The organism is Paraburkholderia sp. SIMBA_054, assembly GCF_046534875.1.
GTDB lineage: Bacteria > Pseudomonadota > Gammaproteobacteria > Burkholderiales > Burkholderiaceae > Paraburkholderia > Paraburkholderia hospita.
Map to the genome: position 1 here is coordinate 1 of NZ_JAWRXV010000029.1, position 57,671 is coordinate 57,671.

45 protein-coding genes and 2 pseudogenes (1 of these 47 running past the window's edge) are annotated in these 57,671 nt (G+C 62.6%); 33 read left to right on the plus strand and 14 right to left on the minus strand.

From position 1 onward, the window contains the following. Positions 1-117 precede the first annotated feature (117 nt). Genes SB822_RS30490 through tnpC form a run of 3 tightly spaced genes read left to right on the plus strand, consistent with a single transcriptional unit; the run spans position 118 to position 2,555 of the window. Positions 118-615 carry a transposase gene (locus SB822_RS30490; RefSeq protein ID WP_410856251.1) on the plus strand — a complete coding sequence of 166 codons (498 nt, stop codon included), beginning with the start codon at positions 118-120 and terminating at the stop codon, positions 613-615. Next, positions 591-947, plus strand: coding sequence for an IS66 family insertion sequence element accessory protein TnpB (tnpB, locus tag SB822_RS30495; RefSeq protein WP_410856252.1), 357 nt, complete (start codon positions 591-593; stop codon positions 945-947). Before SB822_RS30490 ends, tnpB begins: the two co-directional genes overlap by 25 nt. 30 nt (positions 948-977) lie before the next feature. Further along, positions 978-2,555 (plus strand): IS66 family transposase, encoded by a 1,578-nt coding sequence (gene tnpC, locus SB822_RS30500; RefSeq protein WP_410856253.1) that lies wholly within the window; start codon positions 978-980, stop codon positions 2,553-2,555. 193 nt (positions 2,556-2,748) lie between these two features. Here the strand turns inward: tnpC and SB822_RS30505 are convergent. From SB822_RS30505 to SB822_RS30525, 5 genes and pseudogenes are all read right to left on the minus strand, one after another. After that, positions 2,749-2,910: pseudogene (locus tag SB822_RS30505) on the minus strand (DUF1016 domain-containing protein); the annotation flags it as partial. Between the two features lie 1,197 nt (positions 2,911-4,107). Beyond that, on the minus strand, positions 4,108-4,674 hold the full coding sequence (locus SB822_RS30510; protein WP_410856254.1) for a hypothetical protein: 567 nt from the start codon (positions 4,672-4,674) through the stop codon (positions 4,108-4,110). A 343-nt stretch (positions 4,675-5,017) separates the two neighbouring features. Next, on the minus strand, positions 5,018-7,018 hold the full coding sequence (locus SB822_RS30515; RefSeq protein WP_410856255.1) for a tetratricopeptide repeat-containing protein: 2,001 nt from the start codon (positions 7,016-7,018) through the stop codon (positions 5,018-5,020). 157 nt (positions 7,019-7,175) lie between these two features. Then, positions 7,176-9,965: a WD40 repeat domain-containing protein gene (locus tag SB822_RS30520; protein WP_410856256.1), complete on the minus strand. Its 2,790-nt coding sequence runs from the start codon at positions 9,963-9,965 to the stop codon at positions 7,176-7,178. A gap of 773 nt (positions 9,966-10,738) precedes the next feature. Further along, positions 10,739-11,530, minus strand: coding sequence for a LuxR C-terminal-related transcriptional regulator (locus SB822_RS30525; protein WP_410856257.1), 792 nt, complete (start codon positions 11,528-11,530; stop codon positions 10,739-10,741). 1,138 nt (positions 11,531-12,668) lie between these two features. Here SB822_RS30525 and SB822_RS30530 point away from each other — a divergent pair. After that, positions 12,669-13,409 carry a LuxR C-terminal-related transcriptional regulator gene (locus tag SB822_RS30530; protein ID WP_410856258.1) on the plus strand — a complete coding sequence of 247 codons (741 nt, stop codon included), beginning with the start codon at positions 12,669-12,671 and terminating at the stop codon, positions 13,407-13,409. A gap of 961 nt (positions 13,410-14,370) precedes the next feature. After that, complete coding sequence (locus SB822_RS30535) at positions 14,371-15,417, plus strand: TIGR03118 family protein (protein WP_410856347.1); 1,047 nt, start codon at positions 14,371-14,373, stop codon at positions 15,415-15,417. 65 nt (positions 15,418-15,482) lie between these two features. On the opposite strand, the gene SB822_RS30540 is transcribed toward SB822_RS30535, so the two are convergent. Further along, a complete protein-coding gene (locus SB822_RS30540; protein WP_410856259.1) occupies positions 15,483-16,184 on the minus strand; it encodes a transposase in 702 nt (233 codons plus the stop codon). A 537-nt stretch (positions 16,185-16,721) separates the two neighbouring features. On the opposite strand from SB822_RS30540, the gene SB822_RS30545 reads away from it, so the two are divergent. The 23 genes and pseudogenes from SB822_RS30545 to SB822_RS30655 form a co-directional block, all read left to right on the plus strand. Further along, positions 16,722-19,253: an ATP-binding protein gene (locus SB822_RS30545; RefSeq protein WP_410856260.1), complete on the plus strand. Its 2,532-nt coding sequence runs from the start codon at positions 16,722-16,724 to the stop codon at positions 19,251-19,253. Positions 19,254-19,258: 5 nt separating this feature from the next. Further along, positions 19,259-19,831, plus strand: a complete 573-nt coding sequence (locus SB822_RS30550) for a DUF4255 domain-containing protein (RefSeq protein WP_410856261.1) — start codon at positions 19,259-19,261, stop codon at positions 19,829-19,831. Positions 19,832-19,841: 10 nt separating this feature from the next. After that, entirely contained in the window at positions 19,842-20,519 is a 678-nt protein-coding gene (locus tag SB822_RS30555; protein ID WP_410856262.1) for a hypothetical protein, read from the plus strand. Between the two features lie 84 nt (positions 20,520-20,603). After that, positions 20,604-22,172: a phage tail sheath family protein gene (locus tag SB822_RS30560; RefSeq protein WP_410856263.1), complete on the plus strand. Its 1,569-nt coding sequence runs from the start codon at positions 20,604-20,606 to the stop codon at positions 22,170-22,172. 17 nt (positions 22,173-22,189) lie between these two features. Next, complete coding sequence (locus SB822_RS30565) at positions 22,190-22,630, plus strand: phage tail protein (RefSeq protein ID WP_410856264.1); 441 nt, start codon at positions 22,190-22,192, stop codon at positions 22,628-22,630. Positions 22,631-22,651: 21 nt separating this feature from the next. Continuing rightward, positions 22,652-23,041: a hypothetical protein gene (locus SB822_RS30570; protein ID WP_410856265.1), complete on the plus strand. Its 390-nt coding sequence runs from the start codon at positions 22,652-22,654 to the stop codon at positions 23,039-23,041. Next, a complete protein-coding gene (locus tag SB822_RS30575) occupies positions 23,038-23,223 on the plus strand; it encodes a DUF6760 family protein (RefSeq protein ID WP_410856348.1) in 186 nt (61 codons plus the stop codon). Before SB822_RS30570 ends, SB822_RS30575 begins: the two co-directional genes overlap by 4 nt. Before the next feature lie 10 nt (positions 23,224-23,233). Then, positions 23,234-23,656, plus strand: a complete 423-nt coding sequence (locus SB822_RS30580; protein WP_410856266.1) for a phage tail protein — start codon at positions 23,234-23,236, stop codon at positions 23,654-23,656. 782 nt (positions 23,657-24,438) lie between these two features. Continuing rightward, the gene (locus SB822_RS30585; RefSeq protein WP_410856267.1) at positions 24,439-24,660 is read left to right on the plus strand and encodes a hypothetical protein; all 222 of its coding nucleotides are present in this window, start codon (positions 24,439-24,441) and stop codon (positions 24,658-24,660) included. Between the two features lie 7 nt (positions 24,661-24,667). Then, positions 24,668-25,345, plus strand: a complete 678-nt coding sequence (locus tag SB822_RS30590) for a CIS tube protein (protein ID WP_410856268.1) — start codon at positions 24,668-24,670, stop codon at positions 25,343-25,345. Continuing rightward, positions 25,332-26,432, plus strand: coding sequence for a phage late control D family protein (locus SB822_RS30595; RefSeq protein WP_410856269.1), 1,101 nt, complete (start codon positions 25,332-25,334; stop codon positions 26,430-26,432). The genes SB822_RS30590 and SB822_RS30595 overlap by 14 nt, the downstream gene beginning before the upstream one ends. Continuing rightward, a complete protein-coding gene (locus SB822_RS30600; protein WP_410856270.1) occupies positions 26,429-27,064 on the plus strand; it encodes a phage baseplate assembly protein V in 636 nt (211 codons plus the stop codon). Before SB822_RS30595 ends, SB822_RS30600 begins: the two co-directional genes overlap by 4 nt. 7 nt (positions 27,065-27,071) lie before the next feature. Further along, the gene (locus SB822_RS30605) at positions 27,072-27,368 is read left to right on the plus strand and encodes a PAAR domain-containing protein (protein WP_410856271.1); all 297 of its coding nucleotides are present in this window, start codon (positions 27,072-27,074) and stop codon (positions 27,366-27,368) included. A 9-nt stretch (positions 27,369-27,377) separates the two neighbouring features. Continuing rightward, positions 27,378-27,788, plus strand: coding sequence for a GPW/gp25 family protein (locus SB822_RS30610; protein WP_410856272.1), 411 nt, complete (start codon positions 27,378-27,380; stop codon positions 27,786-27,788). After that, positions 27,785-33,079 (plus strand): baseplate J/gp47 family protein, encoded by a 5,295-nt coding sequence (locus SB822_RS30615; RefSeq protein ID WP_410856273.1) that lies wholly within the window; start codon positions 27,785-27,787, stop codon positions 33,077-33,079. Before SB822_RS30610 ends, SB822_RS30615 begins: the two co-directional genes overlap by 4 nt. Next, entirely contained in the window at positions 33,076-34,290 is a 1,215-nt protein-coding gene (locus SB822_RS30620) for a hypothetical protein (RefSeq protein ID WP_410856274.1), read from the plus strand. Before SB822_RS30615 ends, SB822_RS30620 begins: the two co-directional genes overlap by 4 nt. An 8-nt stretch (positions 34,291-34,298) precedes the next feature. After that, positions 34,299-35,030, plus strand: a complete 732-nt coding sequence (locus SB822_RS30625; RefSeq protein WP_410856275.1) for a hypothetical protein — start codon at positions 34,299-34,301, stop codon at positions 35,028-35,030. Then, positions 35,027-37,249, plus strand: a complete 2,223-nt coding sequence (locus SB822_RS30630; RefSeq protein WP_410856276.1) for a phage tail protein — start codon at positions 35,027-35,029, stop codon at positions 37,247-37,249. Before SB822_RS30625 ends, SB822_RS30630 begins: the two co-directional genes overlap by 4 nt. Before the next feature lie 24 nt (positions 37,250-37,273). Beyond that, positions 37,274-38,707 carry a hypothetical protein gene (locus SB822_RS30635; protein ID WP_410856277.1) on the plus strand — a complete coding sequence of 478 codons (1,434 nt, stop codon included), beginning with the start codon at positions 37,274-37,276 and terminating at the stop codon, positions 38,705-38,707. Positions 38,708-38,758: 51 nt separating this feature from the next. Further along, entirely contained in the window at positions 38,759-39,538 is a 780-nt protein-coding gene (locus SB822_RS30640; RefSeq protein WP_410856278.1) for a hypothetical protein, read from the plus strand. A gap of 39 nt (positions 39,539-39,577) precedes the next feature. Beyond that, positions 39,578-42,904, plus strand: a complete 3,327-nt coding sequence (locus SB822_RS30645; protein ID WP_410856279.1) for a DUF4157 domain-containing protein — start codon at positions 39,578-39,580, stop codon at positions 42,902-42,904. Positions 42,905-43,173: 269 nt separating this feature from the next. Then, positions 43,174-43,389, plus strand: a complete 216-nt coding sequence (locus SB822_RS30650; RefSeq protein ID WP_410856280.1) for a hypothetical protein — start codon at positions 43,174-43,176, stop codon at positions 43,387-43,389. Further along, positions 43,379-45,225 (plus strand): annotated as a pseudogene (locus SB822_RS30655) (Tn3 family transposase); the annotation flags it as partial. The gene SB822_RS30650 and the pseudogene SB822_RS30655, both read left to right, overlap by 11 nt. Positions 45,226-45,582: 357 nt before the next feature. On the opposite strand, the gene SB822_RS30660 reads toward SB822_RS30655, so the two are convergent. The 5 genes from SB822_RS30660 to SB822_RS30680 form a co-directional block, all read right to left on the minus strand. Then, positions 45,583-45,822, minus strand: a complete 240-nt coding sequence (locus SB822_RS30660; RefSeq protein ID WP_410856281.1) for a hypothetical protein — start codon at positions 45,820-45,822, stop codon at positions 45,583-45,585. 28 nt (positions 45,823-45,850) lie between these two features. Further along, positions 45,851-46,372, minus strand: a complete 522-nt coding sequence (locus tag SB822_RS30665; RefSeq protein WP_410856282.1) for a helix-turn-helix domain-containing protein — start codon at positions 46,370-46,372, stop codon at positions 45,851-45,853. A 479-nt stretch (positions 46,373-46,851) separates the two neighbouring features. Continuing rightward, positions 46,852-47,787, minus strand: coding sequence for a tyrosine-type recombinase/integrase (locus SB822_RS30670; RefSeq protein WP_410856283.1), 936 nt, complete (start codon positions 47,785-47,787; stop codon positions 46,852-46,854). A 798-nt stretch (positions 47,788-48,585) separates the two neighbouring features. After that, positions 48,586-48,771, minus strand: coding sequence for a hypothetical protein (locus SB822_RS30675; RefSeq protein ID WP_007736807.1), 186 nt, complete (start codon positions 48,769-48,771; stop codon positions 48,586-48,588). A gap of 211 nt (positions 48,772-48,982) precedes the next feature. Next, complete coding sequence (locus tag SB822_RS30680) at positions 48,983-49,153, minus strand: hypothetical protein (RefSeq protein WP_410856284.1); 171 nt, start codon at positions 49,151-49,153, stop codon at positions 48,983-48,985. Between the two features lie 142 nt (positions 49,154-49,295). Between SB822_RS30680 and SB822_RS30685 the strand changes: the two genes are divergently transcribed. Genes SB822_RS30685 through SB822_RS30700 form a run of 4 tightly spaced genes read left to right on the plus strand, consistent with a single transcriptional unit; the run spans position 49,296 to position 54,866 of the window. Then, positions 49,296-50,744, plus strand: a complete 1,449-nt coding sequence (locus tag SB822_RS30685) for a site-specific integrase (protein ID WP_410856285.1) — start codon at positions 49,296-49,298, stop codon at positions 50,742-50,744. Beyond that, positions 50,741-52,621 (plus strand): integrase, encoded by a 1,881-nt coding sequence (locus tag SB822_RS30690; protein ID WP_410856286.1) that lies wholly within the window; start codon positions 50,741-50,743, stop codon positions 52,619-52,621. The genes SB822_RS30685 and SB822_RS30690 overlap by 4 nt, the downstream gene beginning before the upstream one ends. Beyond that, a complete protein-coding gene (locus tag SB822_RS30695) occupies positions 52,618-54,507 on the plus strand; it encodes an integrase (protein ID WP_410856287.1) in 1,890 nt (629 codons plus the stop codon). Before SB822_RS30690 ends, SB822_RS30695 begins: the two co-directional genes overlap by 4 nt. Next, positions 54,504-54,866, plus strand: coding sequence for a hypothetical protein (locus tag SB822_RS30700; protein ID WP_410856288.1), 363 nt, complete (start codon positions 54,504-54,506; stop codon positions 54,864-54,866). Before SB822_RS30695 ends, SB822_RS30700 begins: the two co-directional genes overlap by 4 nt. Before the next feature lie 202 nt (positions 54,867-55,068). Here SB822_RS30700 and SB822_RS30705 read toward each other — a convergent pair whose 3' ends face one another. Genes SB822_RS30705 through SB822_RS30715 form a run of 3 tightly spaced genes read right to left on the minus strand, consistent with a single transcriptional unit; the run spans position 55,069 to position 57,283 of the window. Continuing rightward, positions 55,069-55,920 (minus strand): hypothetical protein, encoded by an 852-nt coding sequence (locus SB822_RS30705; protein WP_410856289.1) that lies wholly within the window; start codon positions 55,918-55,920, stop codon positions 55,069-55,071. Between the two features lie 14 nt (positions 55,921-55,934). Next, positions 55,935-56,186: a hypothetical protein gene (locus tag SB822_RS30710; RefSeq protein ID WP_410856290.1), complete on the minus strand. Its 252-nt coding sequence runs from the start codon at positions 56,184-56,186 to the stop codon at positions 55,935-55,937. Further along, the gene (locus SB822_RS30715; RefSeq protein ID WP_410856291.1) at positions 56,183-57,283 is read right to left on the minus strand and encodes a DNA-binding protein; all 1,101 of its coding nucleotides are present in this window, start codon (positions 57,281-57,283) and stop codon (positions 56,183-56,185) included. The genes SB822_RS30710 and SB822_RS30715 overlap by 4 nt, the downstream gene beginning before the upstream one ends. Positions 57,284-57,492: 209 nt before the next feature. Between SB822_RS30715 and SB822_RS30720 the strand changes: the two genes are divergently transcribed. Beyond that, positions 57,493-57,671, plus strand: the start of a protein-coding gene (locus SB822_RS30720) for a tyrosine-type recombinase/integrase (RefSeq protein WP_410856292.1). Its footprint extends 1,090 nt past the window's final position; only the first 179 of its 1,269 coding nucleotides appear in the window; the start codon lies at positions 57,493-57,495; its stop codon lies off the right edge, out of view.

Consider the following 57,671-nt stretch of genomic DNA (forward strand, 5'->3'; position numbering starts at 1 on the left):
CCTTCGTACCCGTCGTTCCTTAACATCTCGCCAGGATACCAGGTTTGCAGCGCAAAGACCTTGAAAGGGCTGGCTCTGAGAGGCCAGCATGTGTCCACCAATCGGAGGTGGACACCTATGGCAGAGCATGACTCAGAGTTGCAGGTTATTTCGCGTAGCCGCGATGGGCGGCGGCGCTATGACGAGAAGGGCAAACGCGCGCTGGTCGAGGCGGCACTGCGTCCAGGCATGTCAGTGGCACGCCTGGCGCAAGAGCACGGAGTCAACGCCAACCTGCTGCGCAAGTGGATCACGAAGTATCTGCTCGAGCGCGAGAGCAGCCGCTGTGCACAGGCGGCACAGGACGGTGCTGTCGTCGTGGACTCGGGCGGTGCCGCGCAAGTGAGCGACGGCGTGCCGGTCGCGACGCAGGCTGAGGCGCCTGCGCCCGCATTTGTACCGGTCGTGGCCACTGCGGCAACGGCGCCCCTCCCACCTGCGTCGATCGCGTTTGCCCTGCGCGTACGGCTGCCCAACGGTGTCGAGTTCAATCTGGGTCAGGCCAGCATCGACGAACTGAGCACGCTGGTCCAGATGTTTGGGAGGTTGCCGTGTTCCGGTTCCACGACGAGCTGAAGGTCTACCTCCATCGAGATCCCGTGGACTTCCGCTGCGGGATCAACAGTTTGTCGATCCTGGTTGAACAGGCGATGCACCTGAGCCCGATGGCGCCGGCGCTGTTCGTGTTCGGCAACCGGCGTCGCGATCGCATCAAGATCCTGGGCTGGGAGCGCAACGGCTTCTGGTTACTGCTGAAGCGGCTCGAAGCCGGCGACCGCTTCGTCTGGCCCGACAGCGAGACGGCGGTGGTGACGATAAGCGTCGAGCTGCTGCACTGGCTCGTCGACGGCGTCGACATCGCCGCGCTTGAGCGCCATCGCAAGCGCAACTATCTGCGCGTGAGCTGAACGCACGATCGGCATGCTGGTCAAAGCAGCATGCCGATCAACGTCACCATCGATGCCGACGAACTGAAGGCGCTGCTCGCGATGCGCGAGCAGCATGACGCGCTTCAGCGTGAGCGTGACGAGTTGCAAAGCACGCTGCGCCTGGTGACGGCCGAGCGCGATCTTGCCGAGGAACGGCTGCGCGCCTATCGGCGCGAACTGTTCGGCGCAAAGAGCGAGGCGCGCGATTCCGACCAGCTCGGTCTGTTCAACGAAGCCGAAGTGCTCGGTGCAAACGCGACGCCCGCGCAGGAAGATACGCCCGGCACGAAGGTCACCGCGCACACGCGCAAGAAACGTGGCCGCAAGCCACTCGATCCCGGCCTGCCGCGCGACATCCGCCGTCACGAACTGCCTGAGGCCGAACGATTCTGCGCCAACGACGGCCATGCGCTCGTCGAGATCGGCGTGGAGATCAGCGAGCAACTGAACGTGATTCCGGAGCAAATTCGGGTCATCCAGCATCAACGCGTCAAGTATGCATGCCCGTGCTGCGACCTGGGCATTAAGGTCACGCCGGCGCCAGCGCGCATCATCCCGCGAGGACTGCTCAGCGAATCAGCACTCGCGTGGATAGCCACCGGCAAGTACCAGTTCGGTATGCCGCTTTACCGGCAAGCGGGTCTGCTGCGGCGCTTCGGTGGCGACATCTCATCGAACACGCTGGCTGCCAGCATGGTGCGCGTCGGCCTGGCGACACAGCCCGTGATCAACCTGATGCGCGACGCGCTGCTCGATGCTGAACTGATCTACTGCGACGAGACAACCTTCCAGGTCCTGAAGGAAGAAGGCCGTCAGCCGCAGACAAAGAGTTACCTCTGGGCGCAGATGACCGACTCGGACACGCCCGTGCGCGTGTTCACTTATACGCCCGGGCGCGGCAGCAAGCTGGCCGACAAGCTATTCGACGGCATTCGCGAAGGCGCGGTACTGATGACTGACGGCTACGCCTCGTACGACGGCATTGCGCAACGTCACCGGCTCATTCACCTCGCATGTTGGACGCATGCCAGGAGGGGCTTTGTGCGAGCGGAAGACAACGTTCCGAAGGCAGCGCGTACGCCCGATCTGCTGGCTACGCGTTTCATCAAATTGATCGGCAAACTGTTCGCCGCCGAGGCACGCAGCCAGACATGGAAAGCTGAACGACGACAGCGGCTGCGACGACGATACAGTGCGCGCGTGATCGACGTCATCCACCGGCTGATGCTCGAGCAATTGCCGGCGGTCGTACCCGGCAGCCTGCTGGGCAAGGCGCTGAACTACATGCAGGGGCAATGGTCGAAGCTGGTCCGCTACATCGAGAACGGTGACTGGCCGATCTCGAATAACCCTTGTGAAAACGCCATCAGGCCATTCTGTTTAGGCCGCCGTGGCTGGTTGTTCGCCGACACTGTCGGAGGCGCGAACGCGAGTGCGAACCTGTATTCGCTCGTCGAAACGTGCCGCGCTAACCGCATCGACCCCTACCGTTACCTCCACTGGCTCTTCCAGAAACTTCCGCTTGCCACGACCGTCGAGGACTACGACGCGTTGTTGCCCTGGAAGATGCCCGCCGACTTCCGCTGAGCCTCCTCTGCCACACCTCAGAGTTTGACGCTACCACTCTGAGAGGCGTGAATTAAAGATCGCATACACTTGAGTCAGTCCGACATGCGTTTTCACGCGGCCCGCCGGTCGTCAAGCGCCAGTCCTTTCCGGTTTAACCAGCGTCGAGCCTCACCTCTTCGAAAAAAGCGAAAAGCCGAGCGCCGGCATCAAATCATTCGCGCCGCTTGCCCTGCAGTCGTGACCTCGCGGCTTCGATCGACTGGTGCAATTTCGCCTGTAACTGCTCCCGCGGAGGCAACACGGTCAGATACTCGGCGACATGAATACCGCTTTTATCAAGCTCCAGAAGTTCGATCTGCTCCTGCTTCTTGCCGACAGCCCTAAGACGCCTGCTGTTCAAGAGAATCATCACGCCAGTTGGGACGAGCGCAACCCAAAGCCATAAGCTCAACCCTGGGTGACCGGGGTAGAGCCACACCGCAAGCAGCTGAAAAAAGACGGCGAGGGCAAGAAAGCGGACCTGTCTCCTGAGGACCAGCACCAATGCAGCCGCCACCGGCGTTGCACATACCAGAAAGTAGAAAGCGGCAACAAGCGCCCTTCCAAATGTTAATGGCTTGGGACCGGGATCAAACTCTAAGTAAAACACGACCGAAAGGATAAGCGGATAGAGGCTGGTCGCGACGCCGAAAATCCACGCAAGCTGCCTGTCACGCCGTCGTCCCTCGGCGAGGAAGGCCTGCCCGCGGGCGGTCGAGGTGACTGTCTGTGTTGGCGAGATCGGATCGTAAGGTAACTTTCGCTGTGACATTCCAGTGATTGGCTGGGCATCACCTTGGATTGCATCGGCAGCTTCCTGTTTCGATCGCTCAACTCGGTGTCGAAACAAGCTATTGATGGCCAGCGTGATGATGGGCCCGAGCGGCACCGCGATCAACGCGCTGAGGACGAGTACCGAAACGAAGAGCTCCGCCAAATCACCAGGTGTCAACATTTCATTTTCTCCATCCACTCGCCTACATCGTCGTTTCAGAAGCAACCTGCAAGCGGTGTCAATCGCGCACCTCCGGACGGGCCGCTTAAGGTATCTCGAAGGTCTATGCTCATAGAAACGCCCCCTTCGCCCGCGCTACGCCAATTCACAATGTTCGGCTACAGCTGAAGGTCGAACGCCGCAGGGAAATGAGCGTCCTCGACCATCTTCAGAGCGGCTCGCGTGCGGATACTGTTGAGGTCTTGGCAGTTATCGACGCGGCTCATCTCCCTCAGCTGGTTGGCGCGTGGGGCGAGGTCGCTGAGCTCAAGCTCGCGAATCGCTTCCTCCTCAAGCGATGCACTGTAGCGCAGGTAGGTGAGGGCCTCGATCGGTAAAATTCCAGGGTCTCGGCAATCTGCCGCACAAGGTCACAGCTCGTAGACATTCATCGCGCTCGTTACACCTTCTTTGTTGCTGTGTCGGTTCCCCCGTCGCGACCCGATTCAGGCGAGCAACCGAGAGCACCAACTCCGTTGGCCAAAGCGAAGGCGGCGACTCGCCGAGGTTTCCAGCACAGGAAACTGTCGCCGCTTATCACGGCATCCGACCCGGACAGATATCAAATTGTGCGGGAAAGTGATCTACGCTCACCTGTATTTTCGCTGCCTCGCGACCCAGCACCGCCAGTTCGTCCATATTCGCTGGTTCGTCCATCTTCGCGAGCTTCGCAAGGCGTTCCGGCGTCGAGCTTATTCCAAGCTGGTCCTTGATCCATCCCGCTTCGAGCAAGACGTTGTAGCGCACATAGGTGGCTAGCCGCGGTCCCGCTTGACTATCAAGCTTCATGTCGCCAACGGCTCGATCGATCAACCACGGTGTAAGGCAATGCGTGAGCCACTGCAGCATCATCTGGCTCGCAACCGCGCAGTCGTCCATCAGTGACTGTAAAGCTCGCAAACCTTGCTGGGCAGGTATCATGTTTAGAACAGATTGGGCAGAGAACTTCGCCTCGTGAGTGCCCGTGCCGACCGATACAAGAAGAATATTGTCGGCTCCACCCTGCCAACGGAACCCGTGGCCTTGCAAGGTTGCGACCAGAAGTGTTTGCAGTGCCGGATCATTGAATGGACTCACTCCGCCGTCAACGAACGCGCCGTCCACGACCTTGGCGTCCCGTGATGTGACCGCGATGCGCTCGGGATCGAAATAGGTGGGCGCGGCCGTGCTCGCTCTGACGACATGAGCGAGGAGCAGCTTTCCGTCCTGCTCAGCATAAGCGACACGCGGGTGGTTATGACGTCCTTGCCCAGATGTTGGTCCAGGGCGTCCTGCACCCGCGACGAAGGAAACTTCGCGGCGAGGACCACCACCATCGAGTGCGAGAATGCGCTTGGGGCAAGCGCTGCATCAAAATGTTGTTCCCGGGTCAAAGGCATAACGCCTCCAAATTCATCTATTCATGTTGCGAAACGGTCCGTTCGTCTCCAGGCTCGCGCCTCCCGGATCAGCCCGCGTGATCATCGCCGGCCTGACTTCGCCGCGCGTGCGTTCGCGACAGGAGGTCCCGACTATCGATAATCTCAATCTGCCCGAAAAACTTCTCGACCTCATCCACCATGTGGTCAGTTCCGCCCGGCTTTCCGCTCTTTTCACCGTCCCACAGCGCGATCATTCGGACCCGTTCCGCTCCCCAGGCTCGGGCTGTGTAAAGTTGCCAGAGGTTGGTGCGCACGTACGGATTGCGACTTGCCGGAGCCGGACCCAGGTCGTCCGGCATCTTGAAGATCTGGGTCGCCGCGTGGCTCTTGACATCGAGATAGCGATCGCGCCATTTCTGGCCCGCAAACGAGACTGACTGCTTAATGAATGTGGGCTCGTCAAAAGGGAGCCTAAGTTCCAGGCGCAACTTTCGGTGCAGCGCAGCCTGCGCGAACAACAGATCGCCACCGCACGCGCCCTGGCACAAAGCAAGGTCACCTTCAGTCGCACCAAATTTGTCGAGCCTTTGCTCGATTGCACACCTGACAAGGTCCTCCATGTCATCAGGAAAGCGCTCTACCGTGCGTCCCGGCTCATCGAGCATGTGGCCGCTGAAAAGAAACACTTTGCCGGGATGAAACGGCGGCTCCAATTGCGAAAGGGCCAGCTTGACGGCGCCCAGAGCCAACTCGACTTCCGCTGGCCGAAAGCCCAACTCAAAAAGCAGACTCAATTGCTGCCGCGTGGCGTCGAGCGCAAACCAGTTCCGTTCCGAGGCAGCGACCGCATACTGATACGCCCGTCCGATACTAGGTCCGTCACTCACCAATACTGCGAGGTCCGCGAGCGTCACACGCGCCCAGAAATCCTTCTTCTCAATGCTTTCCTTCGACAAGGCTGCTCGCGCAGCCCAGCGCACGCCGCCTTCCATCTCCGCCCGGTATGCCTCGTTCTCACTGCTTTCCCCGCCGACAAGATGTCGCTCCAGATGCCGCAGCGTAACCGCGTTGATACCGCAGTAATAATTCGTCGCGTCGCGCAAAAACCCCTCCGTATAGGCAGCGATCGATTCCCGTAACATGCCGATCTGGGTCGCGGCCGCAACGCGGTTCTGTTCCAGTCCGGCGCTCGCGGTGCGCCAGGCGTTGATCCAGTTGTCTTTTTCGACTCGTCCCAGCAGCCCGCGGGTCTCCGCATCCCTTGTGTGATCGTCAGCAACCGATATAAGCCACTCTTTGGCCTCGTCGAAACGACGCAGCCGTCCGAGCAGAATCCCCTTTTCCTGGCGGCTGATGAGATCGTCGGGCGCGACCTCGAGTGCCTGGTCGATCTGCGCGAGCGCGAAATCGAACTGCTCAAGTTCGCGAAGCGCCTTGGCAGCCAGACGGTAGGCTTCGAGCCGTAGGCCCTGGATGGGCGCCTCCTCGGCGAGCACCAGAATGTCGCCCGGTCTTTGTTTGCGGCGCGCGACCGATACACGCCGGGCCCATGCGTCCTGCTTGCTCCAGAATTCCTGTGCAACGCCAACACGCAGCGTTTTCCAGTCGGGCTCGCGCAGGTAAGGCAGCAGCCGGTAAATGGGACTCACGATTCGGGCGTACCAAGCCGTTACGGTCTCATGTGCCATTTGTGCGAGAGCGGCCCGATCGGCGTCGAGGAAAGCTGGATCGGGCACGCGGTCCAGTAACCGGTAACGCAAATTCCGATCAGTGACCAAATCGAATGGCATCCGCCCCTCTCGAGCGGAGATCAAAATGACGCCACGGGCCCGCAACGCGTGCCTTACCCCCAATTCATACCAGACGTTCGGGTTGTCGATCGTGAGGTCAACCACGACGACATCCGCGAGCAGCAATTCCTGGAACATGTCGCCGCGAATATCGCCAGCACGCATCTCCTCGTCTGCGCGAAACACCGTGAAATCGAGACTCCGCAGCGCAGGCACGATGAATTGCGCATAGACCGCGTTGAAGTCGATTCCCTCCTTCACGCCGTAGGGCATCGCAACGAACACGTGCTGGCCCATGTCAATTCCTCCATCTGATTCAGAGAACCGTATGAAAACTCCAATTTCAGGGCAACTTGCCCAGATGCACTCTGAGTGTTCAATCAGTAAAGGTGGCCGACCTCGGCTAGGGCCACGCTTATAGGTAGAATATGTGGAGAGCGATTAAGTGCAAGCCTCAATTCGCTGGCGTTGGCAACTCCGGGCAAACCGTGAGGTAACGTTCTTGCCCGCCTTCGTATAGTGCCCACTCTGCATGGGTCAGATTGCGGTTCGCAGTCGCGCAGGCGTCGCGTAACCAAAGCGAGACATCCATGTTCCAAAGCTGTATAGCATCGCCTGCACTAGCAGCCGCCAAGGTCATGCCGGACGGGCTAAACGCGACGCTTGACACGGGCCCCTGGTGAGCGTCGAACGGCTGACCAAGCGGGACCCGCCGATCGAGGTCCCATAACACCACGGTGCCGTCGTCCCCCGCAGTTGCCAGTAACTTGCCATCAGCACTGAACGCGACGCTCGAGATTTCCTGACCTTGATGGGCCGCAATTGCCGCGCCGATCCGGCGCCGCTTCTTGACGTCCCACAGAATCACCGGCTCGTTCCGGTCCCGTCCCGCCGAAGCCAGGGTCTTCCCATCTGGGCTAAATGCCACGTTCATCACCGGGAGCCTTCTGCCATCCTCGAGCCGCTCGCCGCGCGGCGGACTCTGCGTCATGTCCCACAGGATGATGCCGCCCTTCAAGTCGGCAGAGGCGAGCGTTTTCCCATCTGGGGCGAAGGCGAGACTCGTGACCTGCTCGCTATGGCCAGTGAGCGGCTGACCCAACGGCTTGTGGCTCGCGACGTCCCACAGCACCACCGTCGAATCACTGCCAGCTGCCGCAATGAGGTTTTCTTTGGGACTGAAAGCGACGCTCCACACGATCTGTTGACCACTCACGAGCGGGTCGCCGACCGGCGTGCAATGCGCCACGTCCCAGAGAATCAGCTTGCCCTCCGCGCCGGCGGAAGCGATGGTATTGCCGTCGGGACTAAAAGACAAAGCGGGAGCCTGCGCGCGATGCCCAGTGAGATTGCACAGTGGCTTGCGATTCGCCAAGTCCCACACCATCACCTTGCCTTCTTGGCTGCCGGAAGCGAGCATCTTTCCATCGCGGCTGTACGCTACGTGCAATATCGGCCCATGCTGTGGCCCGAGAGGATCACCGGGTGGCGCGCGCCGCTCGAGGTCCCACAGAATCAATGCCGCCGAAGCGCCCGCGGACGCAAGCGTTTTGCCATCCGGACTGAACGCGACGGTCCACACCGCACCCGGTTGGCCACCGAAAGGGGCGCCCCGTTGCTTCTGAAGCGCCACATCCCACAGTACGACCGTGCGATCGTCTCCGGCAGCGGCCAGTAGCTTGCCGTCTTGGCTGAACGCCACGTCGCGCACCTGGCCCTGGTGCCCTTTAAGCGGGTCTCCGATACGCGTGCCGCGCTCCATGTCCCACAGAATGATCGAGTCGTCCTCGGCCGCCGACGCCAGCGTCTTGCCGTCCGGCCCGAACGCGACGCTCCATACCTGGCCGTCGTGCCCCAATAGCAGCTTGCCGGGTTGCTCGGGATGCGCGACGTCCCACAGGATGACGGCCTTGTCCCTGCTCGCGGCCGCAAGCATGCGCGAATCAGGACTGAACGCGACGCGATACAACTGCCCCTGCTGAGCTCGAAACGCCTCACCGACCCGCCGGTGGCTTGCGACATCCCATAGCAGCACACTTTGATCCGTGCCAGCGGCGGCAAGCGTCTTGCCGTCCGGGCTGAAGGCGACGCTCCACACCGTCCCTTGGTTGCCGCGCAGCTGTTCGCCGAGTGGCTGATAATGCTTTGCGTCCCATAGGATGATGATTCCTCGATCGTCGGCCGATGCCATCGTTTTGCCGTCACGACTGAATGCGACGCTGCGCACCTGCCCGCTGTGCCCTTTGAGGGGGCGTCCGATCCTCTTATGGCTGACGACGTCCCACAGCACGACCGTCCCGTCCGCTCCCGCCTCCGCGATCACTTTGCCATCCTGACTGAATGCGACACTCAAGCCGCCCTCATGGTCGCTGCTCAGAAACGTTCTGGCCTGTGGCTGGACTGTCGCGGCGATCTGTAAACTCGCCCTCGCCTCATCGGTCGGATATATCTTGTACGCCGCGACGGCCAGCAGAGAGGCGAGTTGCAAATCGTTGGCAGACTTGCCGACGCCCGACGCCGCTAACTGTCGTGACAGCGCGACCCGACTCTCGTGGGCGGCCTGATGGAACTGATAGGCGCCGAACGCCATCGCGGCTACGGTCGCCAAGCCGCCGCCCGCCACCAGCGCATTGATTCGCGTCCTGCGCCGACGCTCTTCATGCTGGACGAGCGGCAACAACTCGTCGGGCACCTCATGCAACGCGGCAACAAGCTTCGCGAGCCCGGCATCGGTGGAGCCGTCCAACCGCGACTTCCAGCCGAAGCTCCGGAAATCGACCCAATCCCAGCGCGGATTGTCATTTAAGCGACCGGGAAACCGGTTTTGTGGCGCGCCGGGACCGAGCGCCACAAACAGGTCATCGATTGCCGCATTGCCGCGCTCCTCGAAGAAATAGTCGACTTCCTGCTGCAACCAGTTCGGCGACTTTTTACCATCGCCATCGACGATCTCTTCAAATGCAGACGGAGTCGAAATAACCAGCAACCGCCGCGACACGCGCAGAGCCGGCAGGATCTTCTGGCGCAGAAAATCCTTGCGCGCGATTTCGTACGCCACATCGAGAAAGATACGCAAGGGCATCTCCGCGCGCTCGCGTGACGTCCCCGGCAAACTCTCGATCAGTTCGCGGCGCAATTTCGTGTTTTGCAGACGGCGGCGCAAGTACCTAGCCAAAGCCAGCGCGTCCACGCGCCGATAGGATATGAAGAGATCGTACTCGCAGCCGTTTTCGTCATTGCCCATGGCTTTCCCCTCACCAGATCGATCAGAAGATGTTCTCGCATTTATTAACGAAGTTGGACCAAGCGACGGGACCCTCTCGACTTAAGCCCGAGATTGCCCGGAAGCCCACAGCGCCACGCCGACCAAGTATGATGCGAACTGTCGTCATCACCATCAATGATTTACTATACGATTTCGGGTTCGCTCAGAGGAAGGCAGCAGCAGACAAAGACAAGGATGCTTCTGCCACAGAGTCGAAAATCAGGCCTGCGACTTAAGTAAATGCCAGTATCGCGCAGTCTTCCAGCGGTTGAGTCCGACTGGTCCACGAAGCCCTCCAGTCACCTTCCGCCACACAGTGTGAACCGAAAAACAAGCTACCCGCTTCCACCGTTCGTTGTCGTGTGCTAGCCGCTTGCGACAGGCACCGACAAGTTCGGAAGGCAATGCTTGTTCAAACTGGTAGCGCGCAAGGTCAGTGTGCGAATGGCTGTTATTTTTGTGAGAGCGGTCGTTGTTGTCGCACTCGTGTGAACGACAGCAACCGGTCGTGCGCTGCCATTCGCGTAACGCTGTCGCCGATTGCATATGAATTGGCAACTATCGGCGTGCGCCGTGAAAAGGCGGGAAAGCTATGAACCGCCCCGGGTTTGGTGGAAGCTCCAACTCGCCCTTCAATGACATTTCGCCTCTGTGCCTCCGCCCGACTTATCAATGCCACGACGACGTCAGCGACGCTCATGCCGAGCAAGCACTCGTTTTTACAAAAGCAATCCTAATCATATTGAATTCCATCACCCCGCCCGCCTTATCGCCACACGCACCCTTTTATTTTGACGCCGATCTGGCACGGCTTCGAAAGCTTCTTGCTGGTAGACTGGGCGAGCGAAACGCGTGTCGCCTCTTTGGCTCTTGCTGTCCATGTGAGCTGGAGGCGAGCGAGCGAGCGCCGATGCGATCCACGGCGCGTCCCGCACCCGGCGCATCGCGTCGGCGCGCCGGGTGATATTCAGCTTGGAAAATATACCGTGAACATGATGCTTCACCGTGGCCACGCTCAACTGCAGATCGCGAGCGATTTCCTTGTTGGAGAACCCCTTTCCGATCAGCCTCAACACGTCGCCTTCGCGAGCCGTCAGCGCCGCGTTCTGGTCGAAACCATCGGTTGCGGGCGACATGCGGAACAAGGCCTTCATCAGCCCGGCCGAGATCTCGCCCGGGCAGGCTAGGCATCCGGAGACCGCATCTATCATGGCTTGGCGCAGAGCCCCGATCGTGGCGTGGCGCGGAATGTATCCGGAAAATCCAGCCCTGCCGCACCGGATGACCTCTTGGCGCTGTTCTTCGAGCCCAAGCGCGACCAGAACGACTTCGGGCCATTCGGTCGCGATCAAACGCACCTCATCAAGGTCCATGCCTTGAGTGATGTCGATCAACACGATATCCGTTCGGCTCGCGACTAGCGCTTCCCGTAACGCGGACATGTCACCTACCTGCGCGACAATCGTCACTTCGTCTAGGTTCTGAAGGCACGAATACAGGGCATCGCCGAGCAATCTGATGGGTGTGAGGAGGACGACGTCCATACATGCCCCAAGCAAGGATGAGAATTGTCGGCGCCGCCACCGAACCAGCTGTTTAACGGTTACTAGCTCGCGAGTACTTTGTCAGACAGCGATCCGTGCCTGAGCGTCATCACGCTGAACTGATCCGCGCACGCTCCGCTGTTTCGCGGCTATCCAACGCTCACGCTGGGTGAAACGGGCTTACGGACGGCCTCTTGCGAATCGTGCCGCCTCTTGAGCCATTGGTCGGTGGAAGGCGCGAGATCATCGTGAAAGACGCTCAGCCTTCTCGTAGAATTTATAGCATACGCATTGCAATATTTCCACGCTCTGAAAAGGCCACGCAGCGGTACATCTGAGACTTAAATCGTCGTCGTTTCGAGAGCCAGAGGAGGTGCTTTAATTGCGGAACATATGTTTAAAACGGTTGCGAGTTTCGATTTGAATCAACGCGGCACTTCCCAGGCTGAGGAACACGCAGTATTGCGAGAATGGAGTGCAGCAAGGCTTGCGATGGGACGAATTTCTTTGCAGCGTGGCGCTTTGCGGTTCATATGAGTCCATCGATGCACCTTAACCTTCATTCGACGGGCCAAGAGCGCAAACAAAAATAAAACTAAGGTGTGCATTGTTGCTATTCATTCAATGGTTGCTGCGCGTTGTTATTCCTGTAGCGCGAGCGACGCCAAATGGTCGGCCGATATAACCAGGCCACTAATGACATTGACTTTTCACGGGCGATACCCTTCAATAAACTAGCGGTGCTGATTGTCGCCGTTGGTCGGATGACAGAGAAACACCGTCGGCGACGGAGTTTAGCCAAAATGGCGCTCCGGTAAGGGATGCCAGCGTTCCCTTCTCAAACAACCAACGAGAAAGGGCGGGCTAACGGCGCACGGCTCGGGGATGGAATGCGATGTCTGCCTTCCACGTGTCAGATGTGTGTCCAGATTGTTGGCTAGATTACGCCGATACGGCAGATCAATGCGTGCTTACGCAAAGTCGCAGCCGAGCGATTGTAGCGCCCTGACTATCGGGGGGAGGGGCGATTCACCTAGGCAGTAGTCGGCGGGCCTCGCGCACACAATCGCCGCACTGAAGCTCAATTAAGTCGTTGTCACGCCGGCGTGATGGTGCGCAATGCTCGCAAGGGAATTTGATGGACATCGCGATCCTCACGCCGATCCGACTGTTCGGTGACGGTTTAGCTTCCTATCTTGGTAGCCGCACCGGTATGTCTGTGATTGCAATCACGTCTAGCTTCTCAATGCTCCGCGAAGTGTTGGGCGCGTCACGCGTTGATCTCGCGTTGGTCGACGTCACGCAAGGCATCGATCTTGACGAGGTGCATACGGTGGCGGGTCAGTGGCCGTCCGTCGCGCTGCTCGCGCTCGGCTTCAAAGCCGACCAGAAAGATGTGGTCCATTGCAGACGTGCGGGCTTTTCCGGTTATGTCGCGCGTGACGCTGCGCTCGATTCTCTACAGCGAGCAATGGAGGATGCGGTCACGCGACGATTGCATTGTCCTCCGAGAATTGCAGGCGCGTTGTACCGCGAGACCACCCCAACGTATGCCGACGGAGCAGGCGATGCAATGACGCAGCACGAATGCGACGTGCCGTGGCAACTTGGAAATAGTCAGTCGAACAAGGCGATAGCCGGTGAACTCGGTCTCAGCATTTCGACGATCAAACATTACATGCATAGCATCCTCGACAAGCTGTGGGTCGTGCAGCGCGCACAAGCGATGCGCGCAAGGGTTCGGGATACGCCGTGGACGGCGACGCGCGGAAGTTTTGAGACAACTGCCGAGAAGCAAGTAGGTGCGAACGGTGTGATCGCGCCTGGAGATCCGCATGCACGGTCGTCCGACTGTGAATCGCACGTCATTGCCGAGTGATACGGCGCATTTCGTTTGGCCTGGTATCGGAGGTGAGGATATGGAAACGCCCATTTTGCCTGTCGATAGCGTGACGTCCGCTTCAAGCAACGGCGGGCAAACGGCGAACGTATCGACGAATGGTGCAACGCACGGGACGGCGGCGACGTCCGACGCGACCGGCGCCGCCAGCGCGGCAGCGACGCGCGACACAACGTATGCGGAGACGACTGCGGTTGGGGTCGGTGCGGGTGCAAGTGGTGCAGGACCCGCTGTTTCCAAAACGCCGGAGGATCAACTAAAGGAGAAACAGGTCGAACTCGCGCAGGAGCAAACCCAGATTGCCGATGCCAATCGGACGATCGCCACTCTGCAAAGCGACATCAAGGCGCTTCAGGCGAGAATCGCCGAGCTCCAGCAGGCGCTCGCTGGCTACAATGCGGCGTCACAGACGGCAGCGCAACAGAAGCGAGATGCCGCGGATACAGAGATTGCGAAGAAGCTCCCTATTGCCGAGGCCGTGATCAAAGACCGGAAGACTGTGATCGATCAGACGATCAATAGCTTCTACGCCGGTCTGGACGCGAAGAAAAAGGCGGTCGATGACGCACTGAAGGCGCAGCAGGACGCGCAGAACGAAGCGGACAAGGCGGCTCTTGACGCCACAACCAGGCAGGCGGCGTATGATGCGCAGAAGAAGCTCCCGAAGGACATCGATGCCGCGCTCACGGATGTGTCCGGTTTGCTCGACCAAGCCAACAAATTGGAGACGCAAGGGGATTACGACGGACTGTATTTGATTGCGACCGAGGCAAAGAAGGTCGTCGTAGACACGCTCTCTATTCCTACCTCGAAAGACTACGAAACTGCGTTGCGCGATGCGCAGGATGTTGCCGAACAGGCGAAGCAGAGCGCAGTCGCGAAAAAGGCCGCAGCCGAGGCTGCGGCGGCGGTGTATGCAGCTGCGGCCAAGGCCTATGACCTGGCGTATGCGGCGCGACGAAGTGAGCTGATGAAGGAGGCGAAGGAACATCTGAAGCCATACAAGGCCACTACCTTGGTCTCCGATAGCAGCGTCCCGGCGGCTCTCCAGACCGATGCAAACCTCAAAAACGCGTGGGGCATCGCGTTCAACCCCAAAACCTTCATCTGGATAGCGGATAACGGGACGCAGCGAGCAACACTCTATGATGGTAATGGCGTTGTGCAATCCGTTGTGGTGAGCATTCCCGCTGGGAGCAACGGTCCAGCCAATCCGACCGGCATAGTTTTCAACGGGACCGGCGATTTCGAAGTCAGTAACAACGGCAAGTCCGGTACCGGCGTTTTCATCTTCTCAGGCGAAGGCGGCACGATTGCGGCGTGGTCTCCCAAGGTGAATCCGACCGCCGCGATCACTGTCTTCGACGATCGACATGGCGGTGCGGTCTACAAGGGGCTGGCCATCGCGAATAACGGCGGCGCCAACTTTCTCTATGCCGCGGACTTTCACAACAATAAGATCGACGTTTTCGACAAAAACTTCGGCAAGGTCACACTGCCCGGCGCGTTCCATGACGACTCTTTGCAAGCCGGCTTCGCGCCTTTCGGTATCCAGGCGATCGGATCGAAAATCTACGTCGCGTACGCTAAACAGGATACTGCGGCTCACGACAACGTCAGTGGTCCAGGTTTGGGCATAGTCAATGTGTTCGACACGGCTGGCAAACTCGTTCAGCATTTCGCGTCTGGTGGCCCGCTGAACGCGCCGTGGGGAGTTGCACAGGCACCGGCCGCCTTCGGCCAGTTCAGTAACGATGTGCTAGTCGGTAACTTCGGCGACGGAATGATCAATGCTTTTGATCCGGCTAGCGGAGAGTTCGTCGGCACACTCAAACAGAAAGATGGAAAGGCGATCATGCAGCCCGGACTTTGGGGCATAGCGTTTGGTAACGGCCTTAACAACCAACCGACCGACACGTTGTTTTTTGCCGCAGGACCTAACGGTGAAGCAAACGGTGTTTATGGCCGCATCGACGTGGATCGATAATGGCAGCCGCTTGCTCGAACGAAGCAAGACGCCATGAATAAGAACAGAGGGCGCGTTCGAACAAGTCACAGCGGTACGGGGCCGCTCTCGGCGAAGTCCGGGCCAGTGTCCACATCGCGGCGAACGGAATGGGGCGACCAGCCACGCCGGTGGCCGCGTGCCTGCCGAGTCGCCCCTGCGCTTCGATCATCGCAGCGTCGCGGTCGCGTCGAGTGGGTGGGGCCATGCTCGCAACTGCGCATCGCCGTCGAACGCGATGGAATCACGATCTCAGTGCCTTCGCCATGCTGCGCGATCATCTGATATGTTAGCGCGCCGTCGTTGGCACCATCGGCTGTGACCGTCGCGATTTCGCCGTCGATCTGATCGGACAACGATGCTGTCTGTGACGAATCATCGTTGTCTTGGTCCGCGAGTGTGTTTTTCGCCACGATCAGGCCGCTTTCGACACCCATCGGCGTGACTTCACGCCATGTTTCTCGTGCAGCCACTGCTCCGTCACCGAACACCTTCACTCCGGTACTATCGATCCGCACATGCAGCGGACCCTCGGGCAAACAGCGCTTGCCGATGATTGGGCGCTTCTTCGCTCGACGGCTCATGGTCGTGTGATCGGGGATCGGCACCGTGAGGCCCATCAGCCCGATCACCGCGCGCATCAGGCCTTCGGTCTGACGCAACCGCAGTTTGAAGGCGCAGCCCAGCATCAGCATGGTCTCAATCGCCAGGTCGGAATAGCGCGCGTCGTGCGCGACGCAGCATACCACTGCGCCAGTGCTTCGGGCGTAATCCAAAGCGTCAGACCGCCACGACTGCGAAGGCCCGCTTCGTATTCCCGGCAGTTCGTCACGCGGTGCTTCATCTTCACGACGTGATGGCGACGATCGGCGTTGTGCTTGTGCGGCAAGCGTCAGGGCCGAGATGGTGATCCGTCATGTTATCCCGCAGTCCTTTCAACTCGCCATCCGTGCACCAATGCCCAGCGCACTGCCTGATTGATGACTGCCGCCGGGAACCGATGACCGTGATAGAGCGATTGGCCATTTTCCATCACACAATCTACGCGACTACCTCGTCAACGTGACAGTGCCCGTGTTGGACCACCCGTATCTGCCCGGCAGGCCTGCTCAACATACGCTGGTCCATCTCGGATCATTTCACCTGAGCCACAAGATCCACAGCGGCTGGATCCTCTGGATAGCTCCTTTCGTCGCCATTTCTGACCCATCGCAACTCATGGTCCTCGCCCGAACGCGGCGTGATCATCGGGACAAGATTCATCGCGTCCCAACGGAGGTCATGCCGTGCTGTTGCGTATTCTCGTCGCGCAGACTTTGAACGACATCCTCGCCAATTCCATCGTGGCCGGGGTGCAGCGGCGTGACGACGTCACGCTCGTCTCCAACAATGCCCTGCGGACCGACGGCCTGCGTGACTGGCTGCGCAACAGCGGTGTGGTCCCAGACATCTTCGTGCTGGTGGGCTTCGAGCCGGATCTGGAGAATATCTCGTCCGAGCTGCTGGCCGACCATCCGTCGAGCGTGATAGTCCGGGTCGTCATCGGCCGCGAGGTGGTGCACCTGGACTGGGAATCGCGCAGCATCGACGAACTGGTGACGGCTGCCTGTCAGCTCTATAGCGGCCGGGACCGCCGCAACGGGCGCTCGGTCACGCTGCATGTCGGCGCCGACGCGCCGGCGGCGGAAACAATCCCCAGCCTTACGGCCAATGGGGACGGAATCGAACTGTTCGAGCGCGTCGAGCGCTGGCTCGACGACCAGCTTCTGGCGTACGTCCGGCGGCTCACCAGTACCGCGGGCGACGTGACCGGGCTGGCATTGAGCCGCACGACCATCGAGGCGCTTCTCACCCGCGACGCCATTCAGACCGGTGATGACGATTCCCAGTCCACGACCCAGCCCGCGCATGCCGCCGCCGACGAATTGGTCGGCCATATCGAGCAGGCGCCGAGTCACCGGCTCGCCGCGGTCTGGCGCGGTCTGGGACTCACGCCGGTCGAGCTCCAGGCGTTCGTGCTGTGCCTGGCACCCGAACTCTCGAACAAGTATCAGCGCGCCTTCGGCTTCCTGAACGACGACCTGTCGCGCCGTCATCCAACGCTCAGCCTGATCACCGAGATCCTCGGCGAACCGCTCGAGACGCGAATGTCCCTGACCCGAGAGGGGGTGCTCTCGCGGTGGAATCTCTGGAGCGAGTCGAGCGCGCCGCCCTACGCGGACGACTTGCTGCGCGTCGATCCCGCACTCGTCGCCTGGCTTCTGGGTAAGGACAACGCCTTGACTGGCGACGAAGCGATTCGAGGTCTCGTCCGGTTCGAACCTTGGGTGGGTGCAAACTGGATCGCCTCGCCGCGCGATATCGATGCCGTGAGTCAGATCACCGCTCTGCTGCGCGACGCGTCGTCGTCACCCCATTGGATCGTGCTGGCAGGTATCGACGGCTCGATCTCCAGGGCGGTCCTGGAAAAGGCGGCAGCCGCCACTCGCCGGCGTCTGATGCGCATTACGCTGGCAGCGTACCGCGATGAGGACGGAACCGGTCGGCCCGACCCGCTGCTGCGCATCGGTTGGATGGCCCGCGTTCTCGACGCGGTGCCGGTCCTCGACATCCGCAACGGCGGCGACTCCGCGGTGGCCACGCAGGTTGTTCGCCGCGCCATCGACATCTTCGAGGACCTGCCGTCCCCATGCGTATTGATCGCCTCGAAGATTGCTGACGTGGTGGAACTCGTGCCGGCGCGCGACCAGGCGGTCCTTCGGCTCGAGCCTTCCAGTGCGACCACGACTCTGACTGCCCTGACGGCCGGCACAAAGGACCACGGATTGCAGATCTACGCCCAAGATCTGGAGCGGCTGGCCGCCGCTTATCCCTTGCCGCTGGACGCCCTCGAGCGCGCCTTGCGCCTTGCCGGTGCGAGCGGAGCACTGGTCAACCAGCCCGAAGAGGAGCAGGCCGCAACGCTTGCCGAGGCCTTGCAGGCGGTGGCGAGCCCCGATTTGCCTCGGCTGGCAACCCGCCTCGCCCCGTCGTTCAAACTCGACGACGTCATCCTCCCCGACGACCGGCGCGATCAGCTCGACGACATCGTATCCCACGTAGTGCACGCCGACCAGGTGCTGCACGACTGGGGATTCGGCGCCCAGTTGCCCTATGGTCGCGGCGTGGCGGCGCTGTTCATGGGGCCGAGCGGCTGCGGCAAGACGATGGCTGCCCGCGCCATCGGGCACGCGTTGCGGCGATGGGTTTTCGCGGTCGACCTGTCGCGCGTAGTCAGCAAATACGTGGGCGACACTGAGAAGCATCTGGACGCTGTGTTTCTCGAAGCCGAGAAGGCCGGCGCGATCCTGTTGTTTGACGAGGCGGAATCGCTGTTCGGCGCGCGGGGGCCGGTCAAGGACTCGCATGATCAATACGCGAATTTCAAAACCGCCTACCTGCTTCAGCGCGTCGAGATGTTCTCCGGCCTGGCCATTCTGACCTCGAACCTGGGACGTAACATCGACAGCGCCTTCCTGCGCCGTCTGCGCTTCATCGTCGAATTCCCCATTCCCGATGCCGAGGCGCGCGAGCGCATCTGGCGTCAGTGCCTGCCCTCGAACGCGCCGCTGAGCGAGGATCTGGATCTGCATTTTCTGGCCCGCAGGGCCGAGCTCCCCGGCGGAAGCATTCGCCAGATCACGTTGCGAGCCGCCTTCAGCGCGGCCGCCGAAGGCTCGGCCATCCACATGCGGCACGTTCTCGCGGCAACACGTGCCGAGGCGCTCAAGATCGGCATGCCGCGTCTCGAGCGCGAGCTCGGCGAATTGGCAGCCTGACCACCATGGACGCGCTCGCCATCCAGAATGTCACGCTCGCGATCGCGGCACAGCTGAAGACCGCGCTCGCCGCAGCAGGCGTGGTGGGCAACCAGTCGCCCTTCGTCGGCCCGCTCGACGACCCTCAGGCCAACAATGCGGCACTGGTGCTGTTTCTGTATCGCGTGACCGCCAGCCAGGCCTTGCGCAACAGCGAGCATGTGGTGGGACCGGCAAACGCCAACGATACCGAGCATGTATATGCCAACGCCCTTCCCCTGGACCTCCACTATCTCGTCACGGTAGGGCGGCAGCAGGCCGCCGAGCCGGACGAATTGCGCGTGCTCGGATTCGCCATGCGGTCCCTGAATGACGCGGCCGTTTTGAGCGGCACCGCAGTCGAAGGTGAAACGGTGAGACTCACGCTCGACACGGCAACCAGTGAAGAGTTGAGCCGCATCTGGGCCCTGTTCCCGACCGTCAACTATCGCACTTCGGTGCTGTATCTGGCTTCGCCGGTCTGGATCGATCCCGCACTCGTCTCTGCCCAGGCGACGCCGGTCACCGACGAACGCCTGGTGGTCGGTTTCAGCGCATAGGAGAGCTACAGTGCCCACGTCCACGCTGCTCGCGCCTGAAACTATCGAACGTCAAGTTCTCGTGGCCGTCGAACTGTTCGATCCGGTAATCCTCTCCAACGTAAATCGTGGTCTGACGGTGTTCGCCCAAGGGTTGTCTGGCGCACCAATCACGAGTTGGAGCGGTCGTTATGTCTGGCTGCGCGAACTCGACGCATGGCCTAGCCGCTACGACGTAAGCGTCGACACAGCTCCTTACCAAACCGTGTCCCAGACCGCCCCGCCGAAGCCCGCAGACCTGGCGCAGGTCCCCTGGCCTCAGCGACTGACGCGCATCGTGCTGACGCCGACGCCAGCCTATCCCTTTCCGGATGGATTGACCGTCATCCGCGGCCGGCTGCGTGAGACCGCCGGTCCGGCGAGCGCTGCCGTCGTGGGCGCCACGGTCGGACTGAAGTGGGAAATGGACGCCAAGGGTGGCGCTGTCCAGGTCGTGTCGCCAATGACCTCGATTACCGATGCGGCCGGCGAATTCGCCTTGATGCTGCGTCCGCCCACTTCCTCGAAGCCGACCTTGAACCAGGGAAAGCTTTCGATCCAGATCCAGGCCACGCGCGGCGGCGAGACGCGCTCGGACATCCAGCTTTCCGTCGTCGACGGCGCGCTAACCGACTTGCCGAATCCCGTGGCCTGGAGCGACATGCAATGACGATTGACCGACCTAGCTATCGCCACGTTCGCGCAACCGAACGATTGATCGATTGATCGCCGCACTTTCTACCGAGGAGGCCCCATGCCCCAATATCTTGCCCCGGGCGTATACGTCGAGGAGATTGAACGCGGTCCCGTGCCAATCGAAGGCGTGTCGACCAACACTGCGGCCTTTCTCGGTCAGACCGAACGTGGAACGCTCATGCCCGCGTTGTTGACCAGCTACAACGATTATCTGAGGCGATTCGGCAGCGTGTTCGATCCAGATCAGTTCATGCCGCACGCCGTGAACGCGTTTTTCGAGAATGGTGGCACGCGCTGCTACCTGGCACGCATCCCCAACGTTGGTGCCACCCCTGCCTTTCATGATTTCGGTGGCTATCACGTGGAGGCGATCGGGCCCGGTGACTGGGGCAAGCGCTTGTTCGTCAAGATCAGCGATTCGACCACCAAAAAGGCGGGCCAGCCGGCGCAGGGCGGGCAGCTGGCGCAACCCGGCGCACCGATCGGCATCCGACTGCAGATCGCCTACTGGGCCGCCGATCCCACACCACCGAATCCCCTACCCGATCCCTTCGTCATCGGCCAGAAGCTCGCCGTCCCGCCAATGCAGACGGAGGACTTCGACGACGTGGTGCTCGACGACGCAGGCTCGCCCAACTACTTTTCGAAACGCGTCACGAACAACTCTGGACTGATCCTGTTTTCCAGCCTGGGAAACGGCCAGCCGATACAAACGGGAGCGAGCGAACTCGACCAGGGCGGCGCCGCCGGCAATCCACCGACGGTGGTCCAGTATCGCGGCGACGATCTCGACCCGACGCGACGCATGGGTCTGGCAGCGCTGCGTCTGGACCAGTACCGCGACACGGCCCTCGTCTACGCGCCAAATGTCCCCCCCGACATTGCCAAGGAAGTCATCAGCCACTGCGAGGGCGAGCGCTTCCGCTTCGCCGTCATCGACTGCGATTCTGGCCAGGGAGACGCCACCCAGCTTGATCCGCGCACCACGCTGCAGGACACCACCTACGCCGCGTTCTACTACCCGTGGATTACCGTATCCGATCCCAAGACCGGTGCGCCGGTCAAGATGCCGCCCGGCGGCGCTGTGCTCGGCATCTACGCCCGCAGCGACGACAATCGCGGCGTCTTCAAGGCGCCCGCCAACGAGCCGGTGCGCGGCGCGCTCGATCTCGAGTACAACGTCGACCAGGCCACGCAGGAGACGCTGAACCCACGCGGTGTCAATGCGACACGACAGTTTCCCGGCCGCGGCATCCTGCTCTGGGGTGCGCGAACGATGTCGTCCAATGCGCTGTGGAAATACATTTCGGTGCGTCGGCTGCTGATCTTTCTCGAGCATTCGATCTACGACGGCACCCAGTGGGTGGTGTTCGAGCCCAATGACGAGAAGCTCTGGGCGCGCGTCAAGGACACAATCCGACTCTTTCTTCGCACGCAATGGCGCGCCGGCGCCCTGATGGGTCTGACCGAGGCTGAGGCGTTTCGCATCGCCTGCGATCGCACGACCATGACCCAGGACGACATCCTGAACGGTCGGCTAATCTGCGAGATCGGCGTGGCTCCTGTCCGGCCGGCCGAGTTCGTGATCTTCCGCATTTACCAGATGACGCAGGAAGTCCAAACCTGACCTGAGGGGACATCGAAATGGCAACACGCACGGATCCACTACGCAATTTTCGATTTCGCCTCGAGATAGCCGGCATCACGGAGGCCGGCTTCAGCGAGGTGACCGTCGCCGATACGACGACCGATGCGATCGACTACCGGGAAGGCAGAGACCCGCCCCATCTGCGCAAGCTCTCGGGGTTGACCAAGTTCGCCAACGTTACGCTCAAGTGGGGCATGACCGATTCCATGGACCTCTACCAGTGGCACGCCGACACAGTGGAGAAGGGCAGCATCGCCAATCGCAAGACAGTCGTCGTCGTGGTCATCGACGAAGGCGGTGCCGACAAGGCACGCTTCGTCGTAAGCAATGCCTGGCCGATCAAGTACACCCCCGGCGCGCTCAACGGCAAGGGCAACGACGTCATGATCGAGACGCTTGAGCTCGCCAACGAAGGCATCGAGCGCCAGAAGGCGTGACGCCCCTGCGAGGACACCGACATGAATCCGACCACCAGCACGCGCTTCGCCACGGAAACAGAGTTCACGCTTCCCAAGGGCTATCTGGACACCGCCGGGGTTCTGCACCGGCGCGGCACGATGCGGCTTGCCACGGCAGCCGACGAGATCCTGCCCTTGCGCGATCCGCGCGTGCAGCAGAACCCGGCCTATCTGGCCGTGATCGTGCTGTCGCGCGTGATCGTCAAGCTGGGCTCGCTGACCGACGTTGACGTCAAGGTTATTGAGGGCCTGTACGCCGGCGACTTCGATTATCTGCAGCGCCTCTACGAACAGCTCAACGCCGTCGAGGACAGCGAGGAGGGCACTTCGCTTGCCAGCCTTCTACCGCGTCTGGCCGGCGAAAGGGTGGGCGCCGTGGGGGAAGTCTGAAGGTCTATCCTCGCGCCCGTCTCTTCGAGGAAATGGCCTTCATCGCATTCTATTTTCATTGGGGACGGGACGAACTCATGCATCTCGAACATAGCGAGCGCAGACGCTGGTGCAAGGAGTTGTCGGAGATCAACCGCCGTATGGACAGCGTGCACGAAAGCGCTCTGGACGCCCTGAATTGACGAAACCGCCATGGACCGACGCGACCCCTACCAAGGCTTTCGATTCCAGATCGAGGTGGAAGGCATCACCGTGGGCGGCTTTTCGCGCGTCAAGGGCATTGCGCGCGAAACCCGCTTCGAAACCTATCGGGAGGGTGGCGTGAACGACTTCGAGCACAAGCTGGCCAGCCTCACCACTTTCGGCAACCTGGTGCTCGAACGCGGCCTGCTCGCCGACTCGCTGTGGACCTGGCACGACGACGTTGTCGGTGGAACGGTGAAACGGCACAAGATCACGATCGCCCTGCGTGACGAGACCGGCAGCGATGTCTGGCGCTGGTACGTGGACGGCGCCTTCCCGGTGAAATGGAGCATTTCGGATTTCGACGCGTCCGGCTCGCAGGTGACCGTCGAAAGCGTTGAATTCGCGCACCACGGCGTGAGGAAGGCATGAGAGTCGCTCCCCTCGCTCCCAGGCTGCGCACGGCGGGAGAACGGCTGCACCGACCCTGGCGCGTGCGCTCGCGCGAGGCCAAGGCCGCAGTACCCGTGCGCTACACACATGGCATCGTGCGAGCGACGCTACGCTGGCGCCTTGACCGGGTGCGCCGCGCCCGTCGTCTGGACGCGCCTCGCACGGCGGTAATCCAGCACCAGCGCTTGTTGGAACGCGATCACCGTACGCTTTCCATGATGGTGCTGCGCTTGCATCGCGTGTGCGAGCGCGTCGTACCTACCCTGGGTCCGCAGGCATCCGACTCCACCGCCGTCTGCGTTATGGTCGCAGCGCCGGTGCTGCGAGGCTCGCCTGCGTCATCGATCCGCCTCGCTCGCACGCGACCCGGGATCGCGACCGCAAAGAATGAAGCGCCGCCGCACACGGCAGGATCCGCGCCGCTGCAGCAACGGAGCATGCACGTCGTTTTTTCTGCGGCGGAGCGCCGGGCACCGGCGTTGGCGGTCCCCGCCCAGCCCTTGATGTCGCGCACGAGCGCTCACTCCCAGCCCTGGCCCGCGACGCGGATCGCGCGACCGGCAAGAACACTGGCGGTGCGAACGATCGCACCGGCAACGCAAACGGAAGGTGAAGCCGTTGCGATCCATCATCGACGCCACGTCGCCACAGACCTGACCGCCCCAAACCCAAACCCAAACCCAAATCCAGCGCGAGCGAAGCGTCGCGCGGAGCCACGATGGAGCGAAGCGCCCGAAATTCGCCTGCGCCACGCGTCTACGATGCTGCGTGCCGAGCGCGCCCCCCGTCCTCCCGCGGAGCGCCCCGAACACCGGTGGGAGCAGCGGCCAGCGCAGTCCCGGCAAATCGAACTGACGGACGGACAGCGCCGCGCGGTCGCACTGGAGCTCCTGAGCGGCTCACTGATGGACCGCGTGACCGAGGATGTCATGCGCCGCATCGAAAAGCGTATGCGCATCGAACGCGAACGTCGGGGCGTGTGAGGTTGCCATGGCCAAACTCGAAAAAGCCAAGATCACCGTGCTCGATGGTGCGAACAAGGGCCAAGTCTATGAGGTCCTGTTCAACCCGACCGAGTATAGCTTCGACCGCACCAATGCGTTCAAGAGCACGCCGATCCCGGGACTCATCAGTCCGCTAATCCAGTTCGTCAATGGCGAGGCGGACACACTCAGCATGGAGCTCTTCCTCGACGACTACACCGACACGCCGGGCGGCCCCTCCGGAGCTGCGCCGAAGTCCGTGGAAGACCGGGTCAAAGACCTGAGCGGGCTGCTCAACATCGACCGCTCGCTTCACGCGCCGCCGCCCGTGCGGTTCTCTTGGGGACCGCTGGAGTTCACCGGCATCGTCGACAAGATGGGCCGCAAGGTTAGCCTGTTTCAGCCCGACGGCACCCCGGCACGCGTGCGGCTCTCGGTGAGCTTCAAGGAGTACCGGACCATCGAGCAGCAGCTGCAGTCGCCGCGTCGGGAATCGTCTGACAAGAGCAAGCGGCGTGTGATCGTCGGTCAGGACAGCCTGTGGGCGATGGCGGCGCGCGAGTATGGCGACCCGGCGCAATGGCGCTTCATCGCCACCCAGAACGACCTCGACGACCCGCGCGAGGTCCGGCCGGCCCAATGGCTCATTCTCCCGCCCCTGGAGATCGACAGTGGACCTCTCTGAGTTCTCCAGCCAGAACGGCGGGCTCTACGTTCCGGCGTGCACAGTCGCCGTGGCGCGGCAAGATCTTTTGCGCGACGAGCTGATTGCCGTCAGCCAGGTCGAAGTGGACCTGGTGCTGCAGGCTGCGGCCCGTTTTACGTTCACGGTCGTTAATGCCTACAGCATCGAAGACCACGATTTCGTCTCGGGCCGCGGTCGCAACGTGTTCGACATCCTGAAGTTCGGCGCTCCGGTCACCATCCGCATGGGCTACGGCGACAACGCGCGACTGCCGACGGTGGTGACCGGCACTATCACCGAGATCAGCACGAGCTTTCCAGAGAGCGGATATCCCGAACTGGTCGTGGCGGGTTACGACCGCGCCTTTCCGCTGACGGTGGGAAAGAATTCCCGCACCTGGACCAAGGCGAGCGACAGCGACGCGGTGTCCGAGATCGCACGCTTTCACAATCTGCAGATCGACCTTCAGACCACCAAGGAAAAACACGCGCAGATCGAGCAGAACCAGGAGACTGACCTGGAGTTCATCAAGAAGCTTGCAGATCGCAACCACTTCGAATTCTATGTGCGCGAAGACACGCTGCGCTTCGGCAAACCTAAGGACAAGGGTTCGGGCTTGGTACGCATGCGCTGGGGCGAAGGTTTGCTGAGCTTCAAGCCGGAGGCCAATCTGGCGGGTCAGGTCAGTTCGGTGGAGGTGTATGGCTGGGACTCGAAGAACAAGCAGACCTTCAAGGGCGTGGCGACGGCCGGCGACGAATCGGGCCGCGAGCCTCGCGCATCCAGCGCGGGCGATCTGCTCAAGCGGCCGGGCTACCAGTCGCCGGTCCTGCGCCTGCGTCAGCCGGTGTTCTCACAGGCGGAAGCCGACAGCCGCGCACGGGCAGCGCTCAACGAGCGCGCCAAGCAGTTCCTGACAGGCGACGGCGAATGCATTGGCATCCCGGAGCTTCGGCCGGATGAAAGCGTCACGCTGGAAAACCTCGGCCCGCATTTCTCCAAAGTCTATTACGTGCACGAGGCCACGCACAAATTCGATACCGGCGGCTATCGCACCCGCTTCAAAGTCAAGGAGACGACGTTATGAGCATGCATGCGGTTGCACACGCGGAGACCGACCACGAGGCGGGCGGCTACGTCAAGGGCGCAGCGCTTGCGCTCGTCACGCAAAACAAGGACCCCGACGGTCTGGGACGCGTCAAAGTGCGCTATCCCTGGCACAGCCAGTCAGCCGAAAGCTATTGGGCACGCCTCGCAACACCCATGGCCGGAAGAGGCCGCGGCCTGGTCCTTTTGCCCGAGGTGGGCGACGAGGTGCTGGTCATCTTCGAGCGTGAGGATCTGCGGTTTCCCTACGTGCTGGGCGGCTTGTGGAATGGAAAGGAGCAACCGCCGGAAAAGAATGCCGACGGAAAGAACAACATCCGGCTCCTGAAGACGCGGGAGGGCCACATGCTGCTCTTTGACGACGGCTCGCCTGGCCGCATCGAATTGAAGCTCAAGGACGGCAAGAAGCTGCACATCGACGACAACAAGATCGAGATCACCGACGGCAGCGGCAACAGTATCAGCATTGACAGCAAGGGCGGTGGGATCACGGTGCAGTCGACGACCAGCCTCACTTTGAAGTCGCCGAAGATCTCGGTGGAGTCCGGCGGCGACATCTCCCTGACGGGCGGCACCGTGACGATTCAGGGCACGCCCATCAAACTCAATTGAGCCAGCCATGGGACAAGCCGCCGCGCGCATGGGGGACTTGACGAGTCACGGGACGCCACTCGGCCCCGGACTGGGCTGCCCCACGGTTCTTATCGGCGGGCAGCCGGCATGGCGCGTCGGTGTGGATGTGCACATCTGCCCCTTGTCCGACGTTCTGAAACCGCACGTCGGCGGCCCTGTCGCGGTGGGAAGCGCGACGGTGTTCATTGGCGGCGCACCGGCGGCGCGTCAGGGCGATCTGGTGGTCGAGGCCGGAGCTCCGAACGCCATCGCCACAGGCCTTGCCACGGTCCTTATCGGATAGGCGGCAATCATGGATGAAAAAAAGGAATTCCTCGGGCGCGGCTGGGCCTATCCACCGTCTCTGGATCCGCTCACCGGCGCGGTCGAGTTCGCCGAATTCGAGGACGACGTACGCCAGGCTGTCTTCATCATCCTCGGGACGGCGCCGGGCGAACGCCTGATGCGGCCGGACTTCGGCTGCGGCATCTACGACATGGTTTTCGAGGTCATCGACGCGTCCACGCTCACCCGCGTCGTCAACCTCGTCACCGAGGCGCTGATGCGCTACGAGCCGCGCATTTCACTCACCGGCGTCGATGTCGATCCGCTGTTCGCCTCCGAGGGTCGCCTTGAGGTCACGGTGAAATATCTGGTTCGCAGTACAAACCAGGTTGGCAACCTGGTGTTTCCGTTCTATTTCGGCGAAGGCGGACGACCGTGACACGCCCTGATCCTCCCATTGATGCGCGCCGGACTGAGGCCTGGTATCAGGAACTCCGGACGCGGGCGGGCGCCTGGCTTCCGGAATGGCAGCCGAACCGCATCGCGTCCGACTTCGGCGACGCGCTCCTGCGCATTGCCGCGCGTTTCGATTCGGAGGTCACGCAGCGCCTCGACCGCGTATCGACAAAGGCGGCGCTGGGCTTTCTCGACTGGCTGGCGATTGCTCCGCGTGCCGGCCAGGCTGCGCGCGTGCCGGTGGCGTTCAAGGTAGCCGATGGCGCGGTGGCCACGGTCTTCGCACCCGCGCCGGTACGCCTGCAGGCCTCCACGGACGATGTTCCCGTGATCCTCGAAACCGAAACCGACCTCGACATCGTTCCGTCCTCGATCGCCAGCATGGTCGCCGTCGATCCGGCGACCGACCAGATATATCTTCCGCCGGCCCCGGTATTGAGCCTGGATGGGCCTGCGCTCGCACCCACGGCTTGGACCCTGAAGTCCCCCGCCCAGGGCGGGAGCGGCAAACTGCAACTCTCACCCGCATTGGGGCTGGACGTCGGGACCGTGCTGCGGCTCGGCGATCTCGAATACCAAGTGGCCGGAAGCGCGGTCGGCGATATGGTGCCGATCGAGCCACCGCTAGGCACACCCAACGGTTCGCTGGAAAACGCTGCTGCCGGGACACCCCTAGTGGCCACCGGCGCGGTCTTCGAGACTGTCACCGATTTTGCGCCCTTCGACGGCGCCACGCGCGGCCTGCAGGAACACGCGGTCTACCTGGGTGACGAGAACCTGCTCAACATGGCCTCCGAGGGCACGATCAGCGTGCGCGGCGCGGCCTCCCTGGCAACCATGGAGTGGAGCTATTGGGGCAAGCTGGATCCGAATGATCCGGGCTGGCTGCCACTGAAGTTACTTGGCCTCGAGGGTGAAGATCTGGTGCTGCAGAAGACCACTCACGCGAGCGTCGAAATGCTGGAACTCAACGGTGTGAGCAGCCGCTGGTTGCGCGCGCGACTCGTGCCGAGTGCCGGCAACGCGCCCGCCGATGCGATCGCGCTGTTCAACCTCGGTCTGAAAATCAACGCATCGGCGCAGGCACCCGCGTCGGCGACGGCCGACAGCCCGCAGGTCGTCGGGGTGGCCAACACGACGCCCTTGGTGATGAATCAGCCTTTCTATCCATTCGGCAGGATTCCGCGGCAGTTCGACGCTTTCTATCTCGGCTGTAACGAGGCCTTCTCCAAACCGGGTGCGATCGCGAAAATCAAATTCAACATGTACGGACCCACCCTTGGACCGCTGGCACTGACCGCAAGCGCCGGCGCCGACGCCCTGCTCTATGGTGTCGGGCAGGACGGCGCACTGCATCGCTACCGGCTCAATCCGAACGCATCACCGGGCTTGACCTATCTGGGCCCGGTGCGGCCCAAGCCCGAAACCGCCGCAGCCGGCGGGGCGCCGTTCGCGGCGGCCCAACCAGCGATTGGCCCGGTATTGCAGCAACACGCCGGGTCGGTCAGCGTCTTCGTGGCCGAGACTCATCGCGTCTGGCAATGGACGGAATCGACAGCAGTGACTGCGCCTCCCGGCACCTGGCAGGATCTTGGCATGCCGGCCGACACTGGCACGGCGTCCAGCATCGCGCAACTTGTCCTTCTCGGCAGCATGCCCGACGATTCCACCCTCGTCATTCGCACGCACGACGGCCGACTGCTGGCGCGCAGCGTCGCCGTGCCCGGGCCGTGGCGCCCGCTGGGCGAGCGCGAACTGCACTGGCTGCAACTGGTGCCGATCCGCGACCTGAATTGGTTGGACCAGGAACCGGCGCACGCCGACGAGACCCTCGCTCTCGACACGCGCGGACGGCTGGTTCTGCTCGAGCGCGATCGCAATGGTGAATGGGCGGTGACGGTGACGACGAGAGATAAATGGGTGCAATGGACGCGCAGCATCGCTCCGCTCGCTCTGATCGACGGCAACGCGCTGGTGATCGTCGGTGCAAGCTCCGAAGACGCGCAATCCGAGATGCCCGACGCGCTGTCCGGCTTGCGCTTCGCCCGCTTCGGCGACGGCGGACGGTCCCGGATGAGCGAACCCGAAGTCCTGGGTCCAGTGAACTTCGAAGGCCGGGTAGTCGGCTCGCACATCACGGCCCGGCTGCTATCCGGCCGCGTCGCGGCCACGGGCGATCCCCTCGCCGCATTGCACGTGGTCTTCACGCTGCAAGAAGGCGACGAGGCCAGTAGGTGTCTGGCATGGTGGACGCCCTTCGACTCCGGGTCGAACAATGTCCTGCGTCGCAGCGATCCGCCGGGCGAGGTCGGCACGTTCGGACAGGTGCCGGCATTCTTCGGCAATCGCATTGTGGTTCCGGGCACGCGGCGCGACCTGCTGGTCAATTCGCTGTCTGTGTTCGACCACGCGTTGTTCTCGCCGCATGCGAGGTTGCTGACAGATGGTTTGCTCTCGCGCCACCAGTTCGATCCGAAGGACGTGCTGGCGCTCAACGACACGAGCGCAGAGGCACTCGGCATTGCTGCGGCGCTCGCATCCGGTACGTGGCTGTATCGGCCGGGAATCGCATTGAAAAGCGGTCCGGCGCGTATCCTCCCCAATCCGGCGGCCCTGGCAGCATACCAGGCGGAGCCCACTTCAAAACCAAATGAGCTCCTCCTCGTCGATCCGCCCACCGTGCTCGCCAAGGGAGCGCGACTGCTTCTTTCCTACATCGATGTAGACCTTGTGCAACATTGGGCCGCGTTTGAAGTCAGCAAGGCCGGCGCCGCCCGTGGCGCTTCGAACAAGCGCCGGGTCACGCTCAACGCGAACGTGCCCGAACTGGCGCCCGGTGCAACCTTCAACTGCTTCGTCTATGACGCCGCCGGTTGCCCCGACAGCCGGATCATCGACGTGGCGACGCGCCCGGTGTTCTCGCTAAAGGGCCTGGCGGCCGTGCAGCCGCCGAGCGCGTCATTGACAATCGGAGTCGGCACGCGCATCCATTTTCTCGACGGCCACACTCAGCCCGCCTCCCAGCGCGTGGCGGAAATCGTCTCCATGGCGGGCGAATCACTCGCCGTGCTCGAAGCCGCATGGCAGGTCCATCCCCAACCCACTGCGGCGGACCGACTCGAAATGGCAATCCAGTCCGGTGGCGACCCTTGGGCCACTTACACCGGCGACGTCTCCACCAATCCCGACCTGTCATGGGAATACTGGAACGGCACCGGCTGGTGGGGATTGTCGGATGTCGACGACCGTACCGCCAACCTCAAGCTCGCCGACACCATCGGCTTCACCGTCCCCGACGATCTGATGCCGACCCAGGTCCTCGGGGTGCAAAGCCACTGGATACGTGCCCGCCTAGCGGGCGGCGATTATGGCCGCGAGACCTACAACATTATCACCACACCAATCAGCCCAAAGCCACCTCCGCCAGCGATCTCCGAACGCCAGGAAGTAACCATCAACACCGACGACGTGCGGCCCCCCATCGTGCTCTCGCTGAGCGTCGCCTATCAGCTCAACGATCCGATCGCACCGCGAACGGTCCTGACGTTCGACAGCTTGTCCTGGGGTGACGAAAGCGACGCCAACCTAGCGACGGGCGCGCGCATCGACGCCTTCATGCCTATTGCCGTAAACCTGCAGCACCTTTCCGGTCCACCGCAGTCTGCGACGGCCGCTGCGGCCGGCGCCGGCGCCGGCGCTTCAGAAGGCGATTCCTGCTGCGACCCCGGTTGCGGCTCCGGCGGTGATTGCCGTTGCGGCGGAGCGCCGGCGCAGGCGCAAGCGTCCGCCGCGGCGACGGGCACCGGAACGTCGGCTGCACAAGGCACCGCCGCGCCCGGACGTGCGCTCTATCTGGGCTTTGCCAAGCCGCCGCAAGGTGCCGCGGTGCGACTCCTCTTTCTCGTATCCCAAGAATTCGATTTCGACACCTTTGCGCCATTGACGGCAGAAGTCCTGCGCGAGAACCGCTTCGAGCCCATCGTGATCAGCGACGAAACGCGCGCGCTCGGCGAAAGCGGCGTCGTCACGCTGGTCCTCGACACGCCGCCGACCAGCGCCGAACTGTTCGGAACCGCGGGCTACTGGATCCGCCTGCAGCCGAAAGGCGCCTCCTCGGGGTGGACGCCGTCGCTGCGTCATGTGTTCGTCAATGGCACCTGGGCCACGGCTGCGGAAACCCAGGAGCTCGAGATCGTGGGTTCATCCGACGGCTCACCCAACCAGAGTCTGTTCCTGTCGCGCCCCCCCGTCCTGGCAGGAACCCTGGATCTGTGCGTGCTGGAGCCGCTCGGCGACGAAGAGCTCGCGGCGCTCGACCCGGTAAAGAACCCGGTACGCAGCGACCTTCCGGACATGCCTGGGAACTGGGTGCGCTGGAACGAAGTGGTCGATCCGGGAGACGAGGATGCCGAGGCGCGGGTCTATGTCCTCGACCCCATTTCGGGCGAGATCCGTTTCGGCGACGGCCAGCACGGCATGGTTCCTCCGGTCGGGACGGACGCGGTGGTGGCCTTCAGCTACCGACGCGTCAGCGGCGCCGCCGCCAACGCCATCGCGCCCTTCGCGATGCTGAACCTTGTCACGCCGATCGACGGTGTGGAGAGCGCCATTGCGGCCGATCAGGCCGAAGGCGGCAGCGATCCCGAGTCGGCCGATCGCGTACGCCAGTTCGCACCGGCCCGGCTGCGGCATCGCGATCGCGCTGTCACGCTGCGCGACCTGCAGGACCTCGCGCGTTACGCCTCGGCCGACGTGGCACAGGCACTGGCCCTCTCCGGTCCGCTAGGCGCGCGGGTGATCATCGCGACGCGCGCCGACCCGCCTCTGCCAGGCAACGCCTTGCGCCGGGCCGTGACCGACTACCTTCTCAAACGTGCGAGTCCAGCGTTCGCGCGTCGCGCTGCCGTGCAGGTCAGCGGCCCCACGCTGGTGCGCTTTCGGGTGAGCATCCTGTTGCGCGTGGCCACGCTCGACATCGCCGGTACCGTTGCGGACCGGGTACAAGCGGCAGTCAAGGATCTATTCGATCCCGCCACGGGCGGCTTCGATCAGAACGGCTGGCCGATCGGCGTCGGGCCCAGCGAAGACGACGTGGGCGCGTGTCTGGTCGCGGCCCAGCCGCCGATTCCTTTCGATGAAGTGATCGCGGTGACGTTCACCCTCACGGGTCGCGAAGACGCCGTCAACGCATTGAACGTTCCCGCCGACGGGCTGCCGCTGCTCGAGGCCGGCGGCGTCGACATTCAACTCGAGCCGATGACGGTGCAAACGTGAACCAACTGCTGCCGGATCTCGTCAAGACCGACTTCGATCAGTTGGTCGCGCTGGGGCGCGCGCTGCTGCCGAGGCTCGCACCGACGTGGACCGATCACAATCTGCACGATCCGGGCATCATGCTCATCGAGCTGCTCGCGTGGACCGCCGACGCGCAGATCTACTCGCTGGCGCGCATGCGGCACGACGAGCGCGAGGCATACGCCGCCCTGCTCGGTCTCGCGCCTCGCGGCCCCGCCGGGGCAACGGGTCTGGTGTGGTCCAGCCCGCCCGGCGCCGCACCGTGGGGCGCCGGGACGATCTTGAGCGCGCATGCCGCGGTCACCGCCGGGCAACCCCTGCCGGCATTCCGGCTGACGCGCAGCATCGAATGCACGGCGGCGCGCCTGGTATCGGTCACGACGCAAATGCAGGACGGAACAATGACCGAATACACCGCCATCAATGGCAGGTCTGGCGCGAGCTTTCTGCCGTTCGGCGCACGTGCTTCATCCGGAGATCGCCTGATTCTCGGTTTCAACGGCACGCTGCACGCGCCCAATGCCAACGCGGCGTCCGACGCCTGCCTTGCATTCGGGGTGCGCGTGCCTGGTGGTGTGGACGGTGCCGCGGGCACCGGCCCGCTGGTCGATGGCCCGCCGAGCGCAGTGGCATGGCGGCGCTTCGATGCCTGGCTCGTCGACGGCGTGGTGCGCTATCCGTTGACGGTGGTTGACGACAGCACCGACGGATTCCAGCGTTCCGGCGCCATCCTCCTCGATACCGGCGCCGTGCCAAAAACGCTCGCCGCCAGCTTTACGATCATGTTCGAGTGTCGCGACGGCGGCTTTCCCGGCGCGCCGCGCATCTCGGCCATCCAGCCCAACGTGTTGCCCATCGAGCAGATCGAAGACAAGACGCTGTCCTTTCCCTCCGGCCTCAGCGGCGCGCCCGACCTGACCCTGTCCCTGAACGCGCCGGGACTCATGTTCTCGACCCAGGCGCCGGCGCCGACAGTGACCTTCACTACGCCGCAAGGGGATGAACTCTGGAGTCTCGCGGACGATCTTTCGGAGAGCGGTCCGAACGACAGGGTGTTTGCCTTCGACGCCACGAACAGCAGCTTGCGCTTCGGCAACGGCATCAACGGGCGGCTACCGCCCCCGGGGCTTCCGCTGACCATCAGCTATCGGCCTCGGCGGGCGCAACCGGCAACGCGCCCCCGGGCCTAGCGTGGAGTGTGCTTGGCATCGCCGGGACTTACGGCAAGAATCTGGATCCCACGGCAGGCGGCGTGGATGCCGTCAATTCGGGCGATCTGCAGCGCCTCGCGCGCCAACGCTGCCGCGAGGCCCACGCCGTGGTCACGTCCGCCGACGCCATCGACGCCGCCTTGGCACTGGCTGACCTCGACGTGGTTCGCGCCGAAGTGCTGGCACCGAGCGCCAACCCGACCGCTCCGGCTGACCTGCAAGTAGTCCGCACACTGGTGGTCCTGCGCGATCGCCAGGGTGCCGCGGAATCCGCCGGCGTAGTACCCGAGAGCCCCGCCTGGCTGGCGGAAATCCGCCGACAACTGCTGCCACGCATCCTGCTCGGGGAACGTCTGCGTGTGATCGCGCCCGTCTACACGCCCCTCTCCGTCGTCGCCACGATCGAGGCACGGCGCGACTACGACCCGGCAACGCTTGCGAACACGGCGACTGCCCTTCTAGCGGGGCGTTTCCGGATCGTGACGAATGCTGCGGGCGCCCCCGTGTGGCCCTTAAGCAAGGCTGTCGATACGCGCGACATCCAGGCCCGGCTGCGCGCGCTGCCCGGCGTGGCACGCGTTCGTTCGTGCACGCTCTACGGAGCAAACCGCTCGCCCTGGGCGCAGCCGTCGCCGCTGCCGGCCCGCTGGCTGCCACAGCTTCTCATCGATCAATGTGAAATCACCGTGGTGCGCTCGGCGACGGAGTACCCGTCATGAACACCATTCGCGACCTCCGAACCTACCGCTTCGCCCAGTCCGCACAGTGGGCAAAGGGCGTCCTCGACCGCCTTGAAAATGTCGATGGCCGCTTGCAGCCTTCACCGCACTACGGTCCGGTGACGCGCGAGATTTCCGATCCACACGGCGTCTGCCTGCTCTGGTTTCGCGGCATCACCCTCACCTGGCTGACCGGCGACGGCTGGATCGAATGGATCGACGATTGCGAGGATCGACAGTGTCGCATCGAGGCGCCGCAAGCGGTGCGCGAGGCCACCCGCGTGATCGCCGGCCGCCGCTGGTTGTGGGCCATCGCGGCGGATCAAGCCACGATCTCGCGTCTTGACGCCGGGACGTTCGACGACGCACCGACGGTGTCTTTCGCAGACGGCCTGGTGCGCGATGCCGCCGACGATGGACATGACGGCTTGTGGGTGCTGCTTGGCCGCGCGACGAACACCGATGCGCTGGTTCACGTGCACGCCGACGGGCGCATTGACGCGCCGCTCGCGCTTCCCGCCGCCGCTGCCGGAGCGCTGGGCCTCGCCTACCTCGGCAACGCCCATCACTTCGTGTTGCTGATCGCGACGACCCGCACCCTGGTCTATCTCGACGATGAAAAGGCCAACCTCGTCGGCACGGTGAAGCTCGACGATGCGCTGCCGGGCGTTACGCCGGAACGCATCGCAAGCGACGGTCGCGACCGCGTCGCCTTGATCGGAAGCGCCACGGCCAACACAGCCAAGGTTACCGCCGGCACCTGGGCCCTGTTCGATGCGTTCGGCGCATTGCTCACGTCCGTGTCCAGCGCCGCCCTGGTCGGGCCGGACAGGAACGCGGCGTTCGTCGATATCGCGTTGCGAGCCGCGTCCATCACCGTGGCAACGCCTGCCGGCATCCTGGTGTTCGAACCGGTGTCTTCCAACGGCGGCCAGACACCCTCGGGGCGCTATCTGACACCGGTTCTGTACTCTCCGCCGACCGACGTTTTGCGCGGATGGTTGCGTGCGGACCTGCTCGCCACGCTCCCGAACGGCGCCGCCGTGACGGTGACCACCTTGCACACGGCCGATCCGCGTGCTGTGGCGCAGGTGGGCGCCATTACGGCCGATCCAACCGTGACGCCCGGCGCGCGCATCGATGCCGTTGTCGCGCTGCTCGGCGTCGACGCGAACGCGAGCATCGGCTATCCGCTCATTGCGCCCGACGCCGCCTCGGCCACCGAGAACGCAACGACGCCACAGCACTACGGCTTTCCGCTGTTCGGCGTCGGCGACCCCTGGATCTGGCTCCTGATCGAACTGCACGGCGCGCCTGACGCCCCCCTGCCGGCGCTTGCGGAATTGCGCGTCCTGTATCCCAACGTCTCGCTGCAGCAATACGTGCCGGCCATCTTCCGAGGCGACGCCACGCGCCAGCAGCAGACCATCGCCGACCCCGGCGGAACGCGGCCTGTCGGCGACCCGACCGGCTTCCTTCGCAAATTGCTCGGCGTCCTCGAGACCTCGACGCAGGACCTCGACCAGATCATCGCAACGCTCGGCCGGGTCATACACCCCCGCTACGCGCAAGGTGCCTGGCTGGACTTCATCGCCCAATGGATGGACCTTCCCTGGGACGACGTATTGCCGGAAGCCATCAAGCGCCGCATCGTCACCAACACGGCAACGCTCCTGGGTGCGCGCGGCACGCGGGTCGGTCTCATCGCGCTCCTCGGCGCATTGCTGCCGACAGCCCGAATCCGCGTCCTTGACGCGAATTCCGACATGCGCCTCGCAAGGCTAGTTGGACCGAAGGTCCAGGGCGCCACCTTGCCCGCGATCCTGACGGGCCTGCCTGCCGATACGACCGCCCTGTCCCGGCGCGCCATTCTCGGTGCCGCTCGTCTGCCCTGTCCCGGCGATCCCGATCCGACGGGCCGCTTCCTGGGCGTGCTGCGCATCGACATCGACGCCACGCTGGCGGAGCGACAGGCGCTCCAGCCAATCCTGCCGACCTTGATCGAGGCCATGATCCCGGCCGGCCTGCACATCGTGATCCGCTGGCTGCCCGTATCGCCCGCCTCGGCCGCAGGCACGGACGACATGTCCGTCCGTTTGACCGGGCCGGGTCCGGGCCAGCTCGGCTGCGACGCAGTCCTCGGCAGACTGATCCTTGCGGGTCGCCACGTCAACCGGCTGAGCGAGTCCGGAATTTTGCCGGGCTTCCGGCTCCATTGAAGCATCGTGCGAAGGGAAACGACCATGGACCAGCACACGACTCTCCGCCCAGAGACCGATTGCGTCGACGAATCGGGTCATTGTGGAAAGCGCAACCGGTACTACAAGCACAAGGCCATGACCGCCGGCGATATGGCGCTCGAGCAACGTTACGTGATTGAACGCCGGCGTCTGCTCAGCCGCGCCATTGCGGGCTGGGGCATCGCCTGCGGCTTCGAGCTTTCGCTTCAGCCAGGCACCAGGCCGGACGATCCGGCGCAGCTCGCCTGCGGTCAGGGCCTCGCGCTCGACCGGGCTGGCCGCGAGTTGCTGCGCGTCGATGGCGGCGCAGTGCGGGAATGCGATCTCCTGATTCTTGACAATGGCCTGCGGGAGGCCGCCGAAGCCGCGCGCGAGAAACCTAGCGAAACCGAATATAGGTGTCTTCTGACGATCCGCTACGCAGAGCGGCCAATCGACAAAGTACGCGTCAACGGCGACTGCGGATGTGGAGAGTCGGAATGGAACCACATCTGCGAAACTGTGATCTTCGGTCTCGAGCCGATCTGCGGCGAGGACCCCTGCCCTCCCGGCGAGCCGCCCTGCCGCGAATGTCATTGCCGAACCGGCGAATCTCACCACACGCACGGCCATCACACGAGGCAACATCGCGACCGACCTAGTTGCCTATGCGAGTGGCAGACCGAGTTCACCATCCCGACCGAATACCCCGCCCTCGCGCACTGCGGGGATCTGATGGTGGCGCTCGGTGATCCGGTCGCTCTGGCCTGCGTGACGATCCGCTTCGATCATTGCGGCTGCCCGGTACTCCGCTGCATCGACGACGCGTGCAAACCGCGTCGCTGGATCAAAACCAACGATGTGCTCTACGAGCTCATCCGCGGCTGCGACCTCACCTGTATTGAGCACTTGAGCTGGGGCGACTGGCACCGGCGCGCCGAGCCCGTACCCTGGACGGAATTCCGCGACCAGTTCCCTCGTCCGCCGCGACACGAATACGAAGGCGAAGAGGAGCGTCCGCGTCACTTACGGTCCCATTTCACCATCGAATTTAGCGGCCCCGTGCTCCGCGACACCCTCACCCCGGAGTGCATCGTCTTCACGATCTTCTCACCCGACGAACTAGCGGGAATGCTGCATGCTCGCCGGGTCCGGATTCCCGAGCTCGAACTGCATGCGCGGCATGACGACGATCCCGAGGGAACGACGCGCGCCGTCACGCTGATGTTCGATTCGCGCTGGGTCGACGATCAGGTTTGGGACAGCACTACCGTGTTCCGGCATCCGCATACGCGTGTCGAGATCGAAATTCGCGGCGACTCCATCCTCGACTGTCACGGGCAGGCCGTGGACGGCGAAGCGATCGGCCGACACCCCGCGCCGAGCGGCAACGGATCGCCCGGGGGGACGAACCTGACCACGTTCCGGGTCGAGCCGCGCAGCCATCACGCGCGATGAGTCCAGTCATTAGCAAATCCGTCCTGAATGCATCCCGAGAGGAGTTCCATCATGTCCGCGCCGATCACAAAACTGCCTGCGACCGTTTCCGGAACGGCCTCCCTGATTCGTCCGAGTTTCAGTGCCGGGCTTCTGCTACAGGATGACGATCTGACGCAAATCGTCGCTTACGTCCGTGATATGTCGCGCCGCTTTTTTCGAACGCTCTTCGGATGCGGCGTGATGTGCGGGTTCGAGATCACCTCCACGGTCGAATGCGGCAAGTTGAAGATCGTCGTCGGCCAGGGTCTCGCGCTCGATTGCGAAGGCGACATCATCGAGTTGCGCCAGCCGCAGACCATCGAGATCGATCCCACGTGCGGCCTGCCGATTCCGCCCGAAGTCTGGATCTCGATCTGCCACAAGGAACGCAGTTGCGCCCCGCGTGACGTCCTGTGTTCCGACACCGAGGGCGATACGGCCAGCACCGCGACCCGCATCCGCGAAGGCTATGAAATCCAGCTCCTCGCGGAACGCCCCAAATGCGTGTGCGGCTGCTGCGAGCGCAAGGCTCACGCGGAAGACGAGCCCAAACCGGAAGACGCATCCGCGAATGCCGAAGATGAGCGCGAAGGGCAACGTGAAGGCTTCCTGGCCCGTCCGAGGGATCCCTGCTATAGCGAACACTACGCCGGAAAATGCGCCTGCGATTGCGAGTGCGAATGCGTTCTGCTGGCCCGGCTGAGCTACGTCAAGGGCCAAGGCGACGTGGCAAGCGACGTGGCGATCGACTACGACGTGCGACGCTTCGTTCGCCCGGCGCTGATCCGCGACCCGCTCGCTGGCATCTGAGCCGAGCGCCGTCGTTTCGCCCCGCCCGCTTTCCGAATCATGGCATCCGAACGTCTGGTCGCACGCAGAGCCGTCGTGGAGCGCCGCAAGCCGGCCCCGGCGCGGGCCGTGGCGAGCGGCGCGGTGATGACCACCGCGCAACGGCTGCAGCGGCGCGTCGGAAATCTCGGCACCCAGGCGCTTGTTAGCCGCTCGACGGCCGCCGCGCCGGCCATCCAGACCGCCGCGCCCGCAGCCATCCAGCCGCGGCTGCGCGTTTCGTCGCCGAGCGACCCGGCCGAACTCGAGGCAACCGCCACCGGTAAGATGATCGCGCGCATGCCGGATACGCTGGCGGCCGCGGCGCCCCTCGCGCCGTCGTCTTCGGCCACAGTGTATCGTCGCATCGAGACTTCGGCACTGCCGAGCGTACAACGCGTGGCCGTTGACGCTGGACACGCCCCGGCTGGCGTCGAAGCGCAACTGGCCCAGGGTGGATCGACCGGCATGCCCTTGCCGCAACGGGTGCGCGGCTTCATGGAAACCCGCTTTCGCGCCGACTTTGGCGCGGTCCGCATCCATACCGATGCCCACGCCGCCACGCTGAGCGCGAAGCTCAATGCCCAGGCCTTCACCGTCGGGCGAGACGTCTATTTCGCGCGCGGCCAGTTCAACCCCGACACGGCCGATGGCCGCGAGCTCATCGCGCACGAACTCACGCACACCATCCAGCAGGGCGCAGCCACTCAGGAACCGGCGGTCCACCGCAGCGAAGCGCGCGTTGTCCAGACGACCGAGCCGCAGGTGCAGCGGCTCGGCATGGGCGACGCCCTCGACTACTTTGCCGACAAAGCCAACCTGATCCCGGGTTTTCGGATGTTTACGATCGTACTGGGCGTGAACCCGATCAACATGAGCCGCGTGGAGCGCAGCGCGGCCAACATCCTGCGCGCGATCATCGAGTTTATTCCGGGCGGAGCACTCATCACGCAGGCACTGCAGAACTACGGCGTTTTCGACACGGTGGGCGGATGGATCGACGAACAGTTGCGCACGCTCGGACTCGTGGGCGCCTCTATCCGCAAGGCCATCGACGCCTTCATCGGATCGCTCAGCTGGAGCGACATCCTCGATCTTGGCGGCGTGTGGCAACGGGCCAAGGCCATCGTCAGCGACCCGATCGAGCGCATCATCGCGTTCGCGAAGGGGCTTGCTGTCGGCATCCTGAAATTCATCAAGGACGCGATCCTGATGCCGCTCGCCAAACTCGCGGAAGGCACGCGCGGCTGGCCGCTCTTGACGGCGGTCCTCGGCAAGAACCCGATCACCGGCGAGCCCGTGCCGCGCAACGCCGAGACTCTGATCGGTGGCTTCATGAAGCTGATCGGCCAGGAGGATGTGTGGGACAACATGAAGAAGGCCAACGCGATCCCCCGCGCCTGGACCTGGTTCCAGACCACGCTGGGCGAACTGATGGCCTTCGTCGCGCAGATTCCCACGCTCTTTATCAACACCCTGAAGTCGCTGGAGATCGCCGACCTCGTCATTATCACCGGCGCCTTCACAAAGGTGGGTTCGGTGTTCGGCGGCTTTGCGACTCAATTCATTACATGGGCCGGCAACGCCGTCTGGACGCTTTTGCAGATCATTTTCGAGGTCGTAGCGCCAGGCGCCATCCCCTACTTGAAAAAGGCCGCCGGCGCCCTCAAGACCATCCTGAAGAACCCGATACCCTTCGTGGGCAACCTCGTGAAGGCCGGAAAACTTGGGTTCCAGAATTTCGCCGACAATATCGGCCAGCACCTGAAGACCAGCATCATTGAATGGCTTACCGGCTCGCTGCCGGGCGTCTATATTCCGCAGAAACTCGAACTCAAAGAGATCCTGAAATTTGTCCTGAGTGTTCTCGGACTGACCTGGCAAAACATCCGCCAGAAGCTCGTCAAGGTAGTGGGCGAGCCGGCCGTCAAGGCAATGGAAACCGGTTTCGACATAGTGGTCACGCTCGTTACTCAAGGTCCGGCCGCCGCGTGGGACAAGATCAAAGAGCAGCTCGGAAACCTGAAAGATATGGTGATCGGCGGGATTACCGACTTTATCGTCGAGACCATCGTCAAGAAAGCGGTGATGAAGGTCGTCAGCCTTCTCATCCCCGGCGGCGCATTCGTCCAGGCCATCATCAGCATCTACGACACCATCGTGGTTTTCATCGATAAGCTGGCCAAAATCATTCAGGTTGCGAAGGCGTTTCTCGATTCGATCATGGAGATCGCGAGCGGCGCGATTGGCAATGCGGCCAAGAAGGTCGAGAGCTCCCTTGCCGGACTGCTCACTCTGGCGATCAGCTTCCTTGCTGGTTTCATTGGCTTGGGCAAGGTCGCTGACAAGGTCATGAATCTGCTCAACACCAAGGTCCGCGCGCCGATCGACAAGGCGCTGGATTTCGTCATCGACTGGATCGTGAAGACGGCGAAGAAGTTGTTTGCGAAAGTGTTTGGGAAGAAGGACGGCAAGGCGGACGACAAAGCGAGCACAGAGGTAAAGGCGAAAGTGAGGGTCGAACTGTCTGGCAAGAAGCTCAAGAATGCCGACGAAGAAAAGTCATTGATTGCGTCGATCTTCGCCCGCTATCAGCCGCAAGGACTAAAGGGTATCAACTTTACACCGAGCGCTCAGGCACCGGGCTTGATCGATGTCATCGTCAGCGCCAGCCTGGCTGAAAAAGTGGCTCAACTGGATCTCGGGAAGCCAAAAGAACTGAAGCAGCTGGCGCAAATAGCCGGAAAGATGAGCGTGTTCGCAGGACGAACCACGATTTACGTCTTTTACGATCGGGATCACAAGGCGTTCAAGACCATTACACAAAAAAGGGATGAGGCGGGGCACGCGGAAAGATTCCTGCGGCGGGAATTTCCGGATCTTATGGATCGCATCCGCCGGCAGCGTCCAAAGTTGCTTACCCCAATGGATGCCCCCGTTCCTATTCGCCTGGACATCAATCGCACGCCCTGTGATGGCTGCGCAAACTCCCATATACAGGCAATCATCCAGGATGCAGCCAGCAAGTACACCGATATACCAATCGCACTAAGCATTAACTCGGCTTCTGTATCCAGCGGCGCTCAAATCACCACCGAAAAAGGCCTCATGTCGCTCCTCGAAAAAGGCGTCGAGTTGACCGCGTCGACAGTGTGGAGCGAGATTAAGAAGCAAATGCTCGCAAATGGAATCAAGCAGTTGGAGTACGGCCAAAAAACCTTCGACATCGATGAGGTCAATCGATTCGTCGCCGAAGCGAAAGACGTTCAGGAGCTCATCGACAAGGCGGTCGCCGAACTCAACAAGAGCAAGCCCACGGCGCTCGTGCAGGGTACGGGCGCTTCATGACGGCCCTATCGGGGTGATCGTCCTTTTCCTGCAGTTTGATACGGTTAGCCCGCGAACCCTTTATCAGCGCGGTTTGCGGCTGATCGCCTGGCCTCATTGCGGTCACCTGGGCCATCCAACGACACCAACAAGAGGTCAGCCAGGATCTGGTCCGGCGTGCGGCCAAAAAGGCCCAGTCGACGCACACGCGTTCGGCCGCGGACGATAGGCAGCAGGCGCTCAAGGCCAAAGCCGTTCTACGAGACAAGAGCAAGTCGACGCAGCAACGAGTGGATGAAGCCCTGGAGCATCTGGCCGTCGTCACCGACGCGGCGCATTCGAGCTTTGCGTCGCACGTGCGCGCGGCGTTGACCGGCGACCATCAGCGGGTTCACGCCCTGCTGTCTGGCCTGGAAGACCTGGAGTTCGGCGGCAAGGAGGACGATCCCGGCTTTGCGAACCTGGCTATTTTTGCCCATCCCCCGAAAACTGAACGGTCGCATTGAAGATTCGCCGTTGCTCGAAGCCGTCGCCTTTCTGCAGGAGTGCCTACGCAGCGGCACGCCACTTCGACAGCTCAGTCCATCCTCTTTTCCGACGGCGTTCATCCCGAAGACGCTCAAGCCCCATCTCTATCACCCCGGACCGGGGGAGCCGAAGCGGCTTGATGTGGATCGCTTCGAGTTTCTCGTTTACCGGCTGGTACGCAACGCACTCGAGGCAGGCGACGTCTTCTGTCACGACAGCAACGAGTTTCGCCGTTTCGAAGACGACCTGATAAGCGATGCGCGCTGGCAGCACAAGGACGCCATTCTCACGGAGCTCAAACTGCCAGTCTTGTTCGCGCACATCGAACAAACGCTTGCTGGGCTGCACGATGAAATCGAATGCCTCCTCGAGCGCGTGAACCACCACATCGACGAAGGTGACGATCCCCGCATCAAGGTGCGGCACCGGGGCGGTAAGCCGCACCTGAACTTGCTCTATCCGGAGCCCGACGAAAACGTCAATCACGCCTTCTACGGGCAGACTCCCAGCATCGACATTGCGCGGCTGCTCTGGTTTGTCGCCAGTCGCACCGGATTTCTCAAGGCATTCACGCATGTGCTTGACCGGTATGTCAAGCACGAGGCCGATCCACGCGAACTCCTCGCATGCATCATCGCGATGGGCACCAACATGGGTCTGCGCAAGATGGCCGAAATCTCGGGGCTAGGTTATGCCTCGCTTGTGAGCTGCGCGCGCAACTATCTTCGCATCGAAACAGCACACTCGGCCAATGACGCGATCAGCAACGCGACTGCGGAGCTGTCAGCCTTTCACCTCTTCAACATCGGCGACCAGATTCATTCAAGCAGTGACGGCCAGCGCTTCGAAACCCAGTTCGACACCTTCCAGGCACGCCATTCGCCCAAGTACTTCGGCCTCGACAAAGGTATCAGCGCCAACACCGCCGTAGCCAACACGTACCGTTCAACCTGACCGTCTTCGGCGCTCACGAACACGAGAGCCATTACGTGTTCGATCTCCTCTACAACAACACCTCCGACATCCGCCCGCAGCTGCATTCCACCGACACGCACGGCACCAACCAGGTGAACTACTGGACCCTGTATGCATTCGGCTATCAGTTCGCGCCGCGTTATCGCGACTTCCACAGGAAACTCGCCGGCCTCGTTGGCCGTCATGCACCGGGTCACTACGGCAAGTGGCTCGTCAAACCCTCGCGCAAATCCAATGACGAGCTGATCATCCGTGAATGGCCCGCCGTCCAGCGGATCATGGCCTCGCTCGGGCAGAAGCAGGTCTCGCAGGCCACCATAGTGCGCAAGCTCTCGAGCTACAACCGTCAGAACCAGGCGAAAAAGGCGCTGTGGGAACTCGATAACCTCTGCCGTACACGCCACATCCTGCAGTTCATCAACGATGTCGGCCTGCGCCAGTCGATACAGAAGGCGCTCAACCGTGGCGAGGCGTACCACCGGCTGCGCCGCGCGGTCGCCTTCGTCAACGGCGGCAAGCTGCGCGTGCACACCGAGGCCGAGCAGCAATTGTGGAACGAGTGCGCGCGCCTGATCGCCAATGCCATCATTCATTACAACACGGCCTTACTCTCGCGCGTTCACGAGCAGAAGCGCGCAATGGCCGACGAGGCCGCGATGACATTTATCGCCGGGATGTCGCCGGTCGCGTGGCGGCACGTCAACCTGTTCGGTGCCATGGATTTCGGTGCCGCGACCACGCCTGTCGACATCGACGCGCTCGCTTTCCGTTATGCCGATCCCGAGTACTGGGCCCGCATGTTGCGAGCGGCAGCCGAAGAAAGCGACGAGGAAGGCTGAAATCCAGCCATCAGGATCACCAATGCGCCATCCCACTGTACTTGGAAACCTTATCCGACGGGGCGTGTGGAGGATTTTCAGATTTCGGGGGATGGGCAGAAATAGCCTAAATGAATAAGGTATGTCCAACGCTCCTGTTGGTCGTATGTTCCTCCAATGAGGCCTTTGCCCGCGGCGGCCACTCTTACTGTGGACGTGGATGCCATCCATTGGGGCCCAGCGTTGGCATTGGCATGGTGGCCGTGTGGTTCGCCGGTTACAGGGCAATCGTACGATTCAATCGCTGGCGCCGAGATAGCAGGCTGAGGGCCGGTAGCGACAAATAAAAAACCGCCCGAAGGCGGTATTCATTAGACGTCAAGAGCCTGATGGCGGGAAGTCCGAATCATACTGCTCGAAGGCCGCCCTCATTCGCGTACGATGCTCAGGATTGTCGAGAGCTTTTACGATTTCTCGCGCCAATAGATGAAGGGTGGAAGTCGGCATGACAAGGGTTACCGATGGGATCACCTGTGTATTCGAACCATCCTGCAAACCAAGAGTGAGCCGCGAAACAAACGCACCAATACCCAACTGGGTCATGGCATCGAAATACATAATTGGGGTTTGCTGCGCCTGATTGTTCTCACTCGGCGCTGTGTGGCGCGGTACCGAAGAGTTTGGCTTCAACTTCGTAGGGCGTTGCATAAAGTGCCTCTGGACTAAGGTCCTCGCTTTCAACAGCGAGTTGTGAGTACGGTACGAAGCGCACAGACAGGGCGCAATCGAATGCATGCGCGATCTTTACCAGCGTATCGATCGAGTGCTTTCCGTATTCAGGGTCTTCAAATCGATGAATCCCCGTCTGGGTCGTACCGATCGATTCGCCCAGTTGTTTCTGGGTCAAATGACGACCCTCTCTGTTCGCTCGTATCTGCCAGGCGAGACCTTCCTCAATGGAGGCGCTCATATATGCCTCGCGGAACTCCCGCTCCGCCCATTCCGGGCGCGCTTGAAGCGCCTGTTTTGGGGTCTTTTCGTGCGGAGTCAGTTCCGGCTTGGTTTCCAGCAGAACCAAAGCATACGCGGGCACGGTTGGCGAAGTCATCGTCACATACTGACTTCCTGTTTGCGCCTTCCGTTCGATAATTGTTTGGATAGTAGACATCGTCTTTCTCGTAACCCGTAAGTGTCATCACAAAAGCAGCTTTCGCGTCGTGGAAATGACCAAAGACGCGGTGCTGCATTCGAGTTTCGTCCGTGAATCGTATCACATATATGTGATCGCCCACATTACTCGCGGGTTGGGGTTTGCTCCAGTTCTGCCGAGGCTGATCTCGCAACTGATCGCGGGAGCGAGAAAATCTGCCTCTGGCATGCGCGGAAAGCTTTTTGTGCCAATCGTCGATGACATCGTCTCCCCTATGATCGTTGAAACAATACCAATTCCAAGGCGGCCCTTTTACCTCTGGGGTCGGCGCTGGGGTGTCAGCGGTGTACGACGGCTTTTTCAGCCGTTTTTGATTATTTCGTTTGCTCATGCACGGATCTATGCCCCGCTTCAAGTATCTTTGACCGCCTCGCAGTCGCCAGCGCGAAATACTACCTTGATTTACATGTTTGAGTTGACAGCCTCTCAACCACCCATCAGAGTCGCGCGGCAATCTGCTCGGAAGTCTCCCGGTAGTAGTGCTCCTGCAACAGCCGCAGATCCTTGTGGCCGCTGATCTTCGCGAGCGTCATTACGTCGACCTTGCGCGACAGTCTGGTCAGCGCCTCACCGCGACTGTCGTGGAAATGCAGATCTTCGATACACAGCGCGCCCTTGGCCTTACGGAACAAAGCGTCGAGCGAAGCCGACGTCACCGTGAAGCAGCGCTCATGATCGGCGACCGACCGAAGCAGCCGGGCCGCCGAACGGGTCAGAGGAATCTCCCGCGGCCGCCCGGTCAGGTACTGCACCTTGTGTTTGATCGTGACGACGCGCTTCCGGAGATCCATACTGCCTTTGCCCAGCGCCAATATCTCACCGGCACGCATGGCGGTCCGCAATGCCACCAGAAACGCGAGCGCCACCTCCTGCTGTTTGGTCTCGGGCGCATGGCCAGCCCGATAACCGAGCCATCGGACGATCGGCCGCACTTCCTTCCACGGATCAATCCGACGCGTTCGCGCCACCCCATCTGGGGGCATTCGCAGGCCCTTAAACGGGTTGTGCTCCATCCAGTGCCATTCTTCCCGAGCGATCGTGAACACGTTGCGGATCAGGTTGATCTCGCGATTTACCGACGCCCCAGCGATGGCCTTCGCCTTGGTGCCGTCCGGCCTGATGTAGCCTTTAAGACGGGCGTCCCGCCACTGGGCGACGTGTGGGGTGGCAAATTGCGATAGCGGCATGGCACCCAACTGCGGGAAATCCCGCGGAAATAGCTCAAGCCTTACCTTCTCCCATCGTGCCCCGCCCTTGTTCGGCGAGACCTTTTCGCTGTACTCGTTGATTGCGTCCGCGACGGTTCGCGCCTCCGCCGACTTCCTTTCCTGCTCGACGATCCTGGCTTCGGCCACGCGCTTCTTTTCGACCATCGGGTCGAGGCCAGCACGGAGTTGGTCTCGTCCCCATGCTTAATGACCGACTTGACGATTCGCGAGCGGAAATGACCATTGCCCCCTGGAGAGCGGGCGTTGAGGTCGTGCTCGCTCGAAAGAAGGCTGAGGGTCGGGAGTGTGAATTCACGACGCAGATAGCTGCCGCCCGGCTGCTCGGCGCCGGCACCGTCGGCAGTCCGCCCCATTGCGGACATAGAACGCATCGCGGCTCAATGTCAGCAATGGCCGACGACCCGCCCGTCAGCACGCCTGACGTATACCCTTTGGCCCCTTCTGATCCAGAGGGCCGCAGACAGAAAGCATCCAGGACTCGAGCGGTCCACCTTCAGCTGAATTTTTCGGAGACAGTGGGAGGTAGCGTGGTGTCACCCTTGCGCAATAGGCTGGACGACCAGTGTTGTGGACCGCTTGACGCCTTTCGTCACGCAAATTTCACTATCGCGATCTGAACAGGGCGCGCATTTGACGCGCGACGCAAAACGAGAAGAGCCAAAGCACTCGCGCTCGCATAAGGCAGCGTTTTTGCGGGATTCTGAGTGGACAGGCGCGAGCTTGCCACCCCCGACGGCCCCGCCCACGGGCCGGCCGCGAATGCCTTGGCGACAAGGTGCTCGCGTTCGCATAAGGCAGCGTTGTTTGAGTGAAACCAATCCAGCCGCGAACACCTTGACGAGGTAAGTCTACGAACGACTACCAGATTCAGGACCGATCGCTCAATGCGAAAAAACCCTGCCGCAGCAGGGTTCTGATACTTCACGCCGAGGCCGTGGATGATTACGCCGCCTTCTTGTGCGTCGCGTGGTGACTCACCTTGTGCACGTGCTTCGTCGTCTTGTGTGCCGGCGCCGGCGTCGTAGCCGGAGCGGTGGCTGCCGGTGCGGTCGCCGCAGGTGCGGAAGCCTGGGCGAACGCGACAGTAGCAAACAGCGATGTGATCAAAGCGGCAGCAAGCGTCTTCATTGAAAGTCTCCAGTGGCGGGTAAGGCGACGATTCATTGCGTCGTCCACTGGCATAACGCATCGGGTCGGGTTTCGTTGACGTCAGGGAACAGGCTTCGCGAGCTTGTCCCTCCCGGTACTACCGCGCCTTCAACCTCATCGTTCGCCCGACACGCCTGACTCGCCCAATACGACGACGTCCGCCACGATCTGCTGCCGCGATCGTCATGCATCATCGATGCTGCACTTTCCGTGTCGCCATATAGGCATCAAACAGGCCTTCATGCAGCCGGCTTAACTCCTGACGCAGGCCCACCAGTTCGTGCTGGTTGCCTTCATGCTCCCGGCGCAGGATCTCGCCCAGCAGGGCACACGCACGCGACGCCGACTGGTCGCGCTGCACGCGCGCCCCACGCAGTCTGCCTGCGAGCGCCGGCTTGACCAGCAGCAGCCAGGCCGTATGCGCAAGCCAAGAACGATTCCATGATACTCGCAGGCTGTGTTAAAGAGGCCGCCCACTCGAACACAGCATGAGGATCTGGGCGATGACAGCAAGACGAACCACCATCCGGCAACTGCCGTTGACCGAGGTTGTTGACCGCGACACACCCGGCGCGACGCCGGTCAGCATCACCACGCCCGAGGGCGGCGCCATCTACCACACGGTCCTGCTCGCAGACCCGGGCACCAGCAGGAGGCGCGACTCCCGTCCGCAGTCGATCGCAGGTACCTTCCCACTTTTCCCTGTTGTCCGACTCGCGGACGGCACGCCGTGGGCTGAGGCGAACATCTGGCTCATCGATATGATGGAGTCGAAGTCGTCGCCCAACATGCTGACCTTCGCCAGCATCGCAGACGATCTGGTGGCGTTCCGTCGTTATCTGGATGACGAGGGCATCGACTGGCTGGTGTTCCCCGTGAACAAGCGGCAACGTCCGACCTACCGCTATAGCGCCTCGATCAAGCTGGCCGTGCAGGCAGGCGAACTGTCTCCTAGCGTCGCCAGGCGTCGTATGGGCACTATCGTGCGCTTCTATCGCTGGCTAATGACCGAAGCAGGCTTCAAGCCCGTGAACGCGCCGTGGGTCGAATCTGACCGGTTCATCGAGTTCAAGGACCAGAAGGGCTTCAGCAGCGTGATCGAGGTCAAGACCACCGACCTGTCGATCAGTGGTCGGCGCGCAGAAGACCCGTGGGACGATCACATCCAGGACGGTGGTCGCCTGCGCCCGCTCCCCTCTGCCGAGCAGTCGGCGCTGATTGAATCGTTAGCCGCACTCGGCAACACCGAGATGACGCTCGTTCATCTGTTCGCGCTGTTGACGGGCGCCCGCATCCAGACGGTACTGACCGTGCGCGCGAAACACGTGATGCACAAGCCTGACGGGTTTCACGGCGACGACATCCGTCTCGCCTGCGGGCCAGGTACGGGCATCGACACGAAGGGCGGTGTCAAGGGCGTGTTGCATTTGCCGCGCGGTCTCTACGAGCGGCTGTACATCTATATGCACAGCGATCGTGCGCGCAAGCGTCGCCAACTGGCAGACGGCGGCGATCACTTCGACCAGCCGCTCTTTCTGAGCCATCGCGGTGCGCCGCTCTACGAGGACCGCGCGTCGCGCGCCCCGGTCAGCACTGGCCCGCACGTACGCCGTCACCTCAAGACGGGGCAGGCCGTACGCCAGTTCATCAGGGACGAACTGTTGCCCATGATGCGCGTACAACTCGGCAACCCCAGGTACGAGTTCAGCTTCCACGACCTGCGCGCGACCTACGGGCTGAACATGGTCGACACGATGACAGCGAATGAGACTAAGTACACCCGGGCACTCGATCAGTTGCGGCAGTTGATGTGGCACGCCCGGCCGTCCACGACCGAGATTTACCTCGGCTACCGCGAGAACCGCAAGCTCTTCGACGCTGTGCAGGACGGCTGGGGCACGCACCTGTCGGCACTGGTCACGCGCGCCCTCGACACTGCGGTGGCAGCATGAGCCGCCTTTATGAGGAAGTGTGCATGCCGCTCGCGGAGGGCACAACGCTGCTGCACCCCGAACGCGCGTTGCTCAAGTGGGAAGGCCTTGCCAGCAGTTCCGATATCGGGCGGATCTGCTACCTGACGCGTGACACGTCGAGCCGGCAGCGCACGCGACGCACTTTCGACCAAACAAGCTTCAGCAGCGAACGGGCCAAGGTCGTACGCCTGCTGGTGGCGCAGCTTTCCGGGCGTATGACCCTTGGCGCGATGCGTCCGAAGACGGTCTACGGTGCTCTGCGCGTCGTGCTTGACTTCGTCAACTGGGCCGACAGGCTGGGCTTGCATCAGGTGCTCTGTGACGAGAAGGCTACCGCGGACGCGGTTCATCGCTACTTCCGTGAGAAGCGCGAACAGGTCTCATTGGGCAGCCTGCACCGCAATTCCGTCGCCCGCTATCAGCGCAATCTGCTGTCGATGCTACGTGAGCTCTTCAGAGACGACGACTTCTGTACCGATGCGAGGGTGCTGCGCAGCCAAGAGGCTGCTTCTGTGCCAACGGCTGTGCCAGATGCCGAAGCACAAGCCTCCCTGCTCGCATGGGCTGACGCACTCTTCAACAGCATCACCACGCTCGTACTCGATTTCAAGCCGTACCCGTTGCACGTGACCACGGCACGAGGCGAGCATCTTTGCCTTGTTCCGCACCCATTTGGCCGTAATAAAGGCGACGACTCGCGCGGCCTGCTTGGCTGGAATCTGGAGACGGGAGAGCCGCGCACTCGCGAAGAACTCACGACGCGCATGGCTGGGGCAGGAGCTAAAAATCCTCGAACGAGTTCGTGGAGCATCGCCAGGCTAACGGCTAAAAATCTTGCGGCGGCGAACGCGGACGCGCAGTCTCCGATCCGCCGCTCGCACGCTTCGATAGCGGTCTCCTGTTTCGCCGCGCTGTTTCTCGCCGAAACAGGCATCAACCTCGCGCAACTGCTGGCCATGAAGTGGAGCCCGGGGCTCGCCGCGAGCCTGCAGGATGCGTCAGTTGCACGTCAGAAGTTTCGTGAGGTCAAGTACCGTGCAGCCGGGAAGGACGCCACGTTTACCGTCTCGTTGGGTTTCATGCCGAAGCTCAAGACGTATCTGGCGCTGCGCGAGTATCTGGTGCAGGACGCAGACTGCGACGGGTTATTCATCGTAGTCGGGAATCAGGTACAGCTACGACGGCCAATCGGTCTCCCAACCGAATTTCTGGCTCTGCTTTACGCGCGGCTCAACAAGCTCGGGATCGTGCTGCCGCGAATTAACGCACGTCAGTGGCGCGCGGCGAAGCAGGATTGGGCGGTGAGCAACCACGGCCCCATCGTCGCAGCGAAGCTGATGGGGCACTCGCTGGCCACGGCACTGCGTTCATACTCGAACGGCACGGAGGCCGCACACAAGGCAGAGATGGGCGCGTTCCTCGCTTTGGTGGAGAAGACCGTGCTCAAGCCCGGCAACGACCCGGCGGGCAGCATCAGGAGTGCGGTGGGTGTCTGCATCGAGTTCAACAAGCCTGCGCCAATCGCGGCATCGGTCACCGTACAGCCTGATTGCCGCTCGACCGAAGGGTGTCTCTTCTGCGACCAGTACCGCGTACACGCTGACGTCGCCGACATCCGCAAGCTGCTGAGCTGTCGTCACTGCGTCAGGCTCGTGAGCGGACGTGCCGACTCGATTGAGCAGTACGACAGCTCGTTCGGTGCCGTGCTGCGGCGCGTTGACTTCCTGCTGGATGAACTGCGCAAGCGCGACGCTGCGTTGGTCCATCAGATTGCGCAGGACGTTGACATCGAAGGGAATCTGGACGCTTTCTGGTTGGCCAAGCTCAACCAGCTTTTCGAATTGGGAGTGGCATGAACAACACGCTGATTGCGCCGATCGCTGAGCGTCCCGACTGGTATCGGGTAGAGGACGATACGGTCGTCACGCACGATACGGCTGGGAACACTGTTTCGCTGTTTGGTGACGACGCCTGGGACATCCATGCATACATGGTTGGGCCACGCAGCACCCATCTCTATTTCAGGGGTCACTCGCCTGACGGCGCGAGCCGCGCGCTTTCAGAAGCGACTACGCGTCAATGGAAGCAGGTCATGTACTTTCTGATGCACGAAGCGACCGATACGGTACCGGCGTCCGGCACGCTTCGGGCTCGTTCAATGTACCTGAGGGGGTTCATGTTCTTTGCCGCCGCACTTCAGCTTACGCTCTATGAGGGCCTGTCCAACGTCGCCGTTGTTCTGGACTATGCGGCGCAAGCCGGGATGGAGGCGAAGGCCCAACGCCTTCATTCGATTCTGGTGAAGCTTCACCGTCTGGGGGTCGAGACCACAGGGCTGCGCGTACCGCTGGCCCAATTGCATAGGCCTCTGCTTGAACGCTGGGCGCAACACGCTGGATACTCGCAATACCCTGTCATCCCGACGCGGATCTACCAGCACTTCCTGTCGACCTGTCAGCATGACCTCGGCATCGCTGAGGGCGTCGCTGACGTTCTGTCGGACTACCTCGCACGCGGGTACGCTGGCGAGAGTCCTGGCGTCTCTGCGGCACTGGTAAGGGCTGCTGCGCACTTCCGGTGCAAGGACCGCCGTTACGTCGTGTCGTCGCTTGTCGCGTCAATTAGCGCGCTATGTCAGCTTGTCATCGTGTCGTTCACCGGCATGCGCGCGGCGGAAGCGGAGAACCTGCCGTACGACTGCCTGAGCGAGACCCGTCTCGATGGCGTGACGCACTACACCATCGAGGGCGTCACGACCAAGCTGTCGGGCGGGCGTCCCAGGCGCGCATGCTGGGTGACCGGTCCGCTCGCTGCTCGCGCCGTCAGGCTCGCGCAACGGCTGTCGGGCGAGGCGCACCGGGCACACGGCGCGCAAGGCTACGCCGAATCGACGGACGGTTCGCACCTGCTGTTCTGCCGGATGGGTCTGAATCTGAGTTATGGGTACGTGGCAAACCGGGCGGCGAGTAACGTACATGACGATATCGAAGCTTTTCGTGAGCGCGTCTTCCCGACGATCACGGTCGAGGACATCGCTGAGCTGAAGCGTGTCGACATGCACCGCGCCTGGGAAGACGAGCCGAAGTACGCGGCCGGGCAACAGTGGCCGTTCACGCGCCATCAGCTTCGCCGCACGCTCGCGCTGTACGCGCACCGCAGCGGTCTCGTAACGCTGCCGACGCTCAAGCGTCAGTTGCAGCACATCACGCAGGAGATGAGCATGTACTACGCTCGTGGCTCGGCATTCGCGAAAGGCTTCATTGACACCGACAAGACTCACTTCGCGAAGGAATGGGCCGAGGCACAGGGCCTGTCCGAGTACCTTGCGTACGCCGAGCAGGTGCTGTTCTCTGACGAGCGGCTATTCGGCGGGCATGCAGCGTGGACGCAGAGCCGTGCCGTGCAGGCCTCGCCTGTGTCGGTCTACTCGCGCGAGCAGACGATCAGGATGTTCGAGAAGGGCGAGCTGGCGTACCGCGAGACAGTGCTAGGCGGCTGTGCCAGCGTCGAACAGTGCAAGTCGACGCCGCTCGACTGGATGCGTCTGGATTGCCTTGAATCGGACTGCCGTAACCTCGTGGTTGTGCCGTCAAAGCTTCAGCGCGTGATCAAGGCGCAGCAGGCTACGGTCGAGAAGCTGCGCGCCGTCGATGAGGCTAGCGTCGAATACCGTATCGAAGCACAGACGCTGCAACGGCTGCTTGTCGCGCAAGAGAACCTGATCAAACCGGAGACAGCATGAGCGGCGCCATGACCGACTACTACGCCGCCCTTGAACGGCTGAAAAAGCGCAAGAATGCGCGTATCAACAACGACACCGTAGCGATCGAGGCGGGCCGCAAGAAGGGCAGCATCAAGAAGTCGCGCCCGCAGTTCGCTGAACTGATCGAAGCGATCGACGCGGCCAACGCAGTAACCGGGCGCCCGAAGCTCGAACTGACCGAGCGTCTGAACCGCGCGAAGGGCGACGCCAAGGATCTGCAGGCACAGCTTGACGAATCGCTGGCTCGTGAGCTCGCACTGCTGCGGCAGGTGTTCGGCCTGCGCAAAGAACTGGCCGCGCTGCGTGGCGGTAGCGTCCTGCCCTTGCAGCCGCGCTAGATCGAGGCGGACGTCTTCGCTCGAAACGGGCGCTTGGGCTGTTTCGCTTGCGTCGATTTGATGTTCGGGAAGATTCCCGGTACGGCTCACCCCGCGTAATGACGCATCAAATTCGATCGTGGTTCTGTGAGACCGCTGAACGGGTCAAGGGCGGGCGAAGCCCGGCGAAGTGAACCCTTGATGCGCGGTGGTTTGACACGCTCTAGCATGGTTGGACGCCCGGCTTTATCGGGCTTCCAACCATGCGGAACTTGCTGCGAAAGATGGACACTCCGACGGTCGTGCTGTCCACTTTTTCGGCTGATCTGATGGACACCTCGCAGACAGCTGATCCCAGTATTTTCAAGGCTCCGGGCGATGTCCATTGTTTTTCTCTTGCGCGTAACGCCGGGAACCACGCGAAATCGTCGACTTCGCCGCTGCCGGGAAATTCCGCATCGAACCGCCGGCGCAGCGCGTCAAGCGAAGCGTCTCCAAGGACGGGCAATAATGCCGCGAACCGCGCCGGCGCCAGCCACGCCAGCTCCGCGAGTAGCGGCCACGCGGCATCCAGTCCCCCCGTCCGGTAGCGCGCCTCGGTCATCCATGCGAGCGGTGCCGGGATGCGCCACCACGATTCAATGCCCTCGACCGCTTCGATCGCGGCCGGCCAGTCGCCTGCCAGAAGCCATAGCGGTGCGGCATGACTGCCGGCATCGCTGCCGCGAAAGGCCAGGGTCGCGGCCCGCCGGGCAAGCGATCGCCAGCACGGTGCAATCCACGACTGCACCGCCTGCGCGGGGAGCGTCCGTCGGATTGCGGGTAGCACCTCGTCCTCGAGGTGACGGCGGGCGCTGTCCAGCGCTGCGTGATCAACCAAAGGCGCGGTCGATTCACTCTCGAGTTCCCGGACCAGCACGGTCATTGCGGGCAGCACGCCGTCGTCCGGGTAGTCGCCGGCGAGCCGTTCCAATGCCGTGCGTGCCGCCGTCGCATTACGCCGCTGCAGCTGCTCCAGTACGTCATTGCGCAGCATCACGTCGCGGCTGTCGGCGAAGATATCGAGCTGCTGCATGGTCGGCTGCATCGTCATCGCGCCCAGAAAAGTTGCCCTTCGAGACCGGCCAGATTAGCCCACTTCACCGCGCGGCGGAAGCTGCGGCCGTCTTCGTCGACCGACCCGATGATCACGCGCTGGCCGCCCGCTTCGGCGATCACGCGCACGGTCCGCTCGCCGTAGCGCATCAGCGCGCCGATCGGCGGGCAGACCGGGGCGTTGCGCCGGTTCCGCCCTGCTCGCCCGGCTTGTCCCTTCCGCGGGCGACTGCTGTTTTCCATCATGCCTGGCCCCGCTTCTTGCGGCGTGCCGCCGTCTTGCCGGATGGCGTGGAGGCGACCGGGATCTTGCGCGCCGGACCCGGTGTCCGCGCCGGGCGGGTCGCGGCCGGGCGTGCCGCGGCGGACTTCGAGCGGGTCGCCCGCCCTGCGCTGTCCTCTGCGTCGCGCAGGGCCGCCAGCTGTTGCTGCAGCGTCTGATTCGCGACCTGCACGGCGTCGAGCCGCCCCTGCAGCACGCCCGCCTGATGGCGCGCATCGCCGAGCTGCGCCTGCAGCGCCTCGACCGCGCGGCGATGGTCCGCCTCACGCCGGTCGGCCCGCCTCGTGATCTCGTCGATTTCCTTCTGCAGCTTCACGGCCGCACCGCGCTCGCGGTCGATCTCGAGCAGTGCGCGCTTTTCCGCGGCGCGCAGGCGCTCCTCCGCGCGTTCTGCCGTCTCGCGCAGCTTGTCCAGATCCCGCGAGAAGCCGTCGCGCGCCTTCTCCAGCTCGCGGTCGCGCGCCGCCGCCCCGGTCTTCAGCCGGCTGACCTCGGCCTCGAGCGCCTGCCGTGCCGCGTGGCCCTCGGCCTGCGCCTTCTCGAGTTCCCGGACCTCGACCTGTGCGGCGAGCAGCGCCGCGGTGCGCTGCTCGAGCGCCGTCTCCGTGCGGCCCAGCTCGTCCCGCGCGGCCGCGACCCGCAGTTCGGCTTCCGCGCGCTGGCCCTCCACTTCCGCCCGCAGCGCGTCGAGTTCCGCCTGCGCGGCCGCGGTCGCCCGCGTCCACAGCGTCGCGACCAGCTCCCCGGCCGCGGCGCCGAGATCGGCCGGCAGGTCCGGGTGCTCGACGCGCACCCGGCTCTTCTCGCGCAGGTCTGCCCAGAACTCGCCAAGCACCGCCGCGGGCGTGCCCATGCTGCCGCGCTTGACCAGTTGATAGAGCCGGTTCGCGGTCGGCGTCTGGCCGAAGCGGAAGAACAGCAGCGCGCAGACCTCGCGGTACAGCTCGCGCGTGTTCGGGAAGGCGGCCTTCAGCCGCCCGATCTCGGCCGCGAGGCGGGCGTCATCGGACGGCATATCGGGTGGAATGGCGGACGAAACAGCGGACAGGTCACCGGACATGGGCACGGAAGGACGTTGCGATGCGTCAATAATACAACGTAAAACGCACCATATCCAATCATGCAACGCCACTAATTTGACATTAACCCCATAATGTCCAAAAATAAAGGAATAATCGTGCCGCGGCCTGCTGCACCATTTATACAGGGACAGATTGGCTCCAGACGCGCTCCTGCAAACGCTCACCTTTCCCGGAAAAGCTCACCGTCATGGCCACGCTATCGTCAGCCAGCCTGGTGCTGGTGCACCCCGCCCCGCTGGAAAGGCTCGTGATCCCGGCTGCACTCGACGGCCACGCCGGGACCAACCGTGCCACCGGCGGCATCGCGCAGATCGCCGCCGCGAACGATCTCGAGGCGATCCGCGCGTGGCTCGCGCGCTTCGCCGA

Coding starts and splice junctions, on each gene's coding strand:
- SB822_RS30490 (WP_410856251.1), top strand. CDS start 118: ATGGCAGAGCATGACTCAGAGTTGCAGGTTATTTCGCGTAGCCGCGAT.
- tnpC (WP_410856253.1), top strand. CDS start 978: ATGCCGATCAACGTCACCATCGATGCCGACGAACTGAAGGCGCTGCTC.
- SB822_RS30515 (WP_410856255.1), bottom strand. CDS start 7,018: ATGGGCCAGCACGTGTTCGTTGCGATGCCCTACGGCGTGAAGGAGGGA.
- SB822_RS30520 (WP_410856256.1), bottom strand. CDS start 9,965: ATGGGCAATGACGAAAACGGCTGCGAGTACGATCTCTTCATATCCTAT.
- SB822_RS30525 (WP_410856257.1), bottom strand. CDS start 11,530: ATGGACGTCGTCCTCCTCACACCCATCAGATTGCTCGGCGATGCCCTG.
- SB822_RS30530 (WP_410856258.1), top strand. CDS start 12,669: ATGGACATCGCGATCCTCACGCCGATCCGACTGTTCGGTGACGGTTTA.
- SB822_RS30550 (WP_410856261.1), top strand. CDS start 19,259: ATGGACGCGCTCGCCATCCAGAATGTCACGCTCGCGATCGCGGCACAG.
- SB822_RS30560 (WP_410856263.1), top strand. CDS start 20,604: ATGCCCCAATATCTTGCCCCGGGCGTATACGTCGAGGAGATTGAACGC.
- SB822_RS30565 (WP_410856264.1), top strand. CDS start 22,190: ATGGCAACACGCACGGATCCACTACGCAATTTTCGATTTCGCCTCGAG.
- SB822_RS30570 (WP_410856265.1), top strand. CDS start 22,652: ATGAATCCGACCACCAGCACGCGCTTCGCCACGGAAACAGAGTTCACG.
- SB822_RS30580 (WP_410856266.1), top strand. CDS start 23,234: ATGGACCGACGCGACCCCTACCAAGGCTTTCGATTCCAGATCGAGGTG.
- SB822_RS30585 (WP_410856267.1), top strand. CDS start 24,439: ATGCTGCGTGCCGAGCGCGCCCCCCGTCCTCCCGCGGAGCGCCCCGAA.
- SB822_RS30590 (WP_410856268.1), top strand. CDS start 24,668: ATGGCCAAACTCGAAAAAGCCAAGATCACCGTGCTCGATGGTGCGAAC.
- SB822_RS30600 (WP_410856270.1), top strand. CDS start 26,429: ATGAGCATGCATGCGGTTGCACACGCGGAGACCGACCACGAGGCGGGC.
- SB822_RS30605 (WP_410856271.1), top strand. CDS start 27,072: ATGGGACAAGCCGCCGCGCGCATGGGGGACTTGACGAGTCACGGGACG.
- SB822_RS30610 (WP_410856272.1), top strand. CDS start 27,378: ATGGATGAAAAAAAGGAATTCCTCGGGCGCGGCTGGGCCTATCCACCG.
- SB822_RS30630 (WP_410856276.1), top strand. CDS start 35,027: ATGAACACCATTCGCGACCTCCGAACCTACCGCTTCGCCCAGTCCGCA.
- SB822_RS30635 (WP_410856277.1), top strand. CDS start 37,274: ATGGACCAGCACACGACTCTCCGCCCAGAGACCGATTGCGTCGACGAA.
- SB822_RS30640 (WP_410856278.1), top strand. CDS start 38,759: ATGTCCGCGCCGATCACAAAACTGCCTGCGACCGTTTCCGGAACGGCC.
- SB822_RS30645 (WP_410856279.1), top strand. CDS start 39,578: ATGGCATCCGAACGTCTGGTCGCACGCAGAGCCGTCGTGGAGCGCCGC.
- SB822_RS30660 (WP_410856281.1), bottom strand. CDS start 45,822: ATGTATTTCGATGCCATGACCCAGTTGGGTATTGGTGCGTTTGTTTCG.
- SB822_RS30665 (WP_410856282.1), bottom strand. CDS start 46,372: ATGTCTACTATCCAAACAATTATCGAACGGAAGGCGCAAACAGGAAGT.
- SB822_RS30670 (WP_410856283.1), bottom strand. CDS start 47,787: ATGGTCGAAAAGAAGCGCGTGGCCGAAGCCAGGATCGTCGAGCAGGAA.
- SB822_RS30675 (WP_007736807.1), bottom strand. CDS start 48,771: ATGAAGACGCTTGCTGCCGCTTTGATCACATCGCTGTTTGCTACTGTC.
- SB822_RS30685 (WP_410856285.1), top strand. CDS start 49,296: ATGACAGCAAGACGAACCACCATCCGGCAACTGCCGTTGACCGAGGTT.
- SB822_RS30690 (WP_410856286.1), top strand. CDS start 50,741: ATGAGCCGCCTTTATGAGGAAGTGTGCATGCCGCTCGCGGAGGGCACA.
- SB822_RS30695 (WP_410856287.1), top strand. CDS start 52,618: ATGAACAACACGCTGATTGCGCCGATCGCTGAGCGTCCCGACTGGTAT.
- SB822_RS30700 (WP_410856288.1), top strand. CDS start 54,504: ATGAGCGGCGCCATGACCGACTACTACGCCGCCCTTGAACGGCTGAAA.
- SB822_RS30705 (WP_410856289.1), bottom strand. CDS start 55,920: ATGCAGCAGCTCGATATCTTCGCCGACAGCCGCGACGTGATGCTGCGC.
- SB822_RS30710 (WP_410856290.1), bottom strand. CDS start 56,186: ATGATGGAAAACAGCAGTCGCCCGCGGAAGGGACAAGCCGGGCGAGCA.
- SB822_RS30715 (WP_410856291.1), bottom strand. CDS start 57,283: ATGTCCGGTGACCTGTCCGCTGTTTCGTCCGCCATTCCACCCGATATG.